Here is a 41,444-nt window from a genome sequence, read left to right as displayed (position 1 = left end):
CCCCCGGACCCCACGCCGCCGGGCCCCGGACCCGAACCCGGACCGCTCCCGCCTCCGGGCCCCAGCCCGCAGCCCGCGACCTGAGGCGAGCCGGCCACGCCCGCAGAGGGGGCGCCGGCGGAGCACCGCCGCGAGCAGGACGCGGAGGACGTGGAGGCTCACCTGCTCCACGACGGGCGGGAGTTCGCCGTGACCGGCGAACTCCGGCTCGACGCCGAGGAGGACGAGGTCGAACCGGCCCGCCTCATCGTCGCGGCCCGCCGCCGGCGGCCGCGGAGTCGGACGGCGTCCGGTCGCCGGGTTGGCCGCCCGGGCCCGGCTGACCGGCCTGGCCGAGGTCTTCCTGCGCGTCCACCCCGACACCGCCGCCGCACTGCGGTGCCACCTCGGGGCGGGCTCCGTCCCGGTCCCCGCGGTGCAGGCCGCGGAGTGGAACGTGCCGCAGCCGGTCGCGTACGGGTGGCTGCGGCACGCGGGCTGAGACGGCACCACCGGGGGCCCGACCACACGGGGTGCTCAACAACCCTGACGCATGGATTGACATGTCCGCCTCACGCCTCGACGCTTGAGAGCGCTCTCAGCACCATTTCGCCCCTCGTGGCGTCCCTCCGCCCCCACACAAGGAGGAAGCGCGTGCACATCCGACGCAAGCCCCTCGCGGCCCTGCCGGCCGCGCTGCTGATGACGGTCGGCCTCACCGTCCTCGGCACCACGTCCCCCCGCGCCGAGGCCGCCGTCCCCGCCACCATCCCGCTGACGATCACCAACAACTCCGGCCGCAACGAGCCCGTGTACCTCTACGACCTGGGCACCGAGCTCGCCACCGGCCGCCAGGGCTGGGCCGACGCCAACGGCACCTTCCACCCCTGGCCGGCCGGGGGAAACCCGCCGACCCCGGCGCCCGACGCCTCGATCGCCGGACCCGCCAACGGCAGGTCCGTCACCATCCGGCTCCCCAAGTTCTCCGGCCGGGTCTACTTCTCCTACGGCCGGAAACTGGACTTCCGGCTGACCACCGGGGGCCTGGTGCAGCCCGCGGTGCAGAACCCGTCCGACCCCAACCGGGACATCCTCTTCAACTGGTCCGAGTACACGCTGAACGACTCCGGGCTGTGGATCAACAGCACGCAGGTGGACATGTTCTCCGCCCCGTACGCCGTCGGACTCCAGCGCGCCGACGGCAGCACCGTCACCACCGGGCACCTCGTGCGGGGCGGCTGGAACGGCTTCTTCGCCGCCCTGCGGGGCCGGACGGGCGGCTGGGCGAACCTCGTCCAGACCCGCGCCGACGGCACCGTGCTCCGCGCCCTCTCCCCCGGCCACGGGATCGAGACGGGCGCGCTCCCGCGCACCGTGATGGACGACTACGTCAACCGCGTCTGGCAGAAGTACTCCACCGCGACGCTCACGGTGACCCCCTTCGCCGACCGGCCCGGCACCAAGTACTACGGGCGGGTCTCCGGCGGCGTCATGAACTTCACCGACGCCTCCGGGACCGTCGTCACCTCGTTCCAGAAGCCCGACGCGGACAGCGTGTTCGGTTGCCACAAGCTGCTCGACGCACCGAACGACCTCGTGCGCGGCCCGATTTCACGCACGCTGTGCGCCGGTTTCAACCGCACCACCCTGCTCACCAACCCCGCCCAGCCGGACACGAGCGCGGCCGGCTTCTACCAGGACTCCGTGACGAACCAGTACGCCCGGGAGATCCACGCTCGGATGGCCGACGGCAAGGCGTACGCCTTCGCCTTCGACGACGTGGGCAACCACGAGTCGCTGGTCGACGACGCCAACCCGCAACAGGCCTCCCTCACGCTGGACCCGCTGGACTAGTCCTCCGGCGACCCGGGGCCGGGCCGGCCGGGCTGGATTGTCGGTGGCCCGGCCTAGGGTGGGGACGACACAGGCACCCGCGACGAGAGACTGGAAGTCCCCATGACGACCCTTTCCGACCGTCCGAACACCGCGCTGCTCGTCATCGACGTGCAGAACGGGGTGGTGGCCGGCTCCCACAACCGGGACGACGTCATCGCCAACATCAACACCCTGCTCGGCAAGGCGCGGGCGGAGGACGTTCCCGTGATCTGGGTGCAGCACTCGGACGAAGGCCTGCAGAAGGGCAGCGAGAGCTGGCAGTACGTGCCGGAACTCGTGCGCGAGGAGCCGGAGCCGCTGATCCACAAGCGCTACGGGGACTCCTTCGAGGACACCGAGCTGGAGGCGGTGCTCGCCGACCGCGGCGTGGGCCGGCTCGTTGTCACGGGTGCCCAGACCGACGCCTGCGTCCGCTCGACCCTGCACGGCGGGCTCGTCCGGGGCTACGACGTCACGCTCGTCGGCGACGCGCACACCACGGAGGACCTCAGCGCCTACGGGGCGCCGGCCCCGGAGTTGGTGATCGCGCACACCAACCTCTACTGGCAGCACCAGAGCGCCCCCGGGCGCCGCGGCGGCACCGTCGGCACCGCGGACGTCTCCTTCGCCGCGGCCGGGACGAGCTGAGCCCTCCGGGCCCGGGCGCCCGCTCTTCCGCATGGGCCATGTGGGCGGATGCCGGACGTCGTCCGGCGTCCGCCGCCCCGCAGATCATGGCCCGTCAGCGGGCGCCGTGTCCCGCGTGGACCGCCGCGGCGTGGATCGGTCCCGTCGTGCCGCTGAGCGGGGACCCGGAGCCGCCGCGCTTCCCGGCGATGATCTGGGCGGCGATGGAGACCGCCGTCTCCTGAGGTGTGAGGGCGCCGATGTCGAGGCCGATCGGCGAGCTGAGGCGGGCGAGTTCGGCGTCGGTCAGGCCCGCGTGCCGGAGGCGTCCGAGGCGGTCCTCGTGGGTGCGCCGGGAGCCCATCGCCCCGACGAAACCCAGGAAGGGGAGGCGCAGGGCCACCTCCAGCAGCGGCACGTCGAACTTCGGGTCGTGGGTGAGGACGGCCACCATCGTCCGGGCGTCGACGCGGCCCGCGGCGGACTCCGCGGCGAGGTAGCGGTGCGGCCATTCGACGACGACCTCGTGGGCGTCGGGGAAGCGGGCCGCGGTGGTGAACACGGGGCGCGCGTCGCAGACCGTGACGCGGTGGCCCAGGAGCGCGCCCTGGCGGGCGAGCGCGGCGGCGAAGTCGGTGGCGCCGAAGACCAGCAGGCGGGGCGGCGGCGCGTAGGAGCGGACGAAGACCCGCCGTTCGCCGTAGCGGCGCTGCGCGCTCGTGCCGCGGGCCAGCATGGCGCGGGCGTCCCCGGCCACAGCCTCGTCGAGGACGGCGGAGCCGAGGCCGCCCGAGCGTGCCCCGGGGCGCACCACCATGCGGGTCCCGGCACCCGGACCGGCGACGACCGTGGCCACCGCGACCGCCCGGCCCGCCGCCATGTCGTCGAGGACGGCGGGCAGTTCGGGGAAGGTGGCCGGGGAGACCGGCTCGACGAAGACGTCGATGGTGCCGCCGCAGGTGAGGCCGACGGCGAAGGCGTCGTCGTCGCTGATCCCGTACTGGTGCAGCTGCGGCGTCATCGTACGGACGACCTCCCGCGCCACCTCGTACACGGCGGCCTCGACGCATCCGCCGGACACGCTCCCGGCGACGTCGCCCTCGGCGGACACGGCCATCGCCGCACCCGGGGGACGGGGCGCGCTGCGGTAGGCGGCGACGACTGTGGCGAGTCCGATCGTGCGTCCGGCCGCGTACCAGGCCCGGAGCGGGTCCGCGAGCTCTCGCACCGCGGGCCTCAGACGAGCCAGACGATGAGCAGGACGAGCACGACGACCGCGACGGCGGCCGGGATCGCCCGCTTGAGCACGGCGCCCTTGGCGACGCCCATGAGGTCGATCGGCTCGGGTTCCGCCGTGGGCCGCACCGGGCCGGGTGCCGGCTCGCGCGCGGGTGCCGGCCCGGGGGCGGGTGCCGGCTCGCGCGCGGGTGCCGGGCCTTCGGCGTCGCCTTGCGAGCGGCTCTCCGCGGTCCCTTCCCCGCCTCCTTCCCGTTCCGCCTCGGCGCTCTCCGCAGCCGGAGGCGTCGAGGGCGGCGGTGCCGCGGCCGACGGCTCGGTGCCGTCCCCGCCGCTCCCGCCACCCCCGCCGACCGCGGCGGGCTCGGGAGCGCGCTCCTGCGCCAGTTGCCGCTCCAGGGCCTCCACGAACTGGCCCAGCAGCTTCCTGCTGACCTCTTCGATCATGCCCTTGCCGAACTGCGCGACCTTCCCGGTGACCGTCAGCCGGGTCTCCACCGTCACCATCGTCGCCTCGCCCTCGGGAACCAGCCGCGCGGTGATGCGCGCGTCGGCGTTGCCCTGGCCCCGGGCGTCACGACCGCGCGCCCGCAGCACAGCGGTCCGGCTCGCGGCGTCCTGCTCCTCGAAGGCGGCGGTGCCCTTGTACTGGACGGTCACCGGACCGACCTTCACCTTCACGAGGCCGTTGTACGTGTCGCCGTCCCGCCCGGTGAGCTGCGCGCCCGGCATGCACGGCGCGATCCGCTCGACGTCGGTGAGCAGGGCCCAGGCCTGGTCCGGCGGCAGGCTCACTCGGAACTCGTTGGTGAAGTCCATCGAGGGCAGACCTCTCTTCCGGTCGTGGCGTCATCGGCGGTCCCGGACGGTGCCCACACCTTGGGCCCGCCGTCGCAGGCCGTCAACGCGCAGTTCAGCGTTCGCTTAAGACGCCGGTCGCGGGGCCGCCCGGGAACCCGCACGCCCGGGTCGTCAGCTCCAGAGCGTGACGTGGACGGGCGGCCGGAACTCCGTGAGCGGGACGCCGTTGGAGCGGGCGAGCAGGGCCTGCGTGGCGGCGGGGGTGGTGACGAACCGGCACAGGGCGGCGGCGACCGCGGAGCGGCGGTCGGAGGCGAGGGTGCTCGCGTACAGCATCCCGTTGATCGGCATGCCGAGGACGTCGAGGACGACGAGGTGCGAGCGCCGCAACTCCTCGCGCACGACGTGCAGCAGGGCCAGCGTCACCCCGTCGCCCGCGGCGACGGCGTTGAGCGAGGCGGTCACGCTCGGGAAGGCGGTGGCCTTGGCGGGGTCGACGCCGATGCGGGCGAGGAAGGCACCGGCGAGGGTGTCGGGGTCCATGCCGGCGGGGCCGAAGAGCCAGGGCTCGCGACCGAGCCGCCCGGGGGCGATACGGGAGTGCTGCCGCAACGGGTGACCGGGCGCCGCGACGACGACCAGCTGGAAGCGGAGGAAGGGCACGGACTCGATCGCCGGGTGCGGGGCGGGCGCGGGCCCGATCGTGACGTCGGCCCTGCGGTCCCTGAGCAGTTCGCCGAAGACCCCGACGGGGACCGCCAGCGTGTCGGCGTCCAGGTCGGGCTGGCGCCGTCCGAAGGACGCGAGAAGGGCGGGCAGCACCTGCTCGGCACCGGTCTCGGTGGACGCCACGCGCAGTTGCACGGTGCCGGCGCTGGCCTGCCGTACGCGGTGGCGGGTCTCCTCGGCCAGGCCGACGATCTCGGCGGCTCCCGCGGCCAGGCGCTGTCCGCCCGGGGTGAGGCTGATGCCGCCGCCCGCGCGGATGAAGAGGACGTCGCCCAGCTCGCGGCGGAGCGCCGCGACGGCCCCGGACACCGCAGGCTCGGTGACGCCCAGCGACTCGGCGGCAGCCTTGACCGATCCCAGTCGGGCCACGGCGACGAAGGCCCTCAACTGCGTGAGCGTCATGGGGACATTACATCTGTTCGAGCGTCAACTGTCTCAGTCCGGATTAACCATTCTCTTCAGTTGCCGTTGACCGACCCCGCCCGCGGCGCGAGTGTTCCCCCCACATGCACCCCGCATCGACCCACACCGTCGACCGTCCGGGCAGGGAAGGAGGGTGCCGTGCAGGTACCCGCTTCGTTCGAGTACCAACGGGCGCAGAGCGTGGAGGAGGCCCTGGAACTGCTGGGGCGCTTCGGCGAGGAGGCCAGGGTCCTCGCGGGAGGGCACAGCCTGCTCCCCATGATGAAGCTGCGTCTGGCCGGGCCGGAGGTGCTCGTCGACATCAACGACCTCACCGAACTCGACCACATCGACGAGACCGGCGGCGAGCTGCGGGTCGGCGCCCTCACCCGGCACCGCACCCTGCTGGAGTCGCCGCTGGTCGGCCGGCACTTCCCGATCATCCACGACGCCGAGCGGGTGATCGCCGACCCGCCGGTCCGCAACCGCGGCACCATCGGCGGCTCGCTGTGCCAGGCCGACCCGTCCGAGGACCTGTCGGCGGTGTGCGCGGCGCTGCACGCGGTCGCCGTGATCCGCGGCGCGGACGGCGAACGCACCGTCGCCATGGCCGACTTCCACCGCGGACCGTACGAGACGGCGGTCGGCGCCGGGGAGATGCTCACCGAGGTGCGCTTCCCGGTCCTGGCCCACTCCGGCAGCGCCTACGAGAAGCTGGAGCGCAAGGCCGGTGACTGGGCGGTGGCGGCGGCCGGGGTGGCGCTCTCCCTCGACGACGGTCGCATGACGCACGTCGGGGTGGGTCTGGCGGCGGTCGGCGCCGACGGGCTGCACGCGGAGGCGGTACAGGAGCTGCTGGAGGGCCGTGAGCCGTCGCCGGAGCTCGTCGAGGAGGCCGGGCGCGTGGCGTCGGCGAGCTGCTCGCCCGTCACCGACAGCCGTGGACCGGCCGAGTACAAGCGGCATCTGGCCGGAGAACTGACCAAGAGGGCTCTGCGGCGCGCCGTCGCCCGGGCCACCGCCCCGGCCGCGGCCGCGAAGGAGGGATGACGGACGTGCGGATCACGGTGAACGTCAACGGCGAGGACCACACCCGTGAGGTGGAGGCCCGCCATCTGCTCGTCCGGTTCCTCCGCGACGACCTGGAGCTGACCGGGACGCACTGGGGCTGCGACACCAGCAACTGCGGCACCTGCGTGGTGCTGATGGACGGCGAGCCGGTCAAGAGCTGCACGGTCCTGGCCGCCATGGCCGAGGGTCATGAGATCCGCACCGTCGAGGGGCTGGCCGACGGCGACCGCCTCGACCCGGTGCAGCAGGGCTTCATCGAGGAGCACGGGCTGCAGTGCGGCTTCTGCACCCCGGGGATGATGCTCAGCGGCCGGGCGCTGCTGGACCGCAACCCCGACCCGTCCGAGGACGAGGTCCGCGAGGCCATCTCGGGGCAGCTGTGCCGGTGCACGGGCTACCTCAACATCGTCAAGGCCATCCGGTGGGCCGCCGCCCACGAGGCCGGCAGCCGTGCGGAAGCGGGGAGCCAGGCATGACCACCGTCGAGGAACCCGCCGCGCCCGCCGCCGAGGAGCGGCCGATCGGCTTCGGCCGGATGAAGCGCAAGGAGGACCCGCGCTTCGTCCGCGGCAAGGGCCGTTACGTGGACGACGTGAAGCTGCCGGGGATGCTGCACGGCGCGGTGCTGCGCAGCCCGTTCGCACACGCCCGGATCGTGTCCATCGACACCTCCGCCGCCGAGGCGCACCCCAAGGTCAAGGCCGTGATCACCGGGGAGACGCTGGCCGGGCTCGGGCTGGCGTGGATGCCGACGCTGTCGATGGACACCCAGGCGGTGCTCGCCACCGACAAGGTCCGCTTCCAGGGCCAGGAGGTCGCCTTCGTCGTGGCCGAGGACCACTACGCGGCCCGCGACGCGATCGAGCTGATCGACGTGGACTACGAGCCGCTCGACCCCGTCATCGACGCCCGCCGCGCCCTCGACCCGGCCGCTCCGGTCATCCGTGACGACCTGGAGGGCCGTACCGACAACCACATCTTCGACTGGGAGGCCGGCGACCGGGCCGCCACCGACGAGGTGTTCGCCGGCGCCGACGTCGTCGTCGAGCAGACGATGCTCTACCCGCGCGTGCACCCCGCGCCGCTGGAGACCTGCGGCGCGGTGGCCTCCATGGACCCGGTCGACGGCAAGCTGACGCTCTGGACGACCACCCAGGCGCCGCACGCGCACCGCACGCTGTACGCGATGGTCGCGGGGCTGCCCGAGCACAAGATCCGGGTCATCTCCCCGGACATCGGCGGCGGCTTCGGCAACAAGGTCGGCATCTACCCCGGGTACGTGTGCGCGGTCGTCGGCTCGATCGTCACGGGCAAGCCAGTCAAGTGGGTGGAGGACCGCTCGGAGAACCTGATGAGCACCTCGTTCGCCCGCGACTACCACATGACGGGTCAGATCGCGGCGACCCGCGAGGGCCGCATCCTCGGTGTGCGCGTCAAGGTCCTCGCCGACCACGGCGCCTTCAACTCCACGGCGCAGCCGACGAAGTACCCGGCGGGCTTCTTCCACATCTTCACCGGCTCGTACGACATCGAGGCGGCGCACTGCGAGGTCACCGGCGTCTACACCAACAAGGCGCCGGGCGGCGTCGCCTACGCCTGCTCCTTCCGCGTCACCGAGGCGGTGTACCTGATCGAGCGCATGGTGGACTGCCTCGCGGCCGAACTCGGCGCCGACCCCGCCGAACTGCGGATGCTCAACCTGCTGCGGCCCGAGCAGTTCCCGTACCGGAACAAGACCGGCTGGGAGTACGACTCGGGCGACTACCCGGCGTGCCTGCGCAAGGCCATGGACCTCGCCGGCTACGAGGAGCTGCGCCGAGAGCAGGCGGAAAAGCGCGGGCGCGGTGAACTCATGGGCATCGGGCTGTCGTTCTTCACCGAGACGGTGGGCGCGGGCCCGCGCAAGCACATGGACATCCTGGGTCTGGGCATGGCCGACGGCTGCGAGCTGCGCGTCCACCCCACGGGCAAGGCCGTGGTGCGGCTGAGCGTGCAGACGCAGGGGCAGGGCCACGAGACGACGTTCGCGCAGATCGTCGCCGAAGAACTGGGCATCCCGCCCGAGGACATCGACGTGGTGCACGGCGACACCGACCAGACGCCCTTCGGGCTCGGCACCTACGGCTCCCGCTCCACCCCCGTGTCCGGCGCGGCCGCCGCGCTGGTGGCCCGCAAGGTGCGGGACAAGGCGCGGATCATCGCGGGGGCGATGCTGGAGGTGTCGCCCGAGGACCTGGAGTGGACCAAGGGCCGCTGGTCGGTCAAGGGCGACCCGGCGATGACCAGGACGATCCAGGAGATCGCGCTGGCCGCGCACGGCGCCCTGGAGCTGCCGGAGGGCGTGGAGGGCCATCTGGAGGCCACCACGGTCTACAACCCGCCCAACCTGACCTACCCGTTCGGGGCGTACATCTGCGTGGTCGACGTCGACCCGGGCACGGGCGCGGTGAAGGTGCGGCGCTTCATCGCGGTGGACGACTGCGGGACGCGCATCAACCCCATGATCATCGAGGGGCAGGTGCACGGCGGCCTCGCGGACGGGGTCGGCATGGCGCTGATGGAGTTCATCGGCTTCGACGAGGACGGCAACTGCCTGTCCGGCTCCTTCATGGACTACCTGCTGCCGACCGCGCTGGAGGTGCCGGCCTGGGAGCTGGGGCACACCGTCACACCGTCCCCGCACCACCCGATCGGCGCCAAGGGCATCGGCGAGTCCGCGACCGTCGGCTCGCCCCCCGCGGTGGTCAACGCGGTGCTCGACGCGATCGGCGTGCGTCACGCCGACATGCCGCTCACGCCCGGCCGGGTGTGGCAGGCGATGCGGCACGGCCAGGTCGAGGCGCCGCAATGAGCCAGGCCCCGGTGCTGGACGCGCGGATCGCCGAACTCACCGCGCGCCACGTCCCGTTCGTCCGGGCGACCGTGGTGCGCGCCCGCCGCCCGGCGAGCGCGCGCCCCGGCGACACCGCCGTGGTGCTGGAGGACGGCCGGATCGAGGGGTTCGTCGGCGGCGTCTGCGCGGAGGCCACGGTCCGCGCGCAGGCGCTGCGGACGCTGGCCAGCGGCGAGGCGCTGCTGCTGCGGATCTCCCCGCAGGCGGCGGACGAGGGCACCGGAGTGGAGCCCGAGGCGGAGGACGGAGCACTGAGCCTGCGCAACCCGTGCCTGTCGGGCGGGGAGCTGGAGATCTTCCTCGAACCCCGGCGTCCCGTCCCGCGCGTCCTGGTTCTGGGCGACACGCCCATCGCCCGGGCCCTGACCGGCTTCGGCCCCGCCCTCGGCTACGAGGTCGCGGGGCCGCCCGCGGGCGGGTTCACCGCGCAGTCGCGGGCCGGGGTCCACGCGGTCGTGGTGGCCTCGCACGGGCGTGACGAGGAGGCCGCGCTGACGGCGGCGGTGCGCGCGGGCGTGCCGTACGTGGGGCTGGTGGCCAGTCCCCGGCGCGGGGCGGCGGTGGTCGCCGGGCTGGACCTGACGCGGGAGCAGCGGGACGCGGTCCGTACGCCCGCGGGCCTGTGGATCGGCGCCCGTACGCCGGGCGAGATCGCGCTGTCCATCCTCGCCGAGGTGGTCGCCTCGGTACGGGGCGGGGACGAGGCGAACGTCGCACCCCCGGTGGGCGGGCCGCCCGCCGCGGGGGACCCCGCACCGCCCACCGCGCCGGACCCGGTCTGCGGGATGACGGTGGCCGCCGTACCGGACACCCCGCACTCCGACGCCGGGGGCGAGCGCCGCTGGTTCTGCTGCGCGGGCTGCCGCACGGCGTTCGAGGCCGACCCCGCCCGCTACGCGGAGGCGCGGTGAGCACGTTCACGCAGGAGCGCGTCCCGGACCCCGCGGGTCTGCGCCGGGCGCTCGACGAGCGCGGCTACCTCGCGGACCCCGGGCTGGTCACCGCGTTGTTCCTGGCGCTGCGGCTGCCGCAGCCGCTGCTGCTGGAAGGAGAGGCCGGGGTCGGCAAGACAGAGGCGGCTAAGGCGCTCGCCGGTGTGCTGGGCGGCCCTCTGGTGCGGCTGCAGTGCTACGACGGCCTCGACGCGGCGGAAGCGCTGTACGAGTGGAACCACGCGCGCCAGCTGCTGGGCATCCGGCTCGCCGAGTCGCGCGGCGAACGGCTCGCCGAGGCCGACCTGTTCACGGAGGAGTACCTGCTGCGGCGCCCGGTGCTGACCGCGCTCACCCATCCCGGCCCGGAGCCCGCGGTGCTGCTGATCGACGAGATCGACCGGGCGGACGACGACTTCGAGGCCTTCCTGCTGGAGGTCCTCGCCGAGTCGGCCGTGACGATCCCGGAGTTCGGCACCGTCCGTGCCGTGGTGCCGCCCGTGGTGGTGCTCACCTCGAACCGCACCCGTGATCTGCACGACGCCCTCAAGCGGCGCTGCCTCTACCACTGGATCGACTACCCCGACCCCGAGCGCCTGGTGCGGATCGTCCGCCGCCGGGTGCCCGGGACCTCGGCGGAACTCGCGGAGGCGATCTCCGCGGCGGTGCGGCGGCTGCGCGGCCTGGAGATCCAGAAGGCCCCGGGCATCGCCGAGAGCATCGACTGGCTCGCGGCGCTCGCCCTGCTCGGCGTACGGCGCCTGGACGCCGAGGCCGCGGGGGCGACCCTGGGCACGCTGCTGAAGTACTGGGAGGACCAGGAACTGGTCCGGGACCGGGGCCTGGAGTGGCTCGTGGGCAGCGGCCGTGACGCCTGAGCCGGTGTCCGGGCCGGCACGGCCGCTGCCGCTGCCGCTGTTCGACACGGCGGAGTTCGGCGGCCGGCTCGGCGAGGCGCTGCGCCGCGCGGGCCTGCCGGTCACCCCCGAGCGGACGGTGTGCTTCCTGCGGTCGTTGCGGCTGGTGCCGCCGGTGGACCGGGAGGCCCTGTACTGGACGGCGCGGCTGGCCTTCGTGACCGACCGGGAACTCGTCGCGCCCTTCGAGCGGGTCTTCGAGGGTGTGTTCGGCGGGCTCGCGGGCCTAACCGCGGAGCGCGGCGACCGTACCGCCGCTCCCCCGGACGCCGCCGAGGACGCCGCGCGGGTGGCCCCGTCCCCCGGTGCCCGCACGGCACCGGGCCCGTCCCCCGCCGGGACGGGGCCGGCACGCACGGTGGCCGGCCCCCGCACCGGGGAGGAGGCGGACGGCCCTGCGGGGACGGTGGCGACACTGGGCAGCACCGCGGAGGTCGTCGCCCACAAGGACTTCGCCGCCCTGGACGCGGCGGAACTGGCCGCCCTGGACCGGCTGATGGAGCTGATCGTGCTGCGCACCCCGCTGCGCAGGACCCGGCGCCGCGACACCGACCCCCACGGCCCCCGGGTGGACCCGCGCCGCACGCTGCGCGCGATCCGCACGACGGGGCTGGAGCCCGTGCGCCTGGCCCGCTCGCGCCCCCGGCTGCGGCGCCGTCCGCTGGTGCTGCTCTGCGACGTCTCGGGCTCGATGGAGCCGTACGCCCGTGCCTACCTCAGGCTCTTCCCCCGCGCGGCGGCGGTCGGTGTGGCAGCCGAGGTCTTCGTCTTCGCCACGCGTCTGACCCGCCTCACCCCGGTGCTGCGCCGCTCGGGCCGGAGCGGGGTGGACGCGGCGCTGCGCCGGGCGGGGGCCGCCGCGTCGGACTGGTCGGGCGGCACCCGGATCGGGCACGCGCTGGCGGAGTTCAACGACCGCTTCGGCCGCCGCGGCATGGCACGCGGCGCGATCGTCGTGATCTTCTCCGACGGGTGGGAGGGCGAGGACCCGCGGGCGGTGGGGCGTGAGGCCGCCCGGCTGCGGCGGCTGGCGCACCGCGTCGTATGGGTCAACCCCCGCAAGGCGGCGCCGGGTTACCTTCCGCTCGCGGGCGGCATGGCGGCGGCACTCCCCCACTGCGACGAGTTCGTCAGCGGCCACACCTTCGCCGCGCTCGCCGAGGTGGCCGACGCGATCGGCGGAAGCGCGCGGGGAAAAGGAACCGGAAGGGAAAACGGAAGCACAAGCGGAAGGAGGCGAGGCCGACGGGAATGACGTCCCCGACGGCCCGGCCCCCTGCACTCTCCTTCGATTCCCGGGATTTCAGCCCCGGTATTCGCGGGAATCGCCGTACGGATCGCCTGGTCGCCACCGAATGCCTCGAAGTGCGCGGCGGGAGCCGGGACGTGATAACTCGCCGGCGCCGTGTGTTGCACGGCCTCGGGAGCCGGGCGGTTCTCGTGCGGGCGGGAGGTGAATTCCTCCCGCGGCGCCGCCCCCGCGTTCCCCACGACCTCGACGGGATTCACCAGGACGGCGAAGAGGACCAGCAGCACCTCGATGCCCAGGCCGATGATGAGCGGGGCGACGAGGGTGATCCCGGTGACGCCGTCCTCGCTCACGACCCCCGACACGCTCCGTACCGTGACGGCCGTCATGGCCGTGTAGTGCATGCCGCTGATGGCGATCGCCATCACCAGCGAGGCGCCCACAGTCGCGCGGGCCCGTCTCACGCGCAGGGTGAACCAGAGCGCCACGGTGGCGGCCGCCACCGCGATGACCACCGAGAGCACCACGAGCGTGGTCGTGTAGGCGAAGGTGCCCGGGAAGCGCAGGGCCGCCATGCCCAGGTAGTGCATCGCGGCGGCGGCGACCCCCGCGCCGGCTCCCCCGGCGAGCAGCCCGCCCCAGGACCGCTTCAGCCCGGCGACCAGCATGCCGACGCCCACGATCACGATCGCGACGACCAGGCTGAGGGCGGTCAGGGGCACGTCGTAACGGAGTTCGACGCCGTCGACGGAGAAGCCGAGCATGGCGATGAAGTGCATGCCCCAGATGCCCGACCCGAGGGTCAGCGCCCCGGCGGCCAGCCACGCCCAGCCCTTGGCGAGCCCCCGCGCATGGAAGCGGGCCGCACAGGCGAGCCCGAGGCCAGAGCCCAAGGCCGCCATCACGTAGGCGAGCACGGGATAGAAGGCGTGCGAATACAGATGTTGTTGGTGCCCCACTGATGAACTCCCCACCGGCACAGACGGCGAGCACAACGGCCGCGGACCCGGCCGGCATCTTTGCCTGCCGTCCCCTCCGGCGCGCGCCGTCGACAATGCGGCACCGGGCGATCCCGCAGCGAACGATTGCCGTTCCCAGACACACTGACAGGCGGGACCGGCCCGCCGGCCCCCACCCGGACGACCGATTCTTGAACCTTATACCAACTTCTCCGCGACGCCACGTGTCGACGGAAACGGAAACAGCAAGTTCCCGTCCGGATAATTCTCACCACCGTGAATTCCCGTCAACCCGGCGGCTGGACGGAGGCATTGGGCGGCTTTCCGGGACGGCGGGCCGCTCGGCCCGTTCTTTCGCAGGGCTGATTCAAAGTCGTGGTGTTGCGTTGCTGGTCAGGCGATTACCAGGAGCCACAGTGGGCGGGTGGGGGCGCTTACTGTAGGAGACCTCTCGGACGCCGGCGGCGATGTTGCGGTGCCCAGCTTGACGGAAGGGGGCGTTAAACCGGACTGCGGCTGAGCCCCTGCAACCCCGTCACCCCAACCTTTCGACGTCAGCGGCAAGGCACACCAATATGACCCAAAAGGGCCCCACCGGACGCAAGTCCGATGAGGCCCTTTACCCGACTACTTCAAGCTCTCCCAATCAATCTCCGGGTCTTCCTCAAAATCCATTATGGGAGGCCTGTCATAGCGTTGGCCATTCATTTCGCCGGGAACCCAATTGATACACTCCGGGCGCTCACCTGTGCCTTTCCGGCAGAACTCCTCCACCGCGGCACGCACCTGGGTGATCGGAAGCGTACTGGCCGGGTCATGGAACAGTGGATAGCCAGGATCCGATACCACTCGCGGATCGAAATCCGGTGGATCAGGATTATCGGACACCCAAACAGAGTCGTAGATCCCACCCTTTTTCGGGCTCTTGTCATTGACGAACCAAACCAGACTTCCGTAGCCGGTCCGATGGTTGACTGCGAGGCGCAGGTGATTATCTGCCACGCGGTTCTCGTCGCTGTGTCGCTCGCCGGCGAAGGAGAACCAGGCGTCATCACCTGGAGAGTAGCTGCGGCCCCCTTCAACCTCCGAATGCAGCCCACTCATGACCTCCTGGATGACCTGCGAAATTTCATCCCAGGCCTCTGCGTAACGCCACCCACCGTTGTAAACGACACTGAGAATCATGGTTGCACACCTCACTTAGCCACTGGTGGTCCTACCCCGTGCAGCGGGATATTTCGCAGGATACCCGCCGCATCCTTGTACCAGACCATCAGGGTGGACCCCTTGGGCAGGATGGCAGGAACTGCAGCTCTGCATGCGTAGTCGGCGACCTCTGGTATGCACGGGCCCCTCTGATGGTTGATCACGACGTCGAGATTCTTCACGCCCGCATTGCGCATACTCCAGGCAAGTTTGGTCTCAACATGACTGGCAACCTCGTACTTACCGTTAGACGGGGTATCGATATCCGGAGACTCATTGAGGAACTTTTCTATCGTCGTATTTCGAAGACTTGCTGCTCCGGAAGGGATCACCAACCTTCTCCGCGCGGCCGTCTTCTCCAAATTTGATGACCTGTCCGATAGTCTTCGGCTTTTGCTCTGTCCGCACCGGAAGCAGGGACGTTTCAGAGTCGCGGTGATCATGTAGGCCTGCTGGTCAGGGGATGTTCGGCAGGTCCAGCGGCCGGTTAAAAGGGTCGTAGGAGGCGTGGCGGAGGCCGGCGGCGATGTTGCGGTGTCCGGCGGCGCGGAGCGCGTTGATCGCCAGATTGCGCAAAGTGGCCATATTCTCGGGCCGTCCGCGACGCCGACGCGGATCGGGCAGCACCCGCAGCCGCTCCACCAGCGAGAGCCCGGCCACGCCCTCCAGAGCAGGCGACTTGACGAGACAGACGGTGGCAGACTGACGGCACATCGAAGCTCCGGTGGATCAGGGCGACTTGGGAAGGTCACCCCGTTCAACCGGAGCTTCGTTGCGTACGTGACGGGCCGGCCGAACGGCTCTAACCTGCGGACTCACGTGATCACCAGGACTTTGAAACGCCCCTGCGTTCTTTCGGCACCGGTCGGCGGCACCACGCGTATCGCCACCGGTGGCGGGGCGTCGGCGTCTACCCTGTGGGTCATGCACCAGCCCCGACGGCGCGACCGGCGTCCGGCCCGCCCTGCGAGGCCGGGGTCCGGCGAGCGCCGGGTCGCGCCCGTGGAGTTGGCGGGGGCCGGTGTCGTGGTCGTCGGCCTCTTCTCCGCGAAGGAGAAGGACTTCGCTGCGCTCATGGATGGCGCGGCCGTGGAACTGGCGGCGCGCGGTGCCCGGGTCGTCGGGCGGATCGTCCAGCGGCGCGGTGTCTCGGACGGCGGGGTCACGAAGATGGCCCTGCCCTATTCCTCACGGACCCTGCTGAGCCACGGGAAGATCCGTGAGGCAGCCGCGGTCTGCGAAGCGGCCGATGCCGACGCGGCGGTCTTCGTCGCCCCTCTGACCGAGCGCCAGCGGCGCGTGCTGACGGGGATGCTCGGCTGTCCCGCCGTGAGCCTCTCCGAGGTCCTCGCCACGGGCCGGCACCGCCCGCCCGGCTCGTCCACGGCGTGACGCGGCGCTGCCGGACGACACGGCCTACGGCCGCGCGCGGTGCCGGAAGGTGCTCGCGTACCCGCGGGCGAGGGTGAGCAGGGCTGGACCCAGCGGACGCGAGGCGGGTCGCCGGGCGAGCGTCGCGCCGGCGCGCTCCGCGCTGCGCAACCGGTGCCCCTGGAGTGCGATGAGGGCACTGACCATGGGACGGTTGGGCTCCGGGACGAGGTCCACGAGCCCGCGGGCGCCGGCGAAGCCGGACCGCACCAGGCCGGCCTGGTCACGGACGAGCGCGGCCACCGACGCCGGGTCGGGGTCCCGGGCCAGGGCCGCCCGGCTCAGGCCGTGGCGGGCCAGGGCGTCCTCGGGAACGCCCAGCCGCCCGTCCGCGAGGTCCTCGGCCATGTCCTCCAGGAAGTCCAGGCGCTGGGCGGCCTCGATGAAGGTGCGGCAGGCGGCACGGTAGCCGTCGAAGCCGGTGGGCGGCGCGAGCAGTCCCGCGACGAGGAGGAAGGCGGGCAGCGCGTACGCGTCGACGTAGGCCTGGAAGTCGGCCTCGGTGGCGAGGCCGCGCCACTCGGCGTCGGCGGGGGCGGCGACGAGGTAGTCCGCGACGATGCCGCGGAGCGCCGGCCGCCGGGTGACGGTGTGGGCGAGAGCACGCGTCAGCGGGTCCCCCGGATCACCCGCGAGGGCCGCGCGGACCTGCGCCTCCCACGCGGCGAAGGCGCCGCGGCCGTCCGGACCGCGGTCCAGCAGGTTGTCGCTGTGGTGCATGAAGGCGGTGGCCGCGAGGGCGTCGGGGACGAGCGGCGCCGGCAGCAGCAGCCGCACGGCGGCGTACGAGGCCCGGTCGAAGCGCGCCACCAGGCGGCGTTGGGCGGTGTACGCCGCGCGCAGGGCGGGGTCGGTGATGCCGGCCCGGTCGAGGGTCTTCCGCCACCTGCTCATCGCTGCGCCGCTCCCGTCGTCCGCCGGCCGGACGTCAGCCGTGTCGCCACCCGATGATCACCCAAACGCAGAAAAACCCGCAAACTCACTGGCGTGATCCGGTCGAACCATCGCCGACCTGCGTCACCTCACTTCCGGAAGCGGGCAGAAACGGGCGTACTCCGCCCTTGTACGGGCTGACCGCACCGCTCCCCCCGGCGGTATAAATCTCGGACGGGCGGAAACGGGCGGCCGATGCCCGAACGGCCATGACGGAACCGGGACCAGGGAGGTGCGGCCATGCGCGGCGACGAACGGCAGCACAGGATCCTGGCCCTGGTGCGGCAGGCCGGACGGGTGGAGGTCACCGCACTGGCCGCGGACTTCAAGGTGGCACCGGAGACGATCCGCCGTGACCTCAGCGAGCTGGAGCGGCGCGGACTGGTCCGCCGGACCCACGGCGGGGCGTACCCGGTGGAGAGCGCCGGCTTCGAGACGGACCTGGCCCGCCGCGAGACCCACCAGGTGGAGGGCAAGCGCCGGATCGCCGCGGCGGGGGTGAAGCTGCTCGGCGAGGCGGAGACCGTCTTCATCGACGAGGGCTACACCCAGCAGTTGCTGGCGGCGCTGCTCCCCACCGACCGCCCGCTGACCGTGGTGACCGCCTCGCTGCCGACCGCGGCGGCGGTCGCCCAGTCCCCCGAGACCACCGTGCTGCTGCTCGGGGGCCGCGTACGTGGCCGCACCCTGGCCACCGTCGGCTCCTGGGCCACCCAGATGCTGTCCTCCTTCGTCATCGACCTGGCGATCATGGGGGCCAACGGCATATCCCGCGACTTCGGCCTGACCACCCCCGATCCCGTCGTCGCGGACGTCAAGGCGCAGGCGGTGCGCTCCGCGCGGCGTCGCGTCCTGGTCGGGATCCACACCAAGTTCGGCGCCTCGAGCTTCTGCCGGTTCGCGGAGATCGGCGACTTCGAGACGATCGTCACCGACACGGGCCTGCCGGCCCCCGAGGCCCACCGCTACTCGCTGCTCGGCCCCAACGTGATGCGCGTCTGATCCACCGCACCTCCCCCTCCACCCTGCGCGCGAGCCGCCGCAGGTCGCCCCGGCACACCCCGACGCGCCCCGGGCCGCGGGCCCGATGCCGGGATCCCCCTCATAGGAAGGCCTCCCCATGCCCAGGACCGACACCGACCGCGCAAGGGCGCCACGGCGCCGCGCCGCCGTCCGGCTGACCGCACTCGGGGCCTGCACGGCCCTGCTCGCCACCGGCTGCGCCGGCGCGGGTGGCGGCGGAGGGGACGGCGAGGGCGACGGCGCCTCCGTGAACGTCCTCATGGTCAACAACCCTCAGATGCTGGACCTGCAGAAGCTGACCGCGTCGGACTTCACCAAGAGCACCGGCATCAAGGTCAACTTCACGGTGCTGCCCGAGAACGACGTCCGCGACAAGATCAGCCAGGAGTTCTCCAGCCAGGCCGGCACCTACGACGTCGCGTCCATCAGCAACTACGAGGCGCCGATCTACGGCAAGAACGGCTGGCTGGCCCCGCTGGACGACACCGTCGCCAAGGACCCGGACTTCGACCAGGCGGACATCCTGCCGTCGATGAGGGAGAGCCTGACCGGCGCCGACGGCAAGCTGTACGCGGAGCCGTTCTACGGCGAGTCGTCGTTCCTGATGTACCGCAAGGACGTGTTCGAGGCGAAGGGCCTCACCATGCCCGACCGCCCCACCTGGCAGCAGGTCGCCGGCCTCGCGGCGAAGGCCGACGGCGCCGAGCCCGGCATGAAGGGCATCTGCCTGCGCGGGCTGCCCGGCTGGGGCGAGGTGATGGCTCCGCTGACCACCGTCGTCAACACCTTCGGCGGCACCTGGTTCAGCGAGGACTGGCAGGCCCAGGTGAACGCGCCCGCCTTCAAGGAGGCGACGAAGTTCTACGTCGACCTGGTCCGCGAGCACGGTGAGGCGGGCGCGCCGCAGGCCGGTTTCGCCGAGTGCCTGGGCGCCTTCCAGCAGGGCAAGACCGCCATGTGGTACGACGCCACCTCGGCGGCCGGGATCCTCGACAGTGCCGGCTCCCCCGTCGCCGGCAAGGTCGGCTACGCCCCGGCGCCCGTGGTGAGGACCGACAGCTCCGGCTGGCTGTACACCTGGGCGTGGGGCATCCAGAAGGCGAGCAAGCACCAGGACGACGCGGCGAAGTTCGTGGCCTGGGCGTCCGGCAAGGGGTACGAGGAACTCGTCGGCGAGAAGCTCGGCTGGGCCCGCGTCCCGGCGGGCAAGCGCACCTCCACGTACGCGAACGCGGACTACCTGAAGGTGGCGGGCCCCTTCGCCAAGGCCACCGAGGAGGCCATCGCCGGGGCCGACCCGCGCGACCCGGGCGTCCAGCCGCGGCCGACGCTCGGCATCCAGTTCGTCGACATCCCCGAGTTCCCCGACCTCGGCACCAAGGTCTCGCAGGAGATCGCCTCCGCGATCGCCGGGCGCACCTCGGTGGACGCGGCGCTGGACAAGGCCCAGCAACTCGCGGAGAAGGTCGCCGCCCAGTACCGGAACGGGTGATTCGGCCATGACCGGTACGTCGAGCGCCGTCACGGAAGGGGTGCGCGACCGGGCACCGGTCCGGGCGGTGGCCGCCCGGACCGCGGGCCCCGGCCGGGCCGCCGCGTGGGCCCGGCGCGCGCCCCTGATGCCGGCGCTGGTGTTCATGGTGGCCGTCACCCAGCTGCCCTTCGTGGCCACGCTGGTGATCTCCTTCATGGACTGGAACGCCCTCTACCCCGACCGGCGCGGCTTCACCGGACTGACCAACTACGCCGACGTGTTCGGCGACGCCGACCTGCGGGCGTCCGTCCTGACCACCGTCTGGCTCACGGCCGGCGTCGTCCTGGTCAGCCTCGTGCTGGGACTGGGCCTGGCGCTGCTGCTGGACCGGCGGTTCCGCGGCCGCGGGCTGGTGCGGACCCTGCTGATCGCGCCGTTCCTCCTGGTTCCGGTCGCCTCGGCGCTGCTGTGGAAGCACGCCCTCTACAACCCCGAGTACGGGCTGTTCAACGGCGCCCTGACCTGGCTGTGGCAGCTGTTCGGCAGCGGACGCCCGCCGCAGCCGGACTGGATCACCTCGATGCCGCTCGGGGCGATCGGGGCCTCGCTGGTGTGGCAGTGGACCCCGTTCATGATGCTGATCCTGCTCGCCGGACTGCAGAGCCGCTCCACGGAGGCCGTGGAGGCGGCCCGGGTGGACGGCGCGAACGCCTGGCAGGTCTTCCGCTTCCTGACCCTGCCCCACCTGCGGCGCTACCTCGAACTGGCCGCGCTGCTGGGCTCGGTCTACGTCGTGCAGAACTTCGACGCGGTCTTCACCCTCACCTCGGGCGGCCTGGGCACCGCCAACCTGCCGTACACGATCTACGAGTCCTTCTACAAGGCGCACGACTACGGCCGGGCCTCGGCGGCCGGCGTGGTCGTGGTCGCCGGGACCATCGTCGTCGCCACCCTCGCGCTGCGCCTGGTGTCGACGCTGCTGAAGGAGGAGTCCTCATGAGCGCCGTGGCCGCGCCCGGTGCGCGCAGGCGTCGTTCCGCCTCCCTGTGGGGGCTGGTCGCCTGGGCCGCCGCCCTGCTGTTCGTCGCGCCGATCGCGTGGATGGTGCTGACCTCGCTGCACAGCGAGACGGACGCCGCCACCAACCCGCCCTCCCTCGGCGCCGGGCTCACCCTCGACGGCTACCGGGAGTTCTTCGGCGCCGCCACAGGCGCCAGCCCGTGGCCCGCCCTGGTCAACTCCCTGACGGCGAGCCTGGTCTCCACCCTCCTGGTGCTGGCACTGGCGATACCCGCCGCGTACGCGCTGTCGATCCGTCCCGTCCGCAAGTGGTCCGACGTGCTGTTCTTCTTCCTGTCCACGAAGATGCTGCCCGCGGTGGCCGGGCTGCTGCCGGTCTACCTCGTGGCGCAGAACCTCGGGCTGCTGGACAACGTCTGGCTGATGGTCCTGCTCTACACCTCGATGAACCTGCCGATCGCGGTCTGGATGATGCGGTCCTTCCTCGCCGAGATCCCGGTGGCGATCCTCGAGGCCGCCGCGATCGACGGCGCAGGACTGCCGGCCGTCTTCCGCCGCATCGTCATCCCCGTCTCCGCCCCCGGCATCGCCGCCACCTCGCTGATCTGCTTCATCTTCAGCTGGAACGAGATGCTCTTCGCCCGGGTGCTCACCGGTGTCCGTTCGGTGACCGCGCCGGTCTTCCTCACCTCCTTCGTCACCAGTCAGGGGCTCTTCCTCGCCAAGGTCTGCGCCGCGGCCGTCGTGGTGTCCCTGCCCGTCCTCGTCGCCGGATTCGCCGCCCAGGACCGGCTGGTCCAGGGCCTGTCACTGGGAGCCGTCAAGTGAAGGCAGTCGTCATCGCCGAGCCCGGGAAGATCGAGCTCGCCACCGTCGAGGACCCCGCCCCCGGTCCTCGGGACGTGGTGGTCGCGGTCGCGGCCTGCGGCCTGTGCGGAACGGATCTGCACATCCTGCAGGGCGAGTTCGCGCCGACGCTGCCGATCGTGCCGGGACACGAGTTCGCCGGCGAGGTGGTCGCGGTCGGTTCGGCCGTCACGGAGGTGGCGGTCGGCGCCCGGGTCGCCGTCGACCCCTCGCTGCACTGCGGCGAGTGCCACTACTGCCGCCTGGGCCGCGGCAACCTGTGCGAGCGGTGGGCCGCGATCGGGGTCACCGAGCCGGGCGGCGCCGCCGAGTTCGCCGTCGCACCGGTCGCCAACTGCGTGGTCCTGCCCGACCACGTGGCGACCGCCGACGCCGCGCTGATCGAGCCGCTGTCGTGCGCCGTGCGCGGCTACGACGTGCTGCGCAGCCGGCTCGGCGCCCATGTGCTGATCTACGGCTCGGGAACGATGGGCCTGATGATGCTGGAGCTCGCCAAGCGCACGGGGGCGGCGAGCGTGGACGTCGTCGACGTCAACCCCGAACGGCTCGCCACCGCGCGGCTGCTGGGCTGCGACCGCACGGCCGGCTCGGCTCAGGAGATCGCCCGCCCGCGCGGCTGGGAGGTCGTCGTGGACGCCACCGGCAACGCCGCCGCGATCCAGGACGGGCTGCAACGGGTCGGCAGGGGCGGCACCTTCCTGCAGTTCGGGGTCGCCGACTACGCCGCCCGCGCGGTCATCGAGCCGTACCGGATCTACAACGAGGAGATCACCATCACGGGCTCCATGGCGGTCCTGCACAGCTTCGAGCGCGCCGCTGAGCTCTTCGCCGCCGGGGTGCTGGACCCCGGGGTGTTCATCAGCGACCGCTTCCCGCTCACCGACTACCCCCACGCCATCGAGCGCTTCGCGGCGGGGGTCGGCCGCAAGATCCTGGTGCGGCCGTGACCGCGCCCGCCACGCTGGTCGCCGGCGAGGCGCTGACCGACGTGGTCGTGGGACCCGACGGGACGCGGCAGGCCCACCCGGGCGGCAGCCCGGCCAACACCGCGCTCGGCCTGGCCCGGCTCGGGCACCCGGTCACCCTGGCCACGCGCATCGGCCGGGACGCGCACGGCGACGCGCTGGTCGAACGGCTGGTGGAGGGGAGCGTCGCGCTGCTGCCGGGGTCGGTCGTGGACGCCCCGACGTCCACGGCCAGGGCCGAGCTCGACGGGAGCGGCAGCGCCGCGTACCGGTTCGACATCACCTGGGACCTGCCCCCGGTCGGGCCGCTCGGCGTGCCGGGGCACCTCCACACCGGTTCGATCGCCACCGCGCTGGAGCCGGGTGCGGGGCGGCTGCTCGCCCTGGTCGCGGCGGTCCGGCGGCGTGGGCATACCGTCTCGTACGACCCGAACCTCAGGCTCGCGCTGCTCGGTCCGCCCGAGACCGAACGGCCGCGCGTCGAACGGCTGGTGGCGCTCGCCGACGTGGTGAAGGCCAGCGAGGAGGACCTCGGGTGGCTCCACCCCGGTCGGGATCCGGGCGACGTCGCCGCCGACTGGGCGCGCCGCGGTCCCCGCCTGGTCGTCCTCACCCGGGGCGCGGGAGGTGCCGAGGCCCACTGGGCACCGGGGGGACGGCACCGTGTTCCCGCCCACCGGGTGGAGGTCGTCGACACGATCGGCGCCGGTGACGCCTTCATGGCGGGTCTGCTCGCCGGTCTCCTCTCCGCCGGGCTGCTCGGCGGGGCGGCGGCCCGGGGGCGGCTGTCCGCGGCCGCGGACGGCGGTCCCGTGCCGCTCGCGGTGGCCGACGCCCTGGAACTCGCCGCGCGGGTCGCGGCTCTGACCTGCGGGCGGGCGGGAGCGGACCCTCCGTTCCTGGCGGAGGTGACACCCGTCGTGTGATGATCCCGCGGACGGCACTCCCACGCACGAGGGGCGGTACGCCGATGTGGCCGCGGGTCGACGGAATGCGCTCCATGGAGCTCGGCACGCCCGACGCGCTGCGCGACGAGCTGAACTCCCTGGTCCTGGCGGGCAGGAAGACCGCGACGACCGGACTGCTGTCCGAGTACGTCGAGGAGTCCGAGGGGCTGGAGTTCGTCGGCGAGCGGCTGGCCCTGCTGGACCGCGAGAGCCGCTGCGTGGGCGTCATCGAGATCACCGGCGTGGAGGTGACGTCGTTCGCGGACGTGACGTGGGAGCACGCCGCCGCCGAGGGTGAGGGGGACGCCTCCCTCACCGACTGGCGGGCCGGGCACCGCCGTTTCTGGGAACGCGCGGGCACCCCCGTCGAGGACGCGACGTCCGTGGTGTGCCTGGCGTTCCGGCTCGTGACGGCGGGAGGCTGACCGTGCGGCTCCGCATCGAGGCACGCGACCTGCCCGGCCGCGGCTTCGGCGACCACGCCGGCGTCCACGTCGCCGTGCAGCGCCGCGCCCGTCCCTCGGAACTCCTGGACCTGCGGCCGGGGGACGCCGCGGCGGCGACGTGGGACCTCGACTGCCGGGTCCGTGAGACCCCTGACGGCGTCGACGTCACGGGCCCCTACGTCCAGGGCGGCCCCGGCGCCCGTTTCGTCTACCTGTCCTGGGGCACGGTGGCCGGTGACGGCGGCTTCACGATGTTCCGCCGCGCCAAGCTGATGCTCGACGGCGTCGGGACCGGGACGCTCCGCGAGGCCACACGCTCCGGGATGCTCGTCGGGCGGCTGGGCCTCACCGACGCCAGGGGCGGCCCGCTGTGCGCCGCCGTGCGGCCGCCGCTCATCTCGTGGTCGGCGCAGGCGCCTGACGCGAGGGGCTGAGGAGGACGCGCGAACGGGACCGCCACCCCACCGGTGGGCGCGCCCACGGTCCGCACGACCGCTTCCGCCTTCCCACCGGCGCCGGGCAGTGGTCCCGTTCCGTCACAGGGGGGCTCGGGTCCCTCAGTCCTCGCCCCTGACGATGTTCCATTCCTTGCCGCTGTCGGGCTCCCGCTGCGGCGGATTGCCCCGGCCTTCCTTCACGACAGCAGGCCGGCAGGTGCGTATCTGCTGGTCGCGGGGGATGCGGGTGCTGGTCGGGTGGCCGTTGCGTGTGTCCACGGCTGGGCGCCTCCTCAGGTCTTCTCGACACCGCATACCCGTTCGAACGTGATTTACACCACATAACATTCCCGATCAGGGCATGTCTCTCGGGGACACCCGGCGGGCGCCCGGCGGCCGTCGCGCTGCGCGATGGCCGCGGCACCGACCGTGTCCGCTGCCACGCGGGCGGTCCGTGGGCCGTCGGAATGCGGCTGCCCCGGGCCACGCGGTGGAAACCGCCCCGGGCACCCGTGTTCAGCGGGTGGGGTGCCACTCGGCGAGCAGGACGGTGGCGTCGTCGTCGAGACGGCCGTGCCGGTGCGCCAGGATGGCGTGGACGAGCCGCCGCAGGACCTCCGGGGCGGGGTCGCCGAGCGCGGTGGCGTGCACGACGTACTCGGTGAGGCGCCGCTCGCCGAACTCGTCGCCGCCCTCGGTGCGGGACTCGGTCACGCCGTCGGTGTGGACCAGGACCCGGTCACCGGGTTGCAGCCGTGTGGAGTGGACGGAGCGCGGGCGTCCGCCGCACTCCGGACCGAGGCCGAGCGGCAGGTCCGCGTCGCGCTCCAGGGCGCCGTTGACCACGTGCCGGGCGCGGATCAGCCGTGGCACGGGGTGCCCGCAGTTCGCCCACGCGAACTGGCCACTGCGGACGTCGAGGTCGGCGAAGACCGCGGTCGCGAACCGGTCCGGGATCCACTCGGCCAGGGTCTCGTCCACGGACTTGACGATCTCGCCCAGGTCGGCGCCGGCGCGCCCGGCAGCCGGCCAGCGCCACGGCCGCCACGAGCCCCGAAGCGAGGTCGTGGCCCATCGCGTCGACCACCGTCAGGTGCAGGTGGTCCCCCTGGAGGCTTTGGTCGAAGGCGTCGCCGCCGATCTCGTACGCGGGCTCCAGCACGGCGCTGGAGGTCACCTCGGTCGTGCCGAGGGTCCGCGGCGGCAGGAAGGCCCACACCAGCTCCGCGGCGGCGCTCATCGGGCGGCTGCGGACGAGCCGCAGCATGTCGTCGCCCGCCCCCGCACCGGAGACGATCGCCAGGCCCGTCACGTCGGCGAGCGCGCGGCAGCGGGCGAGCAGTTCGGGGTCGATCCGGTGGGCGGTGACCTCCATGACGCCGATCCGCTCCACGCCGTCCACGAGGGGGAGCCACATCGTGACCCGGTCGTCCCGCTCGCTCAGGCGCAGTGAGACCGTCCGGTAGGCGGCGCCCGCGGGCGTGCCGTCGACGGCCACGGCGCGGCGCGCACCGCAGGCCGGGCCGCCCGGCAGCGGGACGAGCCGGGACTGCTGGACGTCGGCGAGGAGGACCGTCACGTCGTCCAGGCCCACCTCGTGGGCGGCACGTGCGACAGCGGCGCCCCACTCCTCCGGGGCGACCTTGTGCGAGCGCTGCAGGAGCCCGCTCAGCAGGGTGCCGAAGCCGGTGTCGTCCACCGTCACCATCACCTGTCGGTGCGCCGTCCCCGGCCGCGGGCCGGGACGTGGGGCACCTGCCCCGGACACCTCGCCCGAAACATCGCACCGCTCCTGACCTGCAAATGCGTCCAGTCACGCGATGCCGCGGCGACGCGGGCATCCCCGGATCGCCTACAGGCGCCGGTTCCGCAGAACGTCATATTCCAGCAAATCGAGTGCCAATACGGGCGTGCCGCACCTTAACCGGCACCGCGAGGCCCGACGCTTCTCGTGTCCCACCCGTGCGGGTGCCCACGGCACCCGCGGAGACAGGAGTCGATCCATGCGCGTTTCCCGTTTCGTGGCCGCGGTCGGTGTGGCCGTGGCCGTCGTCCTGGGCGGTGCGGCGGGCGCCGGCGCCGTCACGCCGGAGTCCGTCCGCGCCCACGGCACGCACGCCACGCACGGTGACCACGGGCGCGGCCACCACGGCCACCACAGCCACCACGGCAAGCGTCATCACCACCGCTGGCACGGGCACCGGACGCACCGTCACCACCACGTCGTCAACCACCACCGCCGCTGACCTCGGCCCGATCCGCACGGAAACGCCCCGGGGGCGCCGCTCCGCGAACGCGGAGGGCGCCCCCGGGCGCGTGCGGGGCCGGCGGGCTCAGGCGGTCTGGGCGCTGCGCAGCGCGGCGTACGGGCCGCCTGCGCGGAGCAGTTGCTCGTGCGAGCCCACCTCCGTGATCCTTCCGCCGTCCATGACGACGATGCGGTCGGCGTTGCGGATGGTGGACAGCCGGTGGGCCACCACGAAGACGGTGCGGTTGCGCACCAGGCGTTCCAGCGCCTGCTGGACGAGGGCCTCGGAGCGGGAGTCGAGGGCGGAGGTCGCCTCGTCCAGCACCAGCACACGGGGGTCGCGGATCAGCGCGCGGGCGATGGCCAGGCGCTGCTTCTGGCCGCCGGACAGCCGGGCTCCCCGCTCGCCGACGACCGTGGCGAGACCGGCCGGCAGCCGCTCCACGAACTCCAGGGCGTTGGCGGCCCGCAGGGCCTCCCGTACCGCCTCCTCGGGGACGCCCGGCATGCCGTACGCGACGTTCTCCCGGATGGTCCCCTCGAAGAGGATGGACTCCTGCGGCACGACGGACACGAAGCGGCGGTAGCTGCGCAGGTCCAGGGTCTCCATGTCCGCCCCGTCCAGCAGGATCCGGCCCTCGGTGGGGCGCAGGAAGCCGATGACGAGGTTGAGGACGGTCGACTTGCCGGCCCCCGAGGCGCCCACCAGCGCGATGGTCTCGCCCGGGCGGACGGTGAGGGAGAAGTCGCGCACCGAGTGGTCGGCGGCGTCGTCGTAGGTGAATCCGACGCCTTGGAAGTCCACCCGCCCGCGGACGGCGGCCACCTCGGACTTGCCCGCGTTCTGCTCGAGGTCGGGCGCCTGCAGCACCTCGCCGACCGAGCGCACCGACTCCAGTCCCTTGCTCACCACGGGGGTGAGGCTGAGCAGGGTGGTCACGGCTGCGGTGAGGGCGGAGAAGTAGGTGGTCAGCATGACGACGTCGCCTGGGGTGACACCGAGCCAGCCGTGGTACGCGGCGAGCGCGGAGCCGAGCAGGCAGCAGGTGCCCAGGACGTTGAGGACGATCCAGGCGAGGGAGCCGAAGCGGCCGTTGAGCCGGTCCAGACGCAGCCCCGCGGTGAGGACCTGGCTGAGCGTGCCGTCCACGCGGCGCAGCGCGGTGGACTCCAGGCCGTGCGCGCGCGTGATGGGGATGAGTGTGGTCATCTCGGTGACCCGCGAGGAGAGTTGCTCGACCTCCTGGCGGAACGATTCGTTGGACTCGCGCAGCCGCCCCCGCAGCCACATCACCAGCGCGGACGTCGCGGGCACGACGACCAGGAAGACCGGCAGGAAGGACGGTGCCTGCACGGCGATGACCACCAGCGCGCCCAGCAGCGTGGCGAGCGCGGACAGGCCCATGTCGCCGGTCTGCTGGACCGCCTGCTCGATGGCCTCGACGTCCCGGATGACCTTGGTCTGCAGGACCGCGGAGTTGACCTTCGCGTGGTAGCCGATGGAGAGCTGCTGCATGCGCTGGCACAACGCGGAGCGCAGCCGGGTGCCGGTGCGGCGGGCGCTGCCGTACCAGCAGCGCACGTAGAGCAGGTGGAAGGGGTAGTTGAGGACCAGCATCAGCAGCAGCACGCCGGTGCCGAGCAGCATGCCCGACAGCGGCCGGTGCTGCACGATGACGTCGATGATCTGCGCGGTGACCAGCGGGGTCAGCCAGATCGGGGTGTGCTTGACCATGAACGCCAGCACGGCCAGGGCCAGTCGGCCGCGGTCGTGCCGGAAGAGGTAGGCGAGGGTGCGGATCGGGTGCTCACCGCGGTAGCGGTGGTCGAGCGGGCCGTGCGGCGACGCCATGCGGGGACTCCGGGTGCACGAGGGCGCGGGGTGATGAGACGGCACTGGCTCATCGTCCGGTCACCGCGGAATCCTAGGCTGTGAGCGCTCCCAGGGACACCGTCAGGGGGGCGCTGACGGGTCCCGGCCGACTGGGGGGCCGGTCCGGGGGCAGACGGTGGGGGAAGGGGCGGCACGAGGGCGCGCCCCCGGACCACTGGGAGGGACGATGCTGGCCATCGTTGCGGCCGTCGTCTTCGCGGTCGCGTTCATCATCAACGCCACCGGGACGGCGACGGAGGCCGTGTTCACGCCGACGAGCCTGCTGCTGGTCGGGCTGACGCTGCTCGCCGCGCACCTCGGCGGGGTCGGCTCGGGCGCGGGCGCCCGCTGGTCGGGGTACCGCCGGCGGCGGCGCTGAGCCCTCCGGGGAGGGGGACGACCATGACGTACCGCCGAGATGACGCGCCCGAAGGCGCGGCACGGCACCGCCCGGGCTTCAGCAGTCCGGGGTTCTCCACCTCGGCCGACGGCCCCGGCCCGGGCACCGTCCCCGGCACCGGGGACGGGGTCGGGGACGGAGACGGCGGAGCCGTACCGCCGCCCCCGCCGATCCCGGAGTACGAGGTCCCGGAGCCGGAGGTCGGGGTCGTCGCGGAGCCCGGTTTCGAGTCGCCGGGTTTCGAGTCGCCCGGGTACTCCAGTCCGGACTTCGCCAGTCCGGACTTCACCGGCCCCGGTCCGCTGGGCGGCGCGGACCCGGACGGCCAGGGGTCATGACGCGGGCGGCTCCGCGGCCGCCGTCGCCGGCGGGGCCGTGACCTCCATCCGGGCCCGGCTCTCGGCGATGAGCTGCCGGACGTTCCGCTCGACCTCCTCGGGGTCGAGGCCCAGGGCCCGGCCTATGTGCGCGGTCCAGACCTCGGAGCGCACGTTCGTCTCGAAGGCGAGGTCGGCGCGGATGTTGTCACGGGCGGCCTGGCGGTTCTGACTGACCATGACGAAGGTGGAGAGGAAGATCGCCTCCAGGCTGACGATCATGGTGAGCAGCCCGAAGGGGTACGGGTCGAAGACCGCGCCCGGCCCCGCGAGCCCCTGGTTGAGCAGGATCCAGACCGCGAACCAGACGATGTGGACGTAGACGAAGGCCATCGAGCCGGCGAAGGCGGTGATCGCGTCCGCGACCCGGTCCTGGGCACCCCTCCCGCGGGCGAAGACGACCCGTTCGTGCGGGGAGCGGACGAGCGGGCGCGGCGGCGAGGGGACGGCGGGGCCGTCGGAGGGGGAACTCATGGCCCTCATCCTGCCCCCGGCGCTCCACGGCACCGGCACCGGGAACCGGCGGGGGAAGAAACCGCACCCTTCCCGTGTTGGCATGGGCGGATCAAGAACCGCCCGAAAGGAGGCGAACCGGTGAAGGTACGTGCCTCGCTGCGCTCCCTCAAGAACGCCCCCGGCTCGCAGATCGTCCGCCGTCGCGGCCGCGTCTACGTGATCAACAAGAGGGACCCCCGCTTCAAGGCCCGCCAGGGCTGAGCCGCGGACCGGGCGCCGCGCACCGTCCCATGACGGCGCGCGGCGCCCGTCTGCGTCTGCGTCCGCGACCGGGTCACCGGGGCGGCGTCAGGGAACGCAACAGCAGCAGCGCGATGTCGTCGGTGCGCCGCCGGCGCTCGGCGGTGAGGGCGAGCACGCCGTCGGCGACCCGGTCCAGCGGCAGCTCGCCGGCCACGGCGAGGTGGTCCGAGAGGTCCGACAGTTCGGCGTCGACGTCGGTCCCCGGGCACTCGACCAGCCCGTCGGTGTAGAGCATGAGCACCGAGCCCGGCGGGAACGGGAACTCGACGGTGCGGTAGACCGCTTCCGCGTCGATGCCCAGCAGCGGGCCCTGCGCGAGGTCGAGCGCCCGCACCTGGCCACCCGGTTCCCGCAGCAAGGGGGCCGGGTGGCCCGCCCCCGCCGCCATAGCCCGCTGCCCGTCCGGGTCGAGGTGCAGGTAGATGCAGCTGGCGAGGAGGTCCACGTCCAGGTCCAGCAGCAGCCGGTTGGTGCACTCCATCACCTGGCCGGGGGACTGCCCGACGGCGGAGTACGCCCGGACCGCCGTGCGGACCTGGCCCATCAGGCCCGCCGCGGTGACGTTGTGCCCCTGCACGTCGCCGATCACCGCGGCCGCCCGGTCCCCCACGGACAGCAGGTCGTAGAAGTCGCCGCCGATGTCCATGCCCTCGGTGCCCGCGAGGTACCGTGCCGCGGCCTCCAGGCCGGGGAGCACCGGCAGGGTCCGCGGGAGGAGCGCGGACTGCAGGCCGTGGGCCAGCCGGTGCTTGGCGTCGTAGAGCCGCGCCCGTTCCAGGGCCTGGGCGATCAGGCCGCCGAGGCTGGTCAGCAGGGCCCGCTCGTCGGCCCCGAAGCGGTGCGGTTCGGGATATCCCAGCACGCAGGTGCCCACGGGACGGCCGGAGGCGATGAGCGGGAGGTAGGCCCACGCCGCCATGCCGTCGGCGACCGGCGGCCGGTCGGGGAAGCGCTCCCGCATCTCCTGCTCGGACTCCAGGAACGCCGGCGCACCGCTGGCCAGCACCTGGGCGGCGGGCACCGGCGCCGACATCGAGATGCCGTCGTACCGGTCGACGACCGACGGATCCCGGTAGCCCCGGTGGCCGAGCACGCGCATCCTCTCGGCCTCCGGGGCGACCATGGCCACCACCCGGCTGCCGACCGCGGGCATGATCTCCTCGGCGACCAGGTCGATCACGTCCTGCACGCAGACGGCCTCCGTGAGTGCCCCGGACAGGTTCACGAGGTGGGAGATGGCCACCAGTCCGACCGCGGGCTGCGTCACGCCGTGCGGGCCGCCGGGCACCACCGGCGCCTGCGCCACCGGGCCGCGGGCCGGTGAGATGCGGACGCTGACGCCGTTGCTGCTGGGATGGAGCTGGAAGGTGAGCCAGTCGCCCGGCGGGCGCAGCGCGGTGAACGAAGTGGGCTGCCGGCTGATCAGCGCCGCGCGGTGCCGTTCCTGGTGCACGGGGTCGTCGAGCCAGGGCAGCGTCCGCCACAGCGTGTGCCCGAGCAGCTTGCGCACCGGTACGCCCAGCCGGCGGGACGCCGCCCCGTTGGCGTAGGTGACCCGCCCGTCGAGGTCGAGGGAGCACAGTCCCTCCGGCAGCCGGCCCACCATGCGCACCGCCTCGACCGCCGAGGAGACCCCGGCGACCGGGGCGCCGATCGTCACATGCTGCCCGCGCCGGACCGGCCGGCCCGCGGCGGCCTCGTGTTCCAGGTGCCGGGCGAGCCGGTCGCAGGCGGTGACCAGGTGCTGGCGCTCCCAGTCGGCCAGCTCGGGCGGATGGGCGCCCGGCCAGGTGACGAACACCGAGCCGAAGGCGGCGCCGGCGGTCTCGACGGGCAGTGCGGCGAGGGTGAAGGGGTACGGCAGGACGAGTGCGATCCGCGGGTACCGGCGCGCCATCTCCTCCTCGCCGCCGACCCAGACCAGCCGGCGTTCGCGCAGTGCCTCCGCCACGGGGATCGGGGCGCCCAGCCCCACCCGTTCCCACGGTGCGGCGAAGGCGCGCGGCAGGCCGGCCATGACGGCCATCTCCAGCACCGGCTCGCCGGGGGCGAGGAGGTAGATCCCCCCCGCGTGCGCCCGCACGCCGTCCATCATCGCGAACAGCGCCGGGGCCAGCAGGCCCTGGTCGGTCCGCTCCCCGGCCTCGGGGTGCGACGGAGCGGAAGGGAACCCGTCCGGCACGGGTATCACCTCCTCCGCCTCTTCCCGTCCAGACTGCCTCCGGGCCGCGGACCGCGCATGCGGGAGACGTACGGCCCCGGGCGGAGGCGTGTGGCCATCCGGCAGCGGCGCCCAACTCCCTTGCCCCTGCGGACAGATGACATGCGGCGTTTTTGTTCGAACCTCTTGGCGTTCGACTGGCCCGGTGCTTCAATGTGGCTCTGTTAGGAAGGTTTCCTAACTTCTGACCCACGGAGTCACCCGTGCAGATCCCCCCACACCGTCATGCACGCACCCTCCCCCGCCGGCGCGCCGTCCTCTATGCGACCGCCGCCCTGACCGCGGGCGTCCTGGCCGTCGGCGTCGGCTCCCTGGCCTCGGCCGCGCCGGGGCAGCCGGCCGCCGCCGCCGCGGCCGCGGCCGGCGTCGGGCTCGACGACCCACACAAGAAGGACATCGCCATGCAGCTGGTGTCCAGCGCCGAGAACTCCTCGCTCGACTGGAAGGCCCAGTACAAGTACATCGAGGACATCGGCGACGGCCGCGGCTACACCGCGGGCATCATCGGCTTCTGCTCCGGCACCGGGGACATGCTCGAACTCGTCGAGCTGTACACCGATCGCAAGCCCGGCAACCCGCTCGCCCGCTACCTGCCCGCGCTGCGCCGGGTCAACGGGACCGACTCGCACAGCGGCCTCGGCTCCGGCTTCGAGAGCGCCTGGCGCAGCGCCGCCGCCGACCAGGCGTTCCAGCAGGCGCAGAACGACGAACGCGACCGCGTCTACTTCGGCCCCGCGGTCCAGCAGGCCAAGGCGGACGGGCTGCGCGCGCTCGGCCAGTTCGCGTACTACGACGCGATCGTCATGCACGGCCCCGGCGAGGACAAGGTCAGCTTCGGCGGCATCCGCAAGACCGCCCTGTCCAAGGCCAGGACCCCCGCACAGGGCGGCGACGAGACGACGTACCTCCACGCCTTCCTCGACGCGCGCAAGGCGGCGATGAAGACCGAGGAGGCGCACAGCGACACCACCCGGGTCGATACGGAACAGCGCGTCTTCCTCAACAACGGCAACCTCGACCTCAACCCCCCGCTCAAGTGGAAGGTCTACGGGGACAGTTACACCATCAACCAGTGACGTCCCCGCGCGCGCCCCTCCGGGCGGTCTCCCCGACCGGGGGGAGGCCGCCCGGAGCGGTGCCGGGCCTGGATCCGGGCCCGGGCCCGGGCCCGGGCCCGGGCCTAGCCGAGCTCCAGGCTGGTGACGCCGTACATGCCGGTCAGGTCGACGTCGGGGACCGGGCCCGTGTACATGCGCGCGGCCTCGAACACGGGTGCCAGACCGAGGTGTTCCACCAGACGCACGGCCGCCTCGTTGGGGTCGGGGACGTCGATCACGAGGGGCTCCCCCGGTGTGGTGCGGGCCAGCCCCATGAGGAGCACGAGGGCGACCTTCCCGGACGAGGCGTACAACGGCCCCACACGGGACGGGCCGCGGGCGGCGCGCAGCACGCCGAGGCCCTGCAGGCGCCCGTCGGCGACCGCCGCGAGGGCGGTGCGGTCCGGAAGGGTGATCCAGGAGGCGAGGAAGGCGTCGCGCGCGGCGGGGAAGAACCGGCGGTCGTAGCGGGCCAGTTCGGCGAATCCGACGCTCCTGGCGTCGATCAGGGCGACGCCGCCGGGCATGACCCCGCCCGACGGCGCGCCCTGGTAACGGATGTTCCGCCAGGCCGTGCTGAACCCCGACCTGCGGTAGTTCTCCTGTTGCGCGACGACCCCGTCGAGGCCGACGTTGCGGCCGGCGAGGTGGTCGAGTCCGGCGCGCCAGACCCGGAACCCGTAACCCTGGCCGCGGAAGGGCGGCCGGGCGATGTAGAGGCCGACGAAGCCGAAGTCGGCCCCGTAGCGCACCGCGGAGACCGAGGCGACGGGTTCACCGTCGAGCCTGCCGAACAGGAAGCCGGCCGGATCGGCGGGGAAGAAGGCCTGCCCGTCGGACCTGCCGGGGTTCCATCCCTCGTCGTCGGCCCAGTCGGAGAGCCGGCTGATGTCCTCGGCGCCGGCGGAGGAGACGTGGAACGCGGTCATGGAGACCTACCTCTGGAATCGGTTGCCGGGAAACGGTGACGGGCACCGGGGGCGCGAAGGCGCCGGGGACACCGCGCGGGTGCGGGCGATGAGGAGGGTGACGTCGTCGGGGGGTGTCGCGCTCGGCAGGGTGCCGAGCACCGCCGAGCAGAGGTCGTCCAAGCGCAGCCCGGGCCGGTCGAGGGCGCGCCGCACGCGCTCCATCCCGGTGTCGACGTCGTGCCGGCGGTCCTCGATGAGGCCGTCGGTGTAGAGGGCCAGGAGGCTGCCCTCGGGCAGGTCCACCTCGGCGGCCTGGTACGGGGGCATCCCGAGGCCGAGCGGTGTGCCGTTGGGCAGGTCGAGGAAGGTGACGCCGCCTCCGGGGTGGCGTACGGCGGGCGGCGGGTGCCCGGCCCTGGCCATGGTGCAGCGGCGGGAGGCGGGGTCGTAGACGGCGTACAGGCAGGTGGCGCTCACGGAGGCGGCGTGGAGGCCCTCCCCCTCCTCCTCGGCGAGGCGAATGATCGCCTGGTCGAGGTGGGCGAGCAGCTGTTCCGGCGCCAGGTCGAGGTCGGCGAGCGTCCGCACCGCCGTCCGGAGCCGGCCCATCGTGGCCGCGGCGTCGATGCCGTGGCCGACCACGTCGCCGACCACGAGCGCCACCCGGTCGCGCGGCAGCGGGATCACGTCGTACCAGTCACCGCCCACACCGTCCTCGAGGTCCGCGGGGAGGAAGCGGGAGACCACGTCCAAGGAGGGGCCGCCGCACACCCGGCGCGGGAGCAGGCCCCGCTGGAGGGCGAGGGCCGTGGCGCGCTCGTGCGTGTAGCGGCGTGCGTTGTCCAGGCTCAGCGCGGCCCTGGCGACCAGTTCCTCGGCGAACAGCAGGTCGTCCTCGTCGAACGGCCGCGGGTCGTCGGTGCGCAGGAACAACACCACGCCCAGGACGACGCCGTGGGCCCTGAGCGGCAGGATCATCAGCGAGTGCATCCCGAACTCGTCGATCTTCCCGGCCCGTGCCGGGTCCAGGCTGAGCCACGAGGAGGCGGTGTCCAGCGCCGGTTCGAGCAGCGAGCGGCCGGTGGACAGGACGCGCTTGAGGGGCGAGGACGACGGTACGTACACCACGTCGCCCACCCGGGAGACCGCCTCCGGCGCGCCCTCGTGGACCGAGGCCAGGCCCGCCCGGCGGAACACCGGCAGGTAGTCGCCGTCCGGGCCGAGCCGGGACAGCGGCTCCTCACCGAGCCGCAGGGTGTCCGCGAGGTCGACGGTGACGTAGTCGGCGAGGCACGAGACGGTGAACGCGGCCAGTTCCTGCGCGGTGCGCATGACGTCCAGGGTGGTGCCGACGCGGGCACCGGCCTCGCCGAGCAGCGCCAGGCGGTCACCGGGCCGGTGCCCGCCCGTGATCCGCAGGACGACCAGGCACACGCCCATCGGCCGGCCCGCCGTGTCCTCCAGGCGGATGCAGGAGACGGAGTACGCCCCCTCAGCGCGCACGCCGTCCACCGCCGGCACGAGGTACTCGCGGCCGGTGACGGGAGCGCCCGTCGCCAGCACCTGGCGCATCACGGCCTCCAGCGCGCGTGCCCCGGCGGGCAGCGCCGCGTCCGGACGGCGTCCCAGCCGTCGCTCCCGCGGGATGCCGTCGTAGTCCTCGAGCGAGTCATTGACCCACGTGCACCGCAGGTCGGTGTTCCAGAGGGCGAGGCCGATCGCCGAGGGGGCGAGGGCGGACCCCAGCGCCGCCCCGGTGACGCCCACCACCCGCTGGAGGAGGCCGGCCAGGTCTATCGGTGCGGGTGATGCCATGTCGCGTCGGTCCTTCGTCTGGGCTGCGGGGATGTGCAGGCGCCCGGATCCGGCCGGTGAGGGTGGCCGGATCCGGGCCGAGGGGGGCTCAGCGCCCGAGGAGGTCCGCCGCGCGTTCGGCGATGGCGTAGACCGTGGCGGCGATGTTGCCGGAGGGGATGGTGGGCATCACGGAGGCGTCGGCGATCCGGAGGCCGTCGATGCCGTGCACGCGCAGGTCCGTGTCGACGACGGCGAGGTCGTCGATGCCGATCCGGCACGTGCCGACGGGGTGCATGTACGAGGCCAGGGTGCTGCGCGCGTAGGCCCGCAGGCCGGCGTCGTCCTTCACGTCGGGCCCGGGCAGGACCTCGTGCGCACGCCATCCGTCGAGGGCGTGCGCCCGGCCGATCTCCCGTGCCAGGAAGAGCGCTTCGACCATCGTGCTCAGGTCGCGTTCGTCGCCGTAGTAGTCCGGGTCCACCAGGGGCAGGGCGTCCGGTGCCGCGCTCGCGAGCCGTACGGTGCCGCGGCTGTACGGCCGCATCGGGGAGACCGCGATCCGGTACCCCTGCCCGTCCGGCACGTGGGGCGCGGGCGCGCGGCCCGGCGCGTCGGCCAGGAGCACCTGCACGTCGGGGTCGCGGATGCCGAGCCGGCTGCGGACCAGGCCGACGGCCTCGCCGTGGTTGTTGGTCCCGGGCGGAACGGGCCGGGCCGCGCGGTGGACGACGTCGGCCAGGGGGTGGTCCTGCAGGTTCGACCCGACGCCCGGCAGGTCGAGGGCGACGTCGACACCCATGTCCCGCAGGTGCGCCTCCGGGCCGACGCCGGAGAGCATCAGCAACTGCGCCGTACCGATGGTCCCCGCGGTGAGGACGACCTCGCCGCGGCACCCGACCGCGACGGTGCCGGTACCGGTGCGGTCGGCGTGCCCGTACTCCACCCCGACGCACCGGCCGTCGCGCAGGAGCAGGCGGTGGGCCAGTGCACCGGTCACCACGGTCAGGTTGGGGCGGTGCCGGGCGGGGGTGAGGTAGGCGTCGGCGGCGCTCTGCCGCCGGCCCCCGACGATGTTGAGGTCGCTCCAGCCGAAGCCCTCCTCCAGACCGCCGGCGATGTCGGCCGCCCGCCGGTACCCGGTCTGGGTCGCCGCCGTCAGGAGCGCGGCCACGACCGGATGGGGCGGGCTGGCGGGTCCCACGGTCAGGGGGCCGCCGACGCCGCGGAGCACGGGGTCCCGCCCGGGGGCGTTCTCGCTGCGCTTGAAGTACGGGAGCAGGTCGTCGAAGCCCCAGCCCTTCGCGCCGCCCGCGGTCCACGCGTCGTAGCCGGAGCGGTGACCGCGCACGAAGGTCATGGCGTTGATGGTTGACCCCCCGCCCAGGCCGCGGCCGCGCGCGAGGGGGGTGGTGGTGCCCGTGGCGGACTGCCGGACGGTGGTGCCGCCCCAGTTCGCGGGCGTCCCCAGCAGCGTCGGCCAGGCAGGCGGCGACGCCGCCGCGGCTGGTGGCCGGTCTCCGCCCGCCTCCAGCAGGAGCACGCGCGCGCCGCCTCGTTCGGAAAGGCGCGCGGCGAGCACGCTGCCCGCGGTGCCGCCGCCGACGACCACGTAGTCGTAGCTGTCCGTTATCGCATGCATGGGTCACCTCTGACCGGCCACGTCCGGCGTTTCCAGCGATAGCCCGAATCGGCTAACACCGGACACGATAACCCCAACCACTCATAGCCGAACAAGCCGCCAGTTATTACACCTATTACGAATCGATATGGGCAGATCCCGGCAAATCCCTCATGTCCGCCCAGTCCGTGAGCCGCGCCTGCGGGCGCCGGTCCGCCGAGGATCGGCCCGATGCCGCCCGGACCCCGAACCCTCCCGCCGCCAGGGCAAGTTCATCGCCCGACGCCCTACCCAGGGATGGATGAAAGTTGTACGGTCCACGGGATCAAGTCCCCTCACGGAGGTACTCGCCATGGCGTCAACGGGCGTACCCGACGTCCTCACCCGTGCCCGCACCGTCGCACCGCCGGGCTGGAGCCGCTGGCTGGTACCGCCGGCCGCACTCTCCATCCACCTCGCCATCGGGCAGGCGTACGCCTGGAGCGTCTTCAAGCCCCCGCTGGAGTCCTCGCTCGGGCTGAGCGGCACCCAGTCGGCGCTGCCGTTCCAGCTGGCGATCGTCATGCTCGGCCTGTCGGCCGCGTTCGGCGGCACGCTCGTCGAGCGCAACGGGCCCAGGTGGGCCATGTGCGTGTCGGCCCTCTGCTTCTCCTCCGGCTTCCTCATCTCGGCCCTCGGCGCCGCCACGCGCCAGTACTGGCTGATCGTCCTCGGTTACGGCCTCGTCGGCGGCATAGGCCTCGGCATCGGCTACATCTCGCCGGTCTCCACGCTCATCAAGTGGTTCCCCGACCGGCCCGGGCTCGCCACCGGCATCGCCATCATGGGCTTCGGCGGCGGCGCGCTCATCGCGTCGCCCTGGTCGACGCAGTTGCTGTCCTCCTTCGGCGCCGACTCCGCCGGCATCGGGCAGACCTTCCTGGTGATGGGCCTCGTCTACGCGGTCTTCATGACCTTCGGGGTGCTGCTGGTCCGGGTCCCCGCGGACGACTGGCGGCCGGCCGGCTGGACCCCGGCGGCCGACACCGCGCGCCCGCTCGTCACCACCGCCCACGTGTCGGCGCGCAACGCGCTGCGCACCCCGCAGTTCTGGTGCCTGTGGGTGGTGCTCTGCATGAACGTGACGGCGGGCATCGGCATCCTGGAGAAGGCCGCGCCGATGATCACCGACTTCTTCGCGAACACCTCCACCCCGGTGACGGCCACCGCCGCCGCCGGTTTCGTCGGCCTGCTGTCGCTCGGCAACATGCTCGGCCGGATCACCTGGTCCTCCACCTCCGACCTGGTCGGGCGGAAGAACATCTACCGCCTCTACCTCGGTGCGGGGGCGCTGCTGTACCTGCTCATCGCCCTGCTCGGCGACGACTCCAAGCCGCTGTTCATCATCGCCGCCGCCGTCATCCTGTCCTTCTACGGCGGCGGGTTCGCCACCGTGCCCGCCTACCTCAAGGACCTCTTCGGGACGTACCAGGTGGGCGCGATCCACGGACGGCTGCTGACCGCCTGGTCCACGGCCGGCGTGCTCGGGCCGCTGATCGTGAACGCGATCGCCGACCACGAGAAGTCGGCGGGACGGACGGGGCCCGACCTCTACTCCACGTCCTTCGTCATCATGATGGTGCTGCTGGTGATCGGCTTCGTCGCCAACGAGCTGGTACGACCGGTCCATCCGCGCCACCATGACGGACCGTCCGCCGAGCCCAAGGCCACGACCGGAACCGAGTCGGAAGGAGCCGTCCGATGACCGCCCCGAACCCCGCGCCCGCCGCCGACGCCTCCGCCGGGGGCGGCCGGCTGCCGCTCATGGTCGTCGCCTGGCTGTGGGTCGGCGCGCCCTTCGCCTACGGCGTCTACGAACTCGGCCTGAAGCTCAAGCAGTTGTTCACCGGCTGACCGGCTTCACCGCCGGCTCCCGCCACGGGCCGCCCCGTCCGCACGGACCGGGCGGCCCCGTCACACGCCGACCCCACCGGCACGGCTGAGCAATGCCGGACGGGGGTATCCGGACCCCGTAGAGGACCGCACGTTCCGTGCCGCGGAGCGGGCGCCGACCCACGGAGGAAGGAACCATGCCCCACAGCAGCGGTACCCGTACCGGCGCGAGCCCCGACACCCTGGGCGTCGTCGGCCTGATCTGCGCGGTCGCCGGATTCTTCGTTCTCGGCATCATCCTCGGCCCGGCCGCGGTCGTGTGCGGCTGGCTCGCGATGGGCCGCACCTTCCGCGGCGCCAAGCCGGTGCTCCCGCTGATCGCCGTCGTCCTGGGCGCGATCGACACGCTCATCGCGCTCGTGTGGCTCACCGGCACCCACTGGACCGGCGGCGGCTTCATGTGAGCCGCGGCGCGGACCCGGCCGAGGGCACCACGGGGCCGGACGGGAGGATGGTGCTCCCCCGCCCGGCCTTCGCTGTCCAGGAGCGTGTGTGCCCCTCCCCGACCCGTGCGCGGCGCCGCGTGCCGTCCCCGTCGTCCTCGCTGTCCTCGCCGTCCTGGCGGCCCTGGCGCTGACCACCGGGTGCGGTACCGGCGACCGCTCCTCCGCCGCCCCGCACGTGGTGCCGCCGGAGGCGGGGGCGTCCTTCGACTACCAGATCGGCGGCGGCTACCCGCCGCCGAAGGGCGTGCGCGTGGTCTCCCGCGACCGCGCGGACCGGCCGGCCCCGGGCGTCTACTCGGTCTGCTACGTCAACGCCTTCCAGGCCCAGCCCGGCGAGCTGTCCCGGTGGCGCGCCCGGAATCCGGGCCTGCTGCTGCACGACGGGGACGGCGGGCTCGTCATGGACGACGAGTGGGACGAGGCGCTGCTGGACACCTCCACCGCCGCCGGGCGGACGGCACTGGCGGAGATCGTCGGCGCCTGGATCGACGACTGCGCGCGGCGGGGGTTCCAGGCGGTCGAGCCGGACAACCTCGACTCGTTCGAGCGCTCCGACGGCCTGCTCACGGCGGCCGACAACGCCGCGTTCGCCCGGCTGCTCACCGCACGCGCCCATGCGGCGGGGCTGGCCGTCGCCCAGAAGAACACGGCCGAACTCCTCCCCCAGCGTGCCGCCATCGGCTTCGACTTCGCAGTCGCCGAGGAGTGCGGCGCGTACGACGAGTGCGGCCGGTACGCCTCCGCGTACGACGGCCGCGTCCTCGTCGTGGCGTACGACGCCGCCGACTTCACGGCGACCTGCCGCCGCTGGGGTGCCCGCCTCGCGGTGGTGCTCCGCGACCGCGACGTGGTGCCCGCCGGGGAGCCGGGCCACGTCTTCCGTAGCTGCTGACCGCCGCGCCAGGGCCCGCGGGCGGATCCGTCCGGCAGGGCAGCGCGGCACTGTCGGTGTGGGCGTGGCGGACGGCGGCGATCGGTCTCCACCGGCGCCTGGGGTTCAGCGTTCTGGACCTCTCCGGGGAACGCGCCACCGGCCGGCCGCCACGCCCGGGGTCATGACGTGGTCACGGCGTACCAGCGGCCGTCCCGCTGCTGGACCAGGTGGTGGGCGGCGAGGCTGTCGATGTGCCGTGCAATGGTCGCGGGCTGGTAGCCGACGCTGGCGCTCAGGGCGTCGATGGTCGTCCCGTCGCTCCCGGCCGCGCGGAGTTCCTGGAGGGTCTTGAGCGCCGTACGGGCGAGGCCGGACTCCTCGAGGCGGGGCTCGGCGGGAGCCGGCACGACGGCCGCGGCAGGCGCCGGGGACGGGGGCCGGGTGGTCGACGCTCCCGGAGGCGCGGCCGGGG

At 73.1% G+C, this 41,444-nt stretch carries 43 protein-coding genes and 2 pseudogenes; 28 read left to right on the top strand and 17 right to left on the bottom strand.

The window, feature by feature from the left end; genetic code table 11:
• Window positions 1-301: 301 nt before the first annotated feature.
• The 3 genes from PV341_RS15765 (at window position 302) to PV341_RS15755 (ending at window position 2,502) form a co-directional block, all read left to right on the top strand.
• Window positions 302-481: a hypothetical protein gene (locus tag PV341_RS15765; RefSeq protein WP_500358137.1), complete on the top strand. Its 180-nt coding sequence runs from the start codon at window positions 302-304 to the stop codon at window positions 479-481.
• A 200-nt stretch (window positions 482-681) separates the two neighbouring features.
• Window positions 682-1,833 (top strand): glycoside hydrolase family 64 protein, encoded by a 1,152-nt coding sequence (locus tag PV341_RS15760; protein ID WP_500326532.1) that lies wholly within the window; start codon window positions 682-684, stop codon window positions 1,831-1,833.
• Window positions 1,834-1,935: 102 nt separating this feature from the next.
• Window positions 1,936-2,502 (top strand): cysteine hydrolase family protein, encoded by a 567-nt coding sequence (locus PV341_RS15755; RefSeq protein ID WP_500358135.1) that lies wholly within the window; start codon window positions 1,936-1,938, stop codon window positions 2,500-2,502.
• Window positions 2,503-2,596: 94 nt separating this feature from the next.
• Here PV341_RS15755 and PV341_RS15750 read toward each other — a convergent pair whose 3' ends face one another.
• From PV341_RS15750 to PV341_RS15740, 3 genes are all read right to left on the bottom strand, one after another.
• A complete protein-coding gene (locus PV341_RS15750) occupies window positions 2,597-3,709 on the bottom strand; it encodes an XdhC family protein (RefSeq protein WP_500358133.1) in 1,113 nt (370 codons plus the stop codon).
• A gap of 8 nt (window positions 3,710-3,717) precedes the next feature.
• Entirely contained in the window at window positions 3,718-4,536 is an 819-nt protein-coding gene (locus PV341_RS15745; RefSeq protein ID WP_500358132.1) for an SRPBCC family protein, read from the bottom strand.
• Between the two features lie 153 nt (window positions 4,537-4,689).
• On the bottom strand, window positions 4,690-5,649 hold the full coding sequence (locus PV341_RS15740) for a LysR family transcriptional regulator (protein ID WP_499515657.1): 960 nt from the start codon (window positions 5,647-5,649) through the stop codon (window positions 4,690-4,692).
• Between the two features lie 159 nt (window positions 5,650-5,808).
• Between PV341_RS15740 and PV341_RS15735 the strand changes: the two genes are divergently transcribed.
• From PV341_RS15735 to PV341_RS15710, 6 genes are read left to right on the top strand one after another with little or no spacing between them, the layout of a single operon-like run.
• Window positions 5,809-6,699 (top strand): FAD binding domain-containing protein, encoded by an 891-nt coding sequence (locus PV341_RS15735; RefSeq protein WP_500326390.1) that lies wholly within the window; start codon window positions 5,809-5,811, stop codon window positions 6,697-6,699.
• Window positions 6,696-7,196 carry a (2Fe-2S)-binding protein gene (locus PV341_RS15730; protein ID WP_499515655.1) on the top strand — a complete coding sequence of 167 codons (501 nt, stop codon included), beginning with the start codon at window positions 6,696-6,698 and terminating at the stop codon, window positions 7,194-7,196. Before PV341_RS15735 ends, PV341_RS15730 begins: the two co-directional genes overlap by 4 nt.
• Complete coding sequence (locus PV341_RS15725) at window positions 7,193-9,571, top strand: aerobic carbon-monoxide dehydrogenase large subunit (RefSeq protein ID WP_500358130.1); 2,379 nt, start codon at window positions 7,193-7,195, stop codon at window positions 9,569-9,571. The genes PV341_RS15730 and PV341_RS15725 overlap by 4 nt, the downstream gene beginning before the upstream one ends.
• Window positions 9,568-10,524 carry an XdhC family protein gene (locus tag PV341_RS15720; RefSeq protein ID WP_500326393.1) on the top strand — a complete coding sequence of 319 codons (957 nt, stop codon included), beginning with the start codon at window positions 9,568-9,570 and terminating at the stop codon, window positions 10,522-10,524. The genes PV341_RS15725 and PV341_RS15720 overlap by 4 nt, the downstream gene beginning before the upstream one ends.
• A complete protein-coding gene (locus PV341_RS15715; protein WP_500358128.1) occupies window positions 10,521-11,423 on the top strand; it encodes an AAA family ATPase in 903 nt (300 codons plus the stop codon). Before PV341_RS15720 ends, PV341_RS15715 begins: the two co-directional genes overlap by 4 nt.
• Window positions 11,413-12,717: a vWA domain-containing protein gene (locus PV341_RS15710; RefSeq protein ID WP_500326397.1), complete on the top strand. Its 1,305-nt coding sequence runs from the start codon at window positions 11,413-11,415 to the stop codon at window positions 12,715-12,717. The genes PV341_RS15715 and PV341_RS15710 overlap by 11 nt, the downstream gene beginning before the upstream one ends.
• Before the next feature lie 446 nt (window positions 12,718-13,163).
• Here the strand turns inward: PV341_RS15710 and PV341_RS15705 are convergent.
• The 4 genes and pseudogenes from PV341_RS15705 to PV341_RS15690 form a co-directional block, all read right to left on the bottom strand.
• Window positions 13,164-13,613, bottom strand: a pseudogene (locus tag PV341_RS15705) (MHYT domain-containing protein); the annotation flags it as partial.
• A 684-nt stretch (window positions 13,614-14,297) separates the two neighbouring features.
• Window positions 14,298-14,855 carry an Imm1 family immunity protein gene (locus PV341_RS15700; RefSeq protein ID WP_500358126.1) on the bottom strand — a complete coding sequence of 186 codons (558 nt, stop codon included), beginning with the start codon at window positions 14,853-14,855 and terminating at the stop codon, window positions 14,298-14,300.
• Between the two features lie 11 nt (window positions 14,856-14,866).
• Window positions 14,867-15,319: a DddA-like double-stranded DNA deaminase toxin gene (locus PV341_RS15695; protein WP_500358124.1), complete on the bottom strand. Its 453-nt coding sequence runs from the start codon at window positions 15,317-15,319 to the stop codon at window positions 14,867-14,869.
• Between the two features lie 13 nt (window positions 15,320-15,332).
• Window positions 15,333-15,590, bottom strand: coding sequence for a hypothetical protein (locus PV341_RS15690; protein ID WP_500326402.1), 258 nt, complete (start codon window positions 15,588-15,590; stop codon window positions 15,333-15,335).
• 210 nt (window positions 15,591-15,800) lie between these two features.
• On the opposite strand from PV341_RS15690, the gene PV341_RS15685 reads away from it, so the two are divergent.
• Window positions 15,801-16,268 carry a hypothetical protein gene (locus tag PV341_RS15685; RefSeq protein WP_500326404.1) on the top strand — a complete coding sequence of 156 codons (468 nt, stop codon included), beginning with the start codon at window positions 15,801-15,803 and terminating at the stop codon, window positions 16,266-16,268.
• A gap of 24 nt (window positions 16,269-16,292) precedes the next feature.
• Here PV341_RS15685 and PV341_RS15680 read toward each other — a convergent pair whose 3' ends face one another.
• The gene (locus PV341_RS15680; protein WP_500358122.1) at window positions 16,293-17,201 is read right to left on the bottom strand and encodes a squalene/phytoene synthase family protein; all 909 of its coding nucleotides are present in this window, start codon (window positions 17,199-17,201) and stop codon (window positions 16,293-16,295) included.
• 279 nt (window positions 17,202-17,480) lie between these two features.
• On the opposite strand from PV341_RS15680, the gene PV341_RS15675 reads away from it, so the two are divergent.
• The 8 genes from PV341_RS15675 (at window position 17,481) to PV341_RS15640 (ending at window position 24,416) form a co-directional block, all read left to right on the top strand.
• Window positions 17,481-18,242, top strand: coding sequence for a DeoR/GlpR family DNA-binding transcription regulator (locus PV341_RS15675; RefSeq protein WP_500326407.1), 762 nt, complete (start codon window positions 17,481-17,483; stop codon window positions 18,240-18,242).
• A gap of 118 nt (window positions 18,243-18,360) precedes the next feature.
• Entirely contained in the window at window positions 18,361-19,755 is a 1,395-nt protein-coding gene (locus tag PV341_RS15670) for an ABC transporter substrate-binding protein (RefSeq protein ID WP_500358120.1), read from the top strand.
• Window positions 19,756-19,762: 7 nt separating this feature from the next.
• Window positions 19,763-20,737, top strand: a complete 975-nt coding sequence (locus PV341_RS15665; RefSeq protein WP_500358119.1) for a carbohydrate ABC transporter permease — start codon at window positions 19,763-19,765, stop codon at window positions 20,735-20,737.
• Entirely contained in the window at window positions 20,734-21,585 is an 852-nt protein-coding gene (locus tag PV341_RS15660; RefSeq protein ID WP_500358117.1) for a carbohydrate ABC transporter permease, read from the top strand. Before PV341_RS15665 ends, PV341_RS15660 begins: the two co-directional genes overlap by 4 nt.
• Window positions 21,582-22,571 carry a zinc-dependent alcohol dehydrogenase family protein gene (locus PV341_RS15655; RefSeq protein ID WP_500326414.1) on the top strand — a complete coding sequence of 330 codons (990 nt, stop codon included), beginning with the start codon at window positions 21,582-21,584 and terminating at the stop codon, window positions 22,569-22,571. The genes PV341_RS15660 and PV341_RS15655 overlap by 4 nt, the downstream gene beginning before the upstream one ends.
• Window positions 22,568-23,515, top strand: coding sequence for a carbohydrate kinase family protein (locus PV341_RS15650; RefSeq protein WP_500358115.1), 948 nt, complete (start codon window positions 22,568-22,570; stop codon window positions 23,513-23,515). Before PV341_RS15655 ends, PV341_RS15650 begins: the two co-directional genes overlap by 4 nt.
• 74 nt (window positions 23,516-23,589) lie before the next feature.
• Window positions 23,590-23,961, top strand: a complete 372-nt coding sequence (locus PV341_RS15645; protein ID WP_500326417.1) for an ASCH domain-containing protein — start codon at window positions 23,590-23,592, stop codon at window positions 23,959-23,961.
• A 2-nt stretch (window positions 23,962-23,963) separates the two neighbouring features.
• The gene (locus PV341_RS15640) at window positions 23,964-24,416 is read left to right on the top strand and encodes a DUF5990 family protein (protein WP_500358114.1); all 453 of its coding nucleotides are present in this window, start codon (window positions 23,964-23,966) and stop codon (window positions 24,414-24,416) included.
• Window positions 24,417-24,539: 123 nt separating this feature from the next.
• Here the strand turns inward: PV341_RS15640 and PV341_RS15635 are convergent, their stop codons facing one another.
• Entirely contained in the window at window positions 24,540-24,698 is a 159-nt protein-coding gene (locus tag PV341_RS15635) for a hypothetical protein (RefSeq protein WP_179279708.1), read from the bottom strand.
• A gap of 237 nt (window positions 24,699-24,935) precedes the next feature.
• A complete protein-coding gene (locus PV341_RS15630; RefSeq protein WP_500358113.1) occupies window positions 24,936-25,400 on the bottom strand; it encodes a PP2C family protein-serine/threonine phosphatase in 465 nt (154 codons plus the stop codon).
• An 85-nt stretch (window positions 25,401-25,485) separates the two neighbouring features.
• On the opposite strand from PV341_RS15630, the gene PV341_RS15625 reads away from it, so the two are divergent.
• Together PV341_RS15625 and PV341_RS15620 are read left to right on the top strand one after the other, a co-directional pair.
• Window positions 25,486-25,872, top strand: a complete 387-nt coding sequence (locus PV341_RS15625; RefSeq protein WP_500358112.1) for a hypothetical protein — start codon at window positions 25,486-25,488, stop codon at window positions 25,870-25,872.
• Window positions 25,873-26,422: 550 nt separating this feature from the next.
• Window positions 26,423-26,665 carry a hypothetical protein gene (locus PV341_RS15620; protein WP_500326423.1) on the top strand — a complete coding sequence of 81 codons (243 nt, stop codon included), beginning with the start codon at window positions 26,423-26,425 and terminating at the stop codon, window positions 26,663-26,665.
• 87 nt (window positions 26,666-26,752) lie between these two features.
• Here the strand turns inward: PV341_RS15620 and PV341_RS15615 are convergent, their stop codons facing one another.
• Entirely contained in the window at window positions 26,753-28,519 is a 1,767-nt protein-coding gene (locus tag PV341_RS15615) for an ABC transporter ATP-binding protein (RefSeq protein WP_500358111.1), read from the bottom strand.
• A gap of 208 nt (window positions 28,520-28,727) precedes the next feature.
• Here PV341_RS15615 and PV341_RS15610 point away from each other — a divergent pair, with 208 nt between their 5' ends.
• Complete coding sequence (locus tag PV341_RS15610) at window positions 28,728-28,919, top strand: hypothetical protein (RefSeq protein WP_499515636.1); 192 nt, start codon at window positions 28,728-28,730, stop codon at window positions 28,917-28,919.
• A gap of 23 nt (window positions 28,920-28,942) precedes the next feature.
• Window positions 28,943-29,278, top strand: coding sequence for a hypothetical protein (locus tag PV341_RS15605; protein WP_500358109.1), 336 nt, complete (start codon window positions 28,943-28,945; stop codon window positions 29,276-29,278).
• Here PV341_RS15605 and PV341_RS15600 read toward each other — a convergent pair.
• Window positions 29,273-29,791: a DUF1003 domain-containing protein gene (locus tag PV341_RS15600; RefSeq protein ID WP_500326429.1), complete on the bottom strand. Its 519-nt coding sequence runs from the start codon at window positions 29,789-29,791 to the stop codon at window positions 29,273-29,275. The genes PV341_RS15605 and PV341_RS15600 overlap by 6 nt on opposite strands.
• Window positions 29,792-29,911: 120 nt before the next feature.
• On the opposite strand from PV341_RS15600, the gene ykgO reads away from it, so the two are divergent.
• Window positions 29,912-30,034, top strand: coding sequence for a type B 50S ribosomal protein L36 (gene ykgO, locus PV341_RS15595; RefSeq protein ID WP_018562490.1), 123 nt, complete (start codon window positions 29,912-29,914; stop codon window positions 30,032-30,034).
• A 73-nt stretch (window positions 30,035-30,107) separates the two neighbouring features.
• On the opposite strand, the gene PV341_RS15590 is transcribed toward ykgO, so the two are convergent.
• On the bottom strand, window positions 30,108-32,258 hold the full coding sequence (locus tag PV341_RS15590; protein WP_500358107.1) for a SpoIIE family protein phosphatase: 2,151 nt from the start codon (window positions 32,256-32,258) through the stop codon (window positions 30,108-30,110).
• Window positions 32,259-32,500: 242 nt separating this feature from the next.
• Between PV341_RS15590 and PV341_RS15585 the strand changes: the two genes are divergently transcribed.
• Window positions 32,501-33,373, top strand: coding sequence for a chitosanase (locus PV341_RS15585; RefSeq protein WP_500326433.1), 873 nt, complete (start codon window positions 32,501-32,503; stop codon window positions 33,371-33,373).
• A gap of 104 nt (window positions 33,374-33,477) precedes the next feature.
• On the opposite strand, the gene PV341_RS15580 is transcribed toward PV341_RS15585, so the two are convergent.
• The 3 genes from PV341_RS15580 to PV341_RS15570 all read right to left on the bottom strand — a co-directional run bounded on the left by PV341_RS15580 (window position 33,478) and on the right by PV341_RS15570 (window position 37,741).
• Window positions 33,478-34,323, bottom strand: a complete 846-nt coding sequence (locus PV341_RS15580) for a GNAT family N-acetyltransferase (RefSeq protein ID WP_500358105.1) — start codon at window positions 34,321-34,323, stop codon at window positions 33,478-33,480.
• A 6-nt stretch (window positions 34,324-34,329) separates the two neighbouring features.
• Window positions 34,330-36,120, bottom strand: a complete 1,791-nt coding sequence (locus PV341_RS15575) for a SpoIIE family protein phosphatase (RefSeq protein WP_500358103.1) — start codon at window positions 36,118-36,120, stop codon at window positions 34,330-34,332.
• Window positions 36,121-36,208: 88 nt separating this feature from the next.
• Window positions 36,209-37,741, bottom strand: a complete 1,533-nt coding sequence (locus PV341_RS15570) for a GMC family oxidoreductase (protein ID WP_500326437.1) — start codon at window positions 37,739-37,741, stop codon at window positions 36,209-36,211.
• 331 nt (window positions 37,742-38,072) lie between these two features.
• Here PV341_RS15570 and PV341_RS15565 point away from each other — a divergent pair, with 331 nt between their 5' ends.
• From PV341_RS15565 to PV341_RS15550, 4 genes are all read left to right on the top strand, one after another.
• The gene (locus PV341_RS15565; protein WP_500326439.1) at window positions 38,073-39,464 is read left to right on the top strand and encodes an L-lactate MFS transporter; all 1,392 of its coding nucleotides are present in this window, start codon (window positions 38,073-38,075) and stop codon (window positions 39,462-39,464) included.
• The gene (locus PV341_RS15560; RefSeq protein WP_499515627.1) at window positions 39,461-39,613 is read left to right on the top strand and encodes an MFS transporter small subunit; all 153 of its coding nucleotides are present in this window, start codon (window positions 39,461-39,463) and stop codon (window positions 39,611-39,613) included. The genes PV341_RS15565 and PV341_RS15560 overlap by 4 nt, the downstream gene beginning before the upstream one ends.
• Window positions 39,614-39,789: 176 nt before the next feature.
• The gene (locus PV341_RS15555; RefSeq protein ID WP_499515626.1) at window positions 39,790-40,056 is read left to right on the top strand and encodes a hypothetical protein; all 267 of its coding nucleotides are present in this window, start codon (window positions 39,790-39,792) and stop codon (window positions 40,054-40,056) included.
• Window positions 40,057-40,144: 88 nt separating this feature from the next.
• A complete protein-coding gene (locus PV341_RS15550) occupies window positions 40,145-40,990 on the top strand; it encodes an endo alpha-1,4 polygalactosaminidase (protein WP_500358101.1) in 846 nt (281 codons plus the stop codon).
• Window positions 40,991-41,151: 161 nt separating this feature from the next.
• On the opposite strand, the pseudogene PV341_RS15545 reads toward PV341_RS15550, so the two are convergent.
• Window positions 41,152-41,444 (bottom strand): annotated as a pseudogene (locus PV341_RS15545) (helix-turn-helix domain-containing protein); the annotation flags it as partial.

The organism is Streptomyces sp. PA03-1a (assembly GCF_033792805.1).
Lineage (GTDB): Bacteria > Actinomycetota > Actinomycetes > Streptomycetales > Streptomycetaceae > Actinacidiphila.
The sequence above is the reverse complement of the archived record's forward strand: the minus strand, read 5'-3'. Positions and strand labels throughout refer to the sequence as shown.

Bases quoted from the DNA above. Each gene is read 5' to 3' on its own strand.
- PV341_RS15700 (WP_500358126.1), bottom strand. From the start codon at position 14,855: ATGATTCTCAGTGTCGTTTACAACGGTGGGTGGCGTTACGCAGAGGCC.
- PV341_RS15755 (WP_500358135.1), top strand. From the start codon at position 1,936: ATGACGACCCTTTCCGACCGTCCGAACACCGCGCTGCTCGTCATCGAC.
- PV341_RS15670 (WP_500358120.1), top strand. From the start codon at position 18,361: ATGCCCAGGACCGACACCGACCGCGCAAGGGCGCCACGGCGCCGCGCC.
- PV341_RS15720 (WP_500326393.1), top strand. From the start codon at position 9,568: ATGAGCCAGGCCCCGGTGCTGGACGCGCGGATCGCCGAACTCACCGCG.
- PV341_RS15645 (WP_500326417.1), top strand. From the start codon at position 23,590: ATGGAGCTCGGCACGCCCGACGCGCTGCGCGACGAGCTGAACTCCCTG.
- PV341_RS15745 (WP_500358132.1), bottom strand. From the start codon at position 4,536: ATGGACTTCACCAACGAGTTCCGAGTGAGCCTGCCGCCGGACCAGGCC.
- PV341_RS15760 (WP_500326532.1), top strand. From the start codon at position 682: ATGACGGTCGGCCTCACCGTCCTCGGCACCACGTCCCCCCGCGCCGAG.
- PV341_RS15615 (WP_500358111.1), bottom strand. From the start codon at position 28,519: ATGGCGTCGCCGCACGGCCCGCTCGACCACCGCTACCGCGGTGAGCAC.
- PV341_RS15570 (WP_500326437.1), bottom strand. From the start codon at position 37,741: ATGCATGCGATAACGGACAGCTACGACTACGTGGTCGTCGGCGGCGGC.
- PV341_RS15660 (WP_500358117.1), top strand. From the start codon at position 20,734: ATGAGCGCCGTGGCCGCGCCCGGTGCGCGCAGGCGTCGTTCCGCCTCC.
- PV341_RS15695 (WP_500358124.1), bottom strand. From the start codon at position 15,319: ATGATCACCGCGACTCTGAAACGTCCCTGCTTCCGGTGCGGACAGAGC.
- PV341_RS15690 (WP_500326402.1), bottom strand. From the start codon at position 15,590: ATGTGCCGTCAGTCTGCCACCGTCTGTCTCGTCAAGTCGCCTGCTCTG.
- PV341_RS15605 (WP_500358109.1), top strand. From the start codon at position 28,943: ATGACGTACCGCCGAGATGACGCGCCCGAAGGCGCGGCACGGCACCGC.
- PV341_RS15560 (WP_499515627.1), top strand. From the start codon at position 39,461: ATGACCGCCCCGAACCCCGCGCCCGCCGCCGACGCCTCCGCCGGGGGC.
- PV341_RS15580 (WP_500358105.1), bottom strand. From the start codon at position 34,323: ATGACCGCGTTCCACGTCTCCTCCGCCGGCGCCGAGGACATCAGCCGG.
- PV341_RS15600 (WP_500326429.1), bottom strand. From the start codon at position 29,791: ATGAGTTCCCCCTCCGACGGCCCCGCCGTCCCCTCGCCGCCGCGCCCG.
- PV341_RS15565 (WP_500326439.1), top strand. From the start codon at position 38,073: ATGGCGTCAACGGGCGTACCCGACGTCCTCACCCGTGCCCGCACCGTC.
- PV341_RS15575 (WP_500358103.1), bottom strand. From the start codon at position 36,120: ATGGCATCACCCGCACCGATAGACCTGGCCGGCCTCCTCCAGCGGGTG.
- PV341_RS15610 (WP_499515636.1), top strand. From the start codon at position 28,728: ATGCTGGCCATCGTTGCGGCCGTCGTCTTCGCGGTCGCGTTCATCATC.
- PV341_RS15675 (WP_500326407.1), top strand. From the start codon at position 17,481: ATGCGCGGCGACGAACGGCAGCACAGGATCCTGGCCCTGGTGCGGCAG.
- PV341_RS15740 (WP_499515657.1), bottom strand. From the start codon at position 5,649: ATGACGCTCACGCAGTTGAGGGCCTTCGTCGCCGTGGCCCGACTGGGA.
- PV341_RS15665 (WP_500358119.1), top strand. From the start codon at position 19,763: ATGACCGGTACGTCGAGCGCCGTCACGGAAGGGGTGCGCGACCGGGCA.
- PV341_RS15680 (WP_500358122.1), bottom strand. From the start codon at position 17,201: ATGAGCAGGTGGCGGAAGACCCTCGACCGGGCCGGCATCACCGACCCC.
- PV341_RS15620 (WP_500326423.1), top strand. From the start codon at position 26,423: ATGCGCGTTTCCCGTTTCGTGGCCGCGGTCGGTGTGGCCGTGGCCGTC.
- PV341_RS15725 (WP_500358130.1), top strand. From the start codon at position 7,193: ATGACCACCGTCGAGGAACCCGCCGCGCCCGCCGCCGAGGAGCGGCCG.
- PV341_RS15685 (WP_500326404.1), top strand. From the start codon at position 15,801: ATGCACCAGCCCCGACGGCGCGACCGGCGTCCGGCCCGCCCTGCGAGG.
- PV341_RS15555 (WP_499515626.1), top strand. From the start codon at position 39,790: ATGCCCCACAGCAGCGGTACCCGTACCGGCGCGAGCCCCGACACCCTG.
- PV341_RS15730 (WP_499515655.1), top strand. From the start codon at position 6,696: ATGACGGACGTGCGGATCACGGTGAACGTCAACGGCGAGGACCACACC.